This window comes from Albidovulum denitrificans (genome assembly GCF_002973535.1).
Lineage (GTDB): Bacteria > Pseudomonadota > Alphaproteobacteria > Rhodobacterales > Rhodobacteraceae > Albidovulum > Albidovulum denitrificans.
The window spans coordinates 56,599-114,269 of record NZ_PVEP01000009.1 but is presented as its reverse complement, the minus strand read 5'-3'; the positions used below and the strand labels follow the sequence as shown (position 1 = coordinate 114,269).

At 64.3% G+C, this 57,671-nt stretch carries 48 protein-coding genes and 1 pseudogene (2 of these 49 only partly in view); 28 read left to right on the top strand and 21 right to left on the bottom strand.

Features of this window, described 5'->3' with window-relative positions; all coding sequences use genetic code 11:
* Positions 1–967, bottom strand: partial view of an ISL3 family transposase gene (locus LX70_RS16905; protein ID WP_245885123.1) — the 5' portion only. The gene continues 125 nt to the left of window position 1, outside the view; only the first 967 of its 1,092 coding nucleotides appear in the window; the start codon lies at positions 965–967; the stop codon falls past the left edge of the window.
* A gap of 103 nt (positions 968–1,070) precedes the next feature.
* On the opposite strand from LX70_RS16905, the gene LX70_RS16900 reads away from it, so the two are divergent.
* Genes LX70_RS16900 through LX70_RS16890 form a run of 3 tightly spaced genes read left to right on the top strand, consistent with a single transcriptional unit; the run spans position 1,071 to position 3,159 of the window.
* Entirely contained in the window at positions 1,071–1,565 is a 495-nt protein-coding gene (locus LX70_RS16900; RefSeq protein WP_146111641.1) for a hypothetical protein, read from the top strand.
* A gap of 2 nt (positions 1,566–1,567) precedes the next feature.
* The gene (locus tag LX70_RS16895) at positions 1,568–2,098 is read left to right on the top strand and encodes an SCO family protein (protein ID WP_105515978.1); all 531 of its coding nucleotides are present in this window, start codon (positions 1,568–1,570) and stop codon (positions 2,096–2,098) included.
* Positions 2,098–3,159, top strand: coding sequence for a c-type cytochrome (locus LX70_RS16890; protein ID WP_105515977.1), 1,062 nt, complete (start codon positions 2,098–2,100; stop codon positions 3,157–3,159). Before LX70_RS16895 ends, LX70_RS16890 begins: the two co-directional genes overlap by 1 nt.
* 59 nt (positions 3,160–3,218) lie before the next feature.
* Here LX70_RS16890 and LX70_RS16885 read toward each other — a convergent pair whose 3' ends face one another.
* From LX70_RS16885 to LX70_RS16850, 9 genes and pseudogenes are all read right to left on the bottom strand, one after another.
* Entirely contained in the window at positions 3,219–6,806 is a 3,588-nt protein-coding gene (locus tag LX70_RS16885; RefSeq protein WP_211301748.1) for a TonB-dependent receptor, read from the bottom strand.
* On the bottom strand, positions 6,799–14,016 hold the full coding sequence (locus LX70_RS16880; RefSeq protein WP_105515975.1) for a DUF7507 domain-containing protein: 7,218 nt from the start codon (positions 14,014–14,016) through the stop codon (positions 6,799–6,801). The genes LX70_RS16885 and LX70_RS16880 overlap by 8 nt, the downstream gene beginning before the upstream one ends.
* Before the next feature lie 469 nt (positions 14,017–14,485).
* Positions 14,486–14,671 (bottom strand): annotated as a pseudogene (locus LX70_RS20960) (IS3 family transposase); the annotation flags it as partial.
* 291 nt (positions 14,672–14,962) lie between these two features.
* Positions 14,963–15,295: a type II toxin-antitoxin system RelE/ParE family toxin gene (locus tag LX70_RS16875; RefSeq protein WP_105515974.1), complete on the bottom strand. Its 333-nt coding sequence runs from the start codon at positions 15,293–15,295 to the stop codon at positions 14,963–14,965.
* The gene (locus LX70_RS16870) at positions 15,295–15,585 is read right to left on the bottom strand and encodes a hypothetical protein (protein WP_105516014.1); all 291 of its coding nucleotides are present in this window, start codon (positions 15,583–15,585) and stop codon (positions 15,295–15,297) included. The genes LX70_RS16875 and LX70_RS16870 overlap by 1 nt, the downstream gene beginning before the upstream one ends.
* Before the next feature lie 428 nt (positions 15,586–16,013).
* Positions 16,014–16,742 carry an IS21-like element helper ATPase IstB gene (istB, locus tag LX70_RS16865; protein WP_105515973.1) on the bottom strand — a complete coding sequence of 243 codons (729 nt, stop codon included), beginning with the start codon at positions 16,740–16,742 and terminating at the stop codon, positions 16,014–16,016.
* Positions 16,675–18,243 (bottom strand): IS21 family transposase, encoded by a 1,569-nt coding sequence (gene istA / locus LX70_RS16860; RefSeq protein WP_105515972.1) that lies wholly within the window; start codon positions 18,241–18,243, stop codon positions 16,675–16,677. Before istA ends, istB begins: the two co-directional genes overlap by 68 nt.
* An 80-nt stretch (positions 18,244–18,323) precedes the next feature.
* Positions 18,324–18,836 (bottom strand): hypothetical protein, encoded by a 513-nt coding sequence (locus LX70_RS16855; RefSeq protein WP_146111639.1) that lies wholly within the window; start codon positions 18,834–18,836, stop codon positions 18,324–18,326.
* Between the two features lie 49 nt (positions 18,837–18,885).
* The gene (locus tag LX70_RS16850; protein ID WP_105515970.1) at positions 18,886–19,500 is read right to left on the bottom strand and encodes an alpha/beta fold hydrolase; all 615 of its coding nucleotides are present in this window, start codon (positions 19,498–19,500) and stop codon (positions 18,886–18,888) included.
* Between the two features lie 376 nt (positions 19,501–19,876).
* Between LX70_RS16850 and LX70_RS16845 the strand changes: the two genes are divergently transcribed.
* Both LX70_RS16845 and LX70_RS16840 read left to right on the top strand, forming a co-directional pair.
* A complete protein-coding gene (locus tag LX70_RS16845; RefSeq protein WP_245885118.1) occupies positions 19,877–21,631 on the top strand; it encodes an SLC13 family permease in 1,755 nt (584 codons plus the stop codon).
* Between the two features lie 112 nt (positions 21,632–21,743).
* Positions 21,744–22,916, top strand: coding sequence for a glycerate kinase family protein (locus LX70_RS16840; RefSeq protein WP_105516013.1), 1,173 nt, complete (start codon positions 21,744–21,746; stop codon positions 22,914–22,916).
* Positions 22,917–23,220: 304 nt separating this feature from the next.
* Here LX70_RS16840 and scpB read toward each other — a convergent pair whose 3' ends face one another.
* On the bottom strand, positions 23,221–23,811 hold the full coding sequence (gene scpB, locus LX70_RS16835) for an SMC-Scp complex subunit ScpB (protein WP_105515968.1): 591 nt from the start codon (positions 23,809–23,811) through the stop codon (positions 23,221–23,223).
* 2 nt (positions 23,812–23,813) lie between these two features.
* On the bottom strand, positions 23,814–24,704 hold the full coding sequence (locus LX70_RS16830) for a DUF1403 family protein (protein ID WP_105515967.1): 891 nt from the start codon (positions 24,702–24,704) through the stop codon (positions 23,814–23,816).
* A gap of 114 nt (positions 24,705–24,818) precedes the next feature.
* On the opposite strand from LX70_RS16830, the gene LX70_RS16825 reads away from it, so the two are divergent.
* Both LX70_RS16825 and LX70_RS16820 read left to right on the top strand, forming a co-directional pair.
* Positions 24,819–25,928, top strand: a complete 1,110-nt coding sequence (locus LX70_RS16825; protein WP_105515966.1) for a tyrosine-type recombinase/integrase — start codon at positions 24,819–24,821, stop codon at positions 25,926–25,928.
* A gap of 58 nt (positions 25,929–25,986) precedes the next feature.
* Positions 25,987–26,871 (top strand): recombinase family protein, encoded by an 885-nt coding sequence (locus LX70_RS16820; RefSeq protein ID WP_105515965.1) that lies wholly within the window; start codon positions 25,987–25,989, stop codon positions 26,869–26,871.
* A gap of 78 nt (positions 26,872–26,949) precedes the next feature.
* Here LX70_RS16820 and LX70_RS16815 read toward each other — a convergent pair whose 3' ends face one another.
* Both LX70_RS16815 and LX70_RS16810 read right to left on the bottom strand, forming a co-directional pair.
* On the bottom strand, positions 26,950–27,345 hold the full coding sequence (locus LX70_RS16815; protein WP_105515964.1) for a PIN domain-containing protein: 396 nt from the start codon (positions 27,343–27,345) through the stop codon (positions 26,950–26,952).
* Entirely contained in the window at positions 27,335–27,562 is a 228-nt protein-coding gene (locus LX70_RS16810; RefSeq protein ID WP_105516012.1) for an AbrB/MazE/SpoVT family DNA-binding domain-containing protein, read from the bottom strand. Before LX70_RS16810 ends, LX70_RS16815 begins: the two co-directional genes overlap by 11 nt.
* A 215-nt stretch (positions 27,563–27,777) precedes the next feature.
* Between LX70_RS16810 and repA the strand changes: the two genes are divergently transcribed.
* The 6 genes from repA to LX70_RS20810 all read left to right on the top strand — a co-directional run bounded on the left by repA (position 27,778) and on the right by LX70_RS20810 (position 34,824).
* A complete protein-coding gene (gene repA / locus LX70_RS16805) occupies positions 27,778–28,962 on the top strand; it encodes a plasmid partitioning protein RepA (protein ID WP_023666900.1) in 1,185 nt (394 codons plus the stop codon).
* Positions 28,962–29,954: a plasmid partitioning protein RepB gene (repB, locus tag LX70_RS16800; protein WP_105516011.1), complete on the top strand. Its 993-nt coding sequence runs from the start codon at positions 28,962–28,964 to the stop codon at positions 29,952–29,954. Before repA ends, repB begins: the two co-directional genes overlap by 1 nt.
* A 182-nt stretch (positions 29,955–30,136) precedes the next feature.
* A complete protein-coding gene (gene repC / locus LX70_RS16795; RefSeq protein ID WP_105515963.1) occupies positions 30,137–31,348 on the top strand; it encodes a plasmid replication protein RepC in 1,212 nt (403 codons plus the stop codon).
* Between the two features lie 177 nt (positions 31,349–31,525).
* Positions 31,526–33,697, top strand: coding sequence for a ParB/RepB/Spo0J family partition protein (locus LX70_RS16790; protein ID WP_105515962.1), 2,172 nt, complete (start codon positions 31,526–31,528; stop codon positions 33,695–33,697).
* Positions 33,698–33,797: 100 nt separating this feature from the next.
* Complete coding sequence (locus LX70_RS16785; RefSeq protein ID WP_105515961.1) at positions 33,798–34,271, top strand: hypothetical protein; 474 nt, start codon at positions 33,798–33,800, stop codon at positions 34,269–34,271.
* A gap of 388 nt (positions 34,272–34,659) precedes the next feature.
* Complete coding sequence (locus tag LX70_RS20810; protein ID WP_007803240.1) at positions 34,660–34,824, top strand: hypothetical protein; 165 nt, start codon at positions 34,660–34,662, stop codon at positions 34,822–34,824.
* A 153-nt stretch (positions 34,825–34,977) separates the two neighbouring features.
* On the opposite strand, the gene LX70_RS16780 is transcribed toward LX70_RS20810, so the two are convergent.
* On the bottom strand, positions 34,978–36,285 hold the full coding sequence (locus LX70_RS16780; RefSeq protein ID WP_105515960.1) for an MFS transporter: 1,308 nt from the start codon (positions 36,283–36,285) through the stop codon (positions 34,978–34,980).
* Positions 36,286–36,543, bottom strand: a complete 258-nt coding sequence (locus LX70_RS16775) for a metal-sensing transcriptional repressor (protein ID WP_105515959.1) — start codon at positions 36,541–36,543, stop codon at positions 36,286–36,288.
* A gap of 474 nt (positions 36,544–37,017) precedes the next feature.
* Between LX70_RS16775 and LX70_RS16770 the strand changes: the two genes are divergently transcribed.
* Positions 37,018–37,743, top strand: a complete 726-nt coding sequence (locus LX70_RS16770; RefSeq protein ID WP_105515958.1) for a HupE/UreJ family protein — start codon at positions 37,018–37,020, stop codon at positions 37,741–37,743.
* 15 nt (positions 37,744–37,758) lie between these two features.
* Positions 37,759–38,613, top strand: a complete 855-nt coding sequence (locus tag LX70_RS16765; protein WP_211301747.1) for a hypothetical protein — start codon at positions 37,759–37,761, stop codon at positions 38,611–38,613.
* A gap of 133 nt (positions 38,614–38,746) precedes the next feature.
* Here LX70_RS16765 and LX70_RS16760 read toward each other — a convergent pair whose 3' ends face one another.
* A complete protein-coding gene (locus LX70_RS16760) occupies positions 38,747–39,064 on the bottom strand; it encodes an H-NS histone family protein (RefSeq protein WP_105516009.1) in 318 nt (105 codons plus the stop codon).
* Between the two features lie 423 nt (positions 39,065–39,487).
* Here LX70_RS16760 and LX70_RS16755 point away from each other — a divergent pair, with 423 nt between their 5' ends.
* Positions 39,488–39,892, top strand: a complete 405-nt coding sequence (locus LX70_RS16755; protein ID WP_105515957.1) for a single-stranded DNA-binding protein — start codon at positions 39,488–39,490, stop codon at positions 39,890–39,892.
* A gap of 132 nt (positions 39,893–40,024) precedes the next feature.
* Complete coding sequence (locus LX70_RS16750; protein ID WP_105515956.1) at positions 40,025–42,289, top strand: hypothetical protein; 2,265 nt, start codon at positions 40,025–40,027, stop codon at positions 42,287–42,289.
* Positions 42,290–42,441: 152 nt separating this feature from the next.
* Here LX70_RS16750 and LX70_RS16745 read toward each other — a convergent pair whose 3' ends face one another.
* Positions 42,442–43,575 carry a hypothetical protein gene (locus LX70_RS16745; protein ID WP_245885117.1) on the bottom strand — a complete coding sequence of 378 codons (1,134 nt, stop codon included), beginning with the start codon at positions 43,573–43,575 and terminating at the stop codon, positions 42,442–42,444.
* Between the two features lie 303 nt (positions 43,576–43,878).
* Here LX70_RS16745 and LX70_RS16740 point away from each other — a divergent pair, with 303 nt between their 5' ends.
* The gene (locus LX70_RS16740; protein ID WP_105515955.1) at positions 43,879–45,078 is read left to right on the top strand and encodes a DUF932 domain-containing protein; all 1,200 of its coding nucleotides are present in this window, start codon (positions 43,879–43,881) and stop codon (positions 45,076–45,078) included.
* Between the two features lie 41 nt (positions 45,079–45,119).
* Here the strand turns inward: LX70_RS16740 and LX70_RS16735 are convergent, their stop codons facing one another.
* Positions 45,120–45,611, bottom strand: a complete 492-nt coding sequence (locus LX70_RS16735; protein ID WP_105515954.1) for a P-loop nucleotide/nucleoside kinase family protein — start codon at positions 45,609–45,611, stop codon at positions 45,120–45,122.
* Positions 45,612–45,931: 320 nt separating this feature from the next.
* On the opposite strand from LX70_RS16735, the gene LX70_RS16730 reads away from it, so the two are divergent.
* The 7 genes from LX70_RS16730 to LX70_RS16700 all read left to right on the top strand — a co-directional run bounded on the left by LX70_RS16730 (position 45,932) and on the right by LX70_RS16700 (position 49,411).
* Entirely contained in the window at positions 45,932–46,450 is a 519-nt protein-coding gene (locus LX70_RS16730) for a DNA repair protein RadC (RefSeq protein ID WP_105515953.1), read from the top strand.
* 101 nt (positions 46,451–46,551) lie between these two features.
* A complete protein-coding gene (locus tag LX70_RS16725; RefSeq protein WP_105515952.1) occupies positions 46,552–47,043 on the top strand; it encodes a DUF6878 family protein in 492 nt (163 codons plus the stop codon).
* A gap of 10 nt (positions 47,044–47,053) precedes the next feature.
* On the top strand, positions 47,054–47,431 hold the full coding sequence (locus tag LX70_RS16720; protein ID WP_105515951.1) for a DUF6915 family protein: 378 nt from the start codon (positions 47,054–47,056) through the stop codon (positions 47,429–47,431).
* A gap of 1 nt (position 47,432) precedes the next feature.
* Positions 47,433–47,630, top strand: a complete 198-nt coding sequence (locus tag LX70_RS16715) for a hypothetical protein (RefSeq protein WP_105515950.1) — start codon at positions 47,433–47,435, stop codon at positions 47,628–47,630.
* A gap of 73 nt (positions 47,631–47,703) precedes the next feature.
* Positions 47,704–48,123, top strand: coding sequence for a hypothetical protein (locus LX70_RS16710; RefSeq protein WP_105515949.1), 420 nt, complete (start codon positions 47,704–47,706; stop codon positions 48,121–48,123).
* Positions 48,116–48,760, top strand: coding sequence for an antitoxin of toxin-antitoxin stability system (locus tag LX70_RS16705; protein ID WP_105515948.1), 645 nt, complete (start codon positions 48,116–48,118; stop codon positions 48,758–48,760). Before LX70_RS16710 ends, LX70_RS16705 begins: the two co-directional genes overlap by 8 nt.
* A 57-nt stretch (positions 48,761–48,817) precedes the next feature.
* Complete coding sequence (locus tag LX70_RS16700; protein WP_105515947.1) at positions 48,818–49,411, top strand: DUF6088 family protein; 594 nt, start codon at positions 48,818–48,820, stop codon at positions 49,409–49,411.
* Between the two features lie 274 nt (positions 49,412–49,685).
* Here the strand turns inward: LX70_RS16700 and LX70_RS16695 are convergent, their stop codons facing one another.
* On the bottom strand, positions 49,686–50,408 hold the full coding sequence (locus LX70_RS16695; protein ID WP_105515946.1) for a type I phosphoribosyltransferase: 723 nt from the start codon (positions 50,406–50,408) through the stop codon (positions 49,686–49,688).
* A gap of 172 nt (positions 50,409–50,580) precedes the next feature.
* Positions 50,581–50,877: a hypothetical protein gene (locus LX70_RS16690; protein WP_105515945.1), complete on the bottom strand. Its 297-nt coding sequence runs from the start codon at positions 50,875–50,877 to the stop codon at positions 50,581–50,583.
* Positions 50,878–51,054: 177 nt separating this feature from the next.
* Between LX70_RS16690 and LX70_RS16685 the strand changes: the two genes are divergently transcribed.
* The 3 genes from LX70_RS16685 to LX70_RS16675 all read left to right on the top strand — a co-directional run.
* Positions 51,055–55,416 carry a strawberry notch family protein gene (locus LX70_RS16685; protein ID WP_105515944.1) on the top strand — a complete coding sequence of 1,454 codons (4,362 nt, stop codon included), beginning with the start codon at positions 51,055–51,057 and terminating at the stop codon, positions 55,414–55,416.
* A 3-nt stretch (positions 55,417–55,419) separates the two neighbouring features.
* Positions 55,420–56,451 (top strand): DUF7146 domain-containing protein, encoded by a 1,032-nt coding sequence (locus LX70_RS16680; RefSeq protein WP_105515943.1) that lies wholly within the window; start codon positions 55,420–55,422, stop codon positions 56,449–56,451.
* Between the two features lie 367 nt (positions 56,452–56,818).
* A protein-coding gene (locus LX70_RS16675) for a DUF2493 domain-containing protein (protein WP_105515942.1) crosses the window boundary here: on the top strand, positions 56,819–57,671 show its 5' portion. The gene runs 80 nt beyond the window's last position; only the first 853 of its 933 coding nucleotides appear in the window; the start codon lies at positions 56,819–56,821; its stop codon lies beyond the right edge, outside the window.

The following is a 57,671-nucleotide window of genomic DNA, read 5'->3' as shown; positions in this document are numbered from 1 at the left end:
ACCATGCAGACGAGCGTTTGAGGACCGCGCGCTTTCGGTCCGGTGGCGTCTCGAACTGCAGCCATTTCGCGACGCTACGTCGGGGAAACCCCGTCCTCCGCCCGATCTCGCTGCACGTCAGCCCTTGCTGCCGAAGTGCCCGAATTGTCTCGTATATCTCCTCGCGAGACTTGCGGTGCGCAAGACGTGACTTCAGAAGGTTACTGGCCGTGCTGATGTTGTCTGCATCGGAGAGCAATGCTCTGCCAGTCGCGCGACCGTGCAAGTTCATTTGCTCCTCGATTGCCATGCGAAGGTTCTGCACGATATGAAACCGGTCGGCGACCTGTTCCGCCTGCGGCGCTCCTTTTCGGGCGGCTTGGGCGTAGAGACCGCAGCGATCCCGGCTTATGACTTCCACCTCAGGATGACGCCTTAGCCAGTCGGTGCATGTGACGACATCACGATCTTCGAGAACATCGATGACGGCGCGACGCTCGAGGTCGATGATGATCGTCCCGTAGTTCTGCGACTTTCGCCAACTCCAATCATCGATCCCGATGATCCGTGCGCGTGGTGGAACAACTTGAGCTGCGCGTAGCAACTGTCGGAGAATAGTATCGTCACTGACCCGGATACCCAGTCGCCGCAAGAGCCGTTCAGCTGGGGTGCCGCCAGCGGCGTGCGCCACATGGCCTAAGAGTTGCGCCTGTCGAGACGTCCGGCGCGCATAAGGGGTCGCCACCGCCGCCTCGCGATCGGAGAACGTGCGGCGGCGGCAATCCGAGTTCAAACATCGCCATCGACAAACCCTGAGCTCGATCCAAACCGCTTGGCCCTGAGCAGGAAAATCCTCGATCCGCCGGCACCTCCAACCATGTCGCTGTCTTGAGGGCGTCCCGCACTCAGGGCAGGTGCCATTCGGAGCCAGTCTGCCAGATACGACCCATGCACCCGTCTCAGACTGGCGGACCTCACCAACCTCCACGTTGGCGGTTGGAGCCCAATGCTTCTTCGATACCACGGCCTGATCCCTTCAATCTGTGAAACTCGGTCAGACCGTGACACACAAATTGAGGATGACCCCGGCGATGAGCGACAAGACCTGGCCGATGACGCGTGTGCAGTTGCGCGGCGGAGAACCGCGGCGGATTGCCGTGCTGGACCGCTCCTTCCGCGAGACGTCGCCCGGCGGCTTCACTGGCACGGCGCTGCTTCCTGCCGTCGGGACGGGGTGGGAGCTTGTGTTGACGACGGGACTGGGCGGGCAAACGGTGTGCTTTGATGTGCCGACTCGGGCCGAGGTTGCCGCCGCCGACAAGGGCCCTGGCTTGATCCTTGCCGAACGCGATGGCGGTGCGGTGCGGCTTGCCCTTGTCGGGCCGGATGGAGTGCCGTCGCGCATGACTTCGGTCCGTCTGATCTTCAGTGCCCCACAGGCCAACTGGCGCAGGTCGGCCGTGGTCAGGACCGACGCCGACGGGCGCGTCACGTCGCTCTTCCGCCTGCCGGACACGCGCCCGGTGATCGTCACGGCCGTGGCTGACGGTGGCCGAGCTTTCTTGCCCCTGGCGCTTGAGGATTGACAATGCACAGGCTTCTTTTGGTCCTTGCGACCTTGCCGACGATTGCCTGGGCCGACCGTCCGGCGACCGAGAGGCTGGCTTTGCCCGACGCGCCGATGACCGACAGCTCTTACCGGGTCGAGGGATTTGTTTCGCGCCTGCATGGAGCGGGGACAGTGATCGTCAGCTTCAGCTTCGTCGAATGCACCACGCTTTGCCCGATCACGAACGCCATTCTGGCCGAGGTGGATGACCGGATCGTTGCCGAGCGGTTGCCCTTGACCATTGTCACGCTGACCATCGACCCTGTGAACGACACGCCTGCCAAGCTGGCCGAGGCGGCGCAGGCGGTCGGGGCCAGCGACAGATGGCTTTGGCTGACGGCAGCGCCGGTGGATACCTTTCTGCTTCTGGACAGTTTTGGCCTGCCGGCAGGGCCGATCGAAGATCACAATCCGATGCTGTTGATCGGGAATGTGGGCACCGGGGAATTCCAGCGGATCGTGGGTCTTCCCGAACCGGATGGACTGATCGACCTGGCGACGGGGTTCTGATGGCCTGGCGACATGTGCTGGCCGTGACCTTGCTGGCTGATCCTGCGGTTGCCTGGGAGATGCCTGACACGCTGTACTTCACGGGGAGCGGGGCGGAAGCGCTGATTGCCGATGGCTCGGTGCGTGTCGAGGGCTCGCAACTCGCCTGCGCCGGGTGCCACGGTGCCGACGGGCGGGGCGACGATGAGGGTGCGACCTTGATCCCGCCCGTGACCTGGGAAGCGCTGACCACACCGACCGGGGGACGATCAGCCTATGACGCGGAAACCTTCGCCCGGGCGGTGCGCGCCGGGGTGGGGCCGGACGGGCAGAAGCTTTCGGCGGCCATGCCGCGCTATCTTATGGACGACGCGGCGATGGCAGGCCTGGTCGAAAGTCTGACTCGTCTTGAGGCCAATGACCGCCGGGCTTTCGGTCCGCGCGAGCTGAGGGTCAGATTCGGAGCCATCGAGCCACGCTTGGGCGGTTTTGCCGATGCAGCACAAGCGTTCAATGATGCTGGCGGTGCTTATGGTCGGAGCATCGTTCTTGTGGGGGCGGGTGACGCGCTTGCGCTGGACGATATCGCCGAGACCGCGCTACTTGGTGTCTCAGAGGTCTCGGAGGCGCTGCTTTTCGCCCGGATTGTCGATGACGGCCACCGGCGCATACGCTGGCTGACGGCGCTGTCAGCGCCCGAACGTGACTTTCGCTTGCGCCAGCGCGGGCTGGTTCATGATGAGAGCGCCAGGGTCCTGCTATGGACCAGTCCAGGCGTGACCCCACCGTCATTGACCGCGATAGACGCTGTCTATGCCGATCTTGCAGTTGCCGCGCCCGGGCTTGGCGCGCTGATCGAGGGGGCGGTCCCGATCTATCTTGCCGCTCCGGACGCGTCCTTGCTGGAAGCGGCGCTGCGTGATCCGGCACCGCTGGCTTATGTGGAAGGCTACCTTGCGGGACTTGCCCTGGGCCAGGCGTTGACCGATGCAGGGCGCGCCGGGGGACAAGAGGCCCTGCGGCGCGCGCTTGGCAAGGCAGGCGCCCAGCTGCCGATTTCGGTCCACCGGATCGGCGACTGAAGCGGCCCAAGCGTCCTGCCGCCCTGACGCGCGGCCAGGGCGGACCATCGAGTCCGGTATCAGAACTTGGCGATCAGGTTCAGGAACAGGCCAGAGCTGGTATAGTCGATGTCGGTCAGATCGTCCGACACTTCGCCCCATTCATAGCCCAGGCCCACTTTCGCGTTGTTGCCGAAGTGCCGATACAAGGCCAGCAGCGCCCCGGTATCCGTTGTCGCCACGCCTTCCGTCACCAGAACGCGCCCTTCGGCCAGCAGGTCCCACTTGTGGACGACGTTCCAGTCAAGCCGCACGATGCCAAGATGAGCGCTGTTGTCGTCGAAGAGGTCTGTCCCACGCTCGGCGATCCGCGAGGTCCGGAAGCCGTACTTGGCCCCCAGGGTCAGGCGGGACGACAGGTCATAGTTCCCGTCGATCGAGAACACATGGCTGACCTGCAAGGGGCCTTCGGTCGTCCCGTTGGCCGAGACCTGGTCCGCGCCTGGCAGGTCGCGCAGGTAGGTGTAGCGCATCAGAAGGTTCAGGCGTTCGTTGTCCACCGGACGATAGGCGTAGCCAAGGCTGGCTTCGACATATTCACCATCCAGGAAGCTGTCCTGATCGCTGGTCGATTTCAGCGCGTCCAGGTTGGCCAGAACCCGCCAGTTGTCGTTCACCTTGTACTCGAAGCCGCCCGACAGCGCCCAGGTTTCGCGGTCCTGTGGCAGGCCCTCGCCGTCTTCGGTGCGGTATTCCAGCCGCGCGCGGGCGGAGACGGGGCCGTCGCCCTTGTAGGCCATCCCAAGCGACACGGCGTCACGGTCGAAGTCGCCGTTGACGCTGTCGCGGACAGTGCCGGATTCGATCCCGCCCGAGAAGGTCCAGCGGGCGTCGGGGGTGTAGGTGACACCATAGGTCCGGGCCAGGGAGCGGCGTTCGCCATAGAGGTCCCAGCCGCTTTCGGTCCAGGTCGAGACGCTGTCCGAATACTTGTAGCGACCGCCCATGACGATCTTGCCACGATCGCGACCGACCAGTTCGTAGGCGGCTCCGGTCCGGGTCGGATCAAGCGTGTAGCCGAGATAGACTTCGTTGTCGGCTGTGGGCCGGTAGGACAGCTTTGCCTTTGCCCCGGCACCCTTGTCGCCGTCCGAAACCTCGCCCGAGAGGGACAGCTTTTCGGACAAACGGGTGTCGAAGCCCACGCCCAGGCGGTCGTTGCGCCCGATCCCGCCGCTGGTCGAAAGGGTCGACTGACCAAAGACGTACAGCAGCAGGTCGTCGCTGGGCTGGTAATTCAGCCGCAGACCAAGATCGGTGCGCCGGCCGGTGTCTTCCGGTTCGGCCAGGATGCGCTGGTCCAGATAGGCCAACCCTGCCTCGACCGACCAGACCGGGGTCAGGTCATAGGTCAGACGCAGCTCGGCGCTGTCCTTGCGGTCGCCGCCGTCCTTGTCGAAGGTTTCCGCATCCAGCCCGAAGGTCAGCCGATCAGAGACTTCGACTTCGGACTTCAGGCCCAAGAGGGTCTGATCCTCGGCAATGTCCTCGGTCAGCGTCGAGAAGCCCGCGTCCTTGCGCTCGCCATACAGCTGGACGAAGCCCGGGCGGGACAGGCCAAGTTCAACGAGGTCGAAGCGCGAGTCGAAGCGGTAGGCTTGCGCCTTGCCGCCGCCGGCGATGCCGTCCGAGGTGATGGTCAACCCGCCGTCGGTCGAGAAGGCGCGGCCAATGCCAGGACCGTCGGTCTGCGCGATTTCGGCTTCGATGAAGCTGGTCTCTCCCAGCGCATAGCGCACATCGACGCCGGTCATCCGCTGGTCAGCCGCGCCGGTGGTTTCCGACAGCGCGGTGACGCCGAAGGTCAGCCGTTCGGTTGCAGCGATGGTCGCGCGACCGCCGAACGAGCTTCCGTCCAGGCTGCCGCCGGTCGGGGTGTATTCATACTGGGCGACCAGGTTCGCATCCAGGCTGCCCGACCCGTCGGTGACCAGCCCGCCATCGTCAACCGACGATCCCAGGGGCCGCGTCAGGATCAGGACGCCTTGCAGGTAGTTGATCTGGTAGTCGACCCCTTCGGTCAGGGTCGCGCGGCTGACCACCCGGCCCGTCACGGGGTCGATGGTCTCGACCGTGATGGTCTCGGAGCCGATGTTGATGTCCTGCCGCGACAGGAAGTAGACCGACCCGCCCGTCCCGCGCAGGATATCGCGTTGCGGCAGGGTGTCCGGCTGCGCGGCATAAAGCGTGACCGTGGCGCGCGGGTCACCGTTCGTGGTGACGCTGGGGGTGACATAGCGCAGCTCGGCCCCGTAAAGGCCGCGCGACTGACGCAGGAAAGTGGTGCCGTCGATGTTGGACTTGAAATCGCCCCAGGTCAGCGAGGACGCCTCCTTGGCGACCTTCAGATAGAAGCGGCCCGAGGTCGGGGCATCGTCATAGGACGTGCTGTCGTCGCCGTAGGTCGGGTACAGGTTCGACGGGTCCATCCGTTCGATGACGCGCCGGGGGTCTCTGTCGCCGAGACGGCGGAAGGCGTCCTCGATCGGTCCTTCGCCGGTATCGATTGACCCGGTGATCGTGTATCCAGCTGCCGTGGTGCCCTTGGCATATCCTGCAAGCCGCCCGTCGACATAGGTGTCCTCGTAGTCCGGATCGGCTTCGATTAGGTCATCGTCCAGGCGTTTGCCCAGGGTCAGATCGGCAATGCCGACATAGAACCAGTCCGAGACGGGGATGTTCACGTCCCGCACGACCGACCCCCCGTTCGCCTTGACGGTGACGACATGGTCCCCCGGCGGCAGGATGCGGCTGATCACGAAACGTCCGTCGGGATCGACCGGGACGGTCTCGCCCATCACCTCGACAGCGGTGCCGACATTGCCTCCCGAAATCGTGACCTGCCCGCCGCGGACCGGAATCGTCTTGCGGCGGGTGCGGTCCTCGGCCTCACCCGCAGCCGTGACGGGGCCTGTGGTGGCATGGGTCTCGAAGGCGGCCGAGGTGCGGACAAGGTCCAGCGCGACCGTCTCGTCATAGCGCCCGGCGCTGTCATAGACGCGCAGCGCATAGGCAAGCTCGCCCGAGCCATCCTCGGGCATGGTCCATTCTGTCTCGCCGTTTGGGGCCGTCGGGATGCGGGCGACGATGCCACGCCCCGGGGCTGCCATGTCATAGACGATGATCTCGGCCCGGTCGATCCAGGCGGGGTAATTGGCCGAGGCCCGGAAGGTCACCGTCTCGCCCGCCTGGTAGCTAGCGCGCAGATCGCTGGTTGAAACGTTGAGGATCGTGGCGGGGATCAGCCCGTCGTAGCGGACGTCGATGTCCGCGGCGGCGGCCTGCCGGTCGGTCGTGCGTTGCGGGGTGGCGGGGGCCAGAGCCCCTGCGACGGTCTGCCCCTCGATCGAAATCGAGAAGCCAAGCGACGAAAAGCCGGTGCCCGGCGCGGTTTCGACCGTCTCGGCGTTCTCGCCGACCGGCATTTCGACCGCGATATCGCCATTTGCCCGACGACACTCCTCGGGTTGGGGCAACAGGTTGTCCTGGCAGGCCGTCTGGGCGCTTACCGAGACGGCCGAGACAGTCAGCGAAAGCAGAGCCGTCGATGCCAGTAGTCGGGCGCGGCGGCGCGTCTTGCGGGGTTCTGCATCAAAACGCTCAGTCATCGTTACGCACCACCGTCTGTTCAATCGTAAGCTTGGTCCGGCCCAGGTCACGCCATTCGCGTCGGATGTGACGCTCGACCAGGGTCAAGAGAGCCCGTGCCCGTTTCACGCCTTCCGCATCCGTATCACTGGGGATGAAGTAGGACAGGCGCAGGGTCGGCGCGTCCCCGGCGATCTGGGGCAAAAGCGTGCCGATCCCGGCGACAAGGTCGGGCGACAGGGTTGCCTTCCCGCCTTCAGAGGCGAAGGCGCTGGCGTTCAGGTCGATCCGGACGAGTTTGCCGATCGAGGCACCGAAGTTCATCTCGACCATCTTGCCGGGGGTCAGGCGCGTCACCAGCGGGTTTTCTGTCGTCACGCGGTAGCCCGCAGGCAGCGACCGGGTGTCAAGCTTCAGGATGAAGTTCGACCCACGGTCCGACGGCAGCATCGCGCAGGGCACGCTGTAGCGGCCGAAGGCATCGGTGGTGATGATGGTGCCATCCACCCCGACCAGGCGGACACCCGCCAGTCCGGGTTCGGTGCCGTCATCCTCGATCACCTCGGGCGCGCCACCGTACTTGCCGTACTTGCCGTCCGGATCATAGGCGTCCTCGATGATCGGAGCCGCTTCGGGCGCGTCCTGATAGCCGTCGCGGTTGCGGTCGTCGAAGACCTTGCCGATCACGTCACCGCAGTCGAACACGCCTTCGGGTTCGATCCGGACCGTCGCTGTCGCGCGCTGCGCCAGAAGGCCGTTCGTGGCCGGATTGCGCAGACTGGCGACGTTCACCAGGTCTCCTGCCGCAGCGCCGTTGGTCACGCGCGCTTGCAAGGTTGCCTCTACTGTCGTCAGGGGCGGAACCGGGACATCCGGCCAGGTGATCACGCGGCCCTGTACCTCGACATCCACCGGCACCCCGTCCAGAGTGGCCGATCCCTCGACATAAAGCATGCCCGGAGGCAGGACGTCGACGATGTCCAGCTGACCCGAGACCACCGGATTGTCGTTCCGCACAGTGATCGTATAGGGCACGACGCTGCCGCGCGTAACCACGGTGCGGGGGGTCGTCTTGGTCAGCGAAAGACCCGTTGGCGCCAGGCTGGGATCGACCCGCAGTTCGGTGGGATCGTCCACTGTGTTGCCGTCGGTATCGTCGCCATCATCCGAAACGTCGCTGACCGGCACCGGCACCACGGATGGCGGCAGGCCCGGTGGCACGACGGTCGTCGCGTCCGCCGTGACGGTGTTGCTGATGCCGCCGCCGCTGACCGCCTCGATGGTCAGTGTGAAGGTCGCCGTGTAGGTCGCGATCTCATCCACCGCAAGTGTCCCGGCAGGCGAGCCTGCGCTGGCGGACACGAAGGTCGGCCCTGAGTCCAGCGTCAGACCCGTGCCCGAGATCGTCGTCAGCGTGTCGGTCAGCGTCAGCCCGGTGACCGAGGTGTTCGACTGGTTCTCGACCGTGATGGTGAAGGTGACCAGATCGCCGACCCCTAGGATGCCGTCGCCGTTGTCGGTGGTCGCCAGCGTCTTCGTGGCCTCGATGACGCCGACCGGGGCCTGATAGACCGTTTCGGTCGTCGTGTCGCAGACCGTGGGCACCACGACCGAGCAGATTTCGTACTCGACCGTGTAGGGCCCGGCAGGCAGGCCCGGGGCAAGGGTGATGAGCCCGGTTGCGGGGTCCAGCGTCACGCCGGGGTTCGAGGTGCCGATGACGCGGATGGTCACGTTGGTCAGCGTCGCCGGCCCCCCAGCCACGGTGTCAGAGGCGAGCATCGACGTGGTCGTGCCACCATCCGTGGTGAAGGGCGGGAAGACCTCGGGGATCGCTTCGATGGCGATGGTCGGGGCGGTCTCGGTGTCGCTGTCGGTGACGGTCAAGGTATTGCCAGGACCGTAGCGCCCGGTGACGGTGGCGGTGTTCACCACCTCGCCCGCCGCGATATCGGCCGCGGTGATGGTGTAGGTTGCCGTGAAGGTCGTGCTGTCGACGGCGCCTGGCGCAAGCGAGGCGATCGGGCCGCCGCTTACGACCACTCCCGGCAGGAGGTCGGCCAAGGTGATGGCGTTCAGCGTCACGTTTCCGGTGTTCGTCACGACAAAGCTGTACGGGATCACGTCGCCCGCGACCGCGCCAAGCGCAATCCCCGAGACATCGGCGATCTTGTCCAGTTCGATGGCAGGCCCCTGGTTCAGCGGAACGATGGTGTCTGCGTCCAGCGTCGGATCGGCGCCGGATTCGTCGCTGACATCGACACCCACCGGAGAGGTCCCCGTCGCCGTGGCCCGGTTGCGCACTTCGCCCGCGTCGATGTCGGCCTGAGTGACCGCATAGGTCGCGGTAAAGCTGGTTGCGTCGCTTTCACCGGGGTCAAGGTCGATTGGCCCGCCCGAAAGCACCACACCGGGAAGCGGGTCGTCCAGAACCACGTTGGTCAAGGGCACGTTGCCGGTGTTCTCGACCGTGAAGCTGTAGGTGATGATCTGGCCGACGACTGTCGGAGAACCGATGGCTGACGCGTCTGCGGTCTTGACCAGCGTGATCGACGGGGCCTGGACCAGTGGTGTCACCAGCGGCGTATCATTGTCGACCGCTGTGCCCGAGTCGTCTTCGACCACCGTGCCGAAGGGATCGGTTCCCTCCGTCGTGGCCTGGTTGACGACCTCTTCGGCGTTGATGTCGGCCTGCGTGACGACATAGGTCCCCGTGAAGGTCGTGGTGTCGGACGCGCCGGGCGCAAGTGTGATCGGGCCACCGGGGATCAGGCCGCCGAGCAGCGGGTCTGTCACCGTCACACCCGTCAGGGTAACGTCGCCCGTGTTGGTGACCTCGAACGTGTAGGTGATCTCGTCGCCCGGAACGACCGGAGTCGACAGGCCGGAGACATCGGCCCGCTTCACCAGCGCGATGGCCGGGGCAAAGGCAGGGGCGACGGGTGTGGGATCGTTCTCTCCCGCTTCGTTCGCGGCGCGGTTGCCATTCGGATCGGGGTCGGTTCCGTTGTCGGATAGGTCCTGAAGCTGCGGGTTCGTCGCCGAAGTCTGGCCCGAAAGCGCGCCCACCGCGTCGACAGTGGCCTGGTTCTCGTAGCGGCCGCCCGAGGCGAGGACGGGAGGCAGCGGTACGGTCGGCTGCACCCGCAAGGTGAAGTCGATCTGGCAGGTCGCACCCGCTGCCAGAGTGAATCCGCTGGCGACCGTGTTGACGCCGGCCCCGTTGAAGCCCGCATTCAGCCCACCACAGCTGCCCGAAGGCGCCGCAAGCATCGTGTAGGAGCCGGGCGTCAGGGGGTCGGTTCCCGGGCTTGCCAGGCTGACCTGAGTGCCAAACAGCGGCGCTGCACCATCCAGATCATCGGTGACCGCGCCCGAGGTCAGACCCTCAAGGCTCAGGTTCTCGACCAGCAGGGTGAAGGGCACGTTGAAGCTGCCATCGGCGTTGACGGTCAGCGTTCCGGCCCGCTTGGCGATGCCGACACTGGCTTGCGGGACAACCGGGAACAGATAGCCGGTCGCCGCAGTGTTCGCAGGCAGGGAGACCGAGCTGATCACCGTCGGCCCGGTGACGGTTCCCCCGACCGAGCCGGCCGTGGGATCGCCATCGACCAGCCGGGGTTCCCCCACCGCGCCGCGCGTTACGGTGTACGACCCTTCCGGCAGCAGCGGGAACAGATAGGTTCCGTCTGCCGCTGTGGTAACGGTCCGGGTGATGGATGTTCCATCGAAGGCCGTGCCGGTCAAGGTCAGCGGCACGCCGCCGACAAAGGTATCGCCCGCCGTGATGGACCCGTCATCTGCGAAGTCGCGGAACACGGTTCCGGCGATCGAGGATGAGTTCACCAGCACCGTGCCACTGTTCGAGTTGTTCCCAGGCTCGACATCGCGCGAGCTTGTGGTGATCGTCGCGGTATTGGTCAGCGATTGCGCGGCCGCCGTTACGGAAACCACCCGGACCGGCACCGTGATTGTCGCGGTGCCGCCGCTGGCGAAGGTGTTCAGCGCGCAGGTGAAGGAGGTCCCCCCCGCCGTCCCGGTGCAGCTTGCGGCTGGCGTCGAGGAGGAGGTGCTGATGGTCGGCGCGCCGGTCAGTTCCATCCCGGCAGGCAACGTGTCGGACACGACAGTGCCGTCAGCCTCGGCCAGAAGTGGTCCGGTGTTGTTGCGCACAAGGATCGTCCAGGTGAACGGCTCGCGCAGGTTGATCGTGGCGGGGGTGGCGACCTTCGAGACGACCTCGACATCGGCGCGGGTGCGCACGGTGGTGACTTCGTCTTCGGTATTGTTCAGCGGGTTGGTATCGAACCCATCCACAACCTCGTCCGACGATACGGTCGCGACGTTTGTCGTGCTGCCCTTGGCCGAGCCGCGCATAGTCACGAGAATGACGCGCTCTTCCCCGGCCGGAACTGTCCCGAAGGAGCAGTTGAGCGTGCCGCCCAGGCTGCCTACCGCTGGCACAGTGCCACAGGTGCCACCGGGGGCCGAGACCGACTGGAACGTCAGACGATCCACCGGCAGCGTGTCGGTGATGTTGAAGTTCTCGGCCGCCGACGGCCCGTTGTTGCGGGCGGTGATCGTGTAGACGGTATCGTCTCCGACGGCGACAGGGTCGACGCTGTCGATCTTGTTGATCAACAGATCAAGGACTGGGTCCTGAACCGCGGTGGTGACCGAAGCACTGTTGTTCGTGGTGTCGGTTTCAGGCGTGTCCGTTGCAACGACCACGTCATTGGTGATCAAGGCGCCCCTGGTCACGTTGTTCGGACGGACCAGGATGGTCACGGTCTGCTGCGCCCCATTGCCCAGCGTGCCGAAAGTACAGGCAACGGTGTTGTTGCCCGGGCCCGTGGGCGCGGTGGTGCTTGGCAGGGTCGAGCAGGACCCGGTCGACGGCGTGGCCGACAGGAAGGTCAACCCGGTGGGCAATGTGTCGGTGATCCGCACAGCCTCGGCCGAGCTGAGCCCATTGGCGATGTTGGTTGCGGTCACGATGTAGGTCAGCGTCTGCCCCGCAACCGAAGGGTCCGGGGTCGCCGACTTGGCCACCGTAACATCAGCGCGCGGGGTGACGGCAAAGCCTGCCGTGCCGGTGTTGTTGCCAAGCGCGGGATCGGCAGTCACCGAGGAGATCGCACGGGCGCTGTTCGTGCGGCTGCCGGCCTCGCCGCCGGGGCGCACTGCAACGGTGATCGTGGCGCAGGTCCCGGCCGTGCATTGCGGAACCGAGGTGAAGGAACAGTCCAGTCGGGCGCTGGTGCCACCCGTCGGCACGACAGCGCACGAGCCGCCCGTCGTGTTTCCTGCGGCAAGCGACACCGAGACCACGCCTGCCCCGGTCGGTCCGGTCGCGCTGTTGATCAGGCCCAGAAGGTCATCCGTCAAAGTGACCGACTGCGACGTGACGGGACCTGCATTCTCGAGGCGAATGGTGAAAGTCTCGACATCGCCGGCGACAACTGTGCCCGGGGCAGCGGTCTTCACCACGCTCAGATCGGCCGAGCCACCCGGCACGACGCTGCCAACACCCACGCCGATGACGTTGTTGCTGAGGTCCGGGTCGGGGAAGTTCGGGTTCGGCGAGGTGACGGACAGGCCGTTCGTCAACGTACCCGCTGCCGAAACGAGGGTTGTCAGCACTACATCCGGCGTGGTGTCTCCGACACCCAGCGGCGCGCCCGCCGTGTAGACGCGCGAGCAGGTCACGGTCAGTGGCCCGGTCCCCGACGCCGGGGAACAGGTCCAGCCGTTCAGTGCGATGCTGGTCAGGTCCAGGCCAGCGGGCAAGGTGTCGGTCATCTCGACCGTGCCGACAAAGGGGCGGTTGCCCAGGTTGGTCGTGCTGATCCGCCAGTCATAGCTGTTGCCCACGACGACCAAAGCCGGGCTTGGCCCCGACTTGTTGGCGCGCAGGTCGGCTGTGGGTTGCAGGATCGTGGCGCCGCCATCCGTGGCGGTGTTGTTGCCCGGAATCGGATCAACCGGCCCCGCCGAGGTGATGCTGGCCGTGTTCGTCGGCGATCCCACTGTCAGGGCCGTGGTGACGATGTCGATGCTGCCAAGCGAGACGTTGGCTCCGGCAGCGGCACCGGAGGCGCGGGTGCATTCTACTTGCTGGCCGGTGGTCGTGCAGGTCCAGCCGCTGCCCGCGGACGGCGTGACCGAAACGATGCCGTAGTTCGCCGGGATCGTGTCGGTAATCACGATCGGCCCGGTGACAGGGTCTCCGGAATATTGCGAGCTCAATGTGAAGGTCACGGTGTCGCCGACGAAGACAGACCCCGAGGGCGACCGCGCCTTGCTGATCGACACGTCGCTACCGGCGGTTACGGTCGTGTTGAAGGTCGTCGTGTTGTTGGCAGTGATCGGGTCCGACGGCGTCACCGTCGCGACGCTGCCCGAAATCGTGACCGTCGACGTCGCAGCTGCGGCGATCTGACCGGTGATGTCGCGGCTGACGCTGCCTCCAACGGGAATTGGCCCTGCCACCGTACAGGTGTAGGTCGACCCCGAGAGCGTACAGCCCGCCGGAGCTGACGTGTTGGTCAGCCCCGCTGGAATCGGAACCGTGAAGCTGAAATTGGCGACCGGATCCGGACCATTGTTCGTCGCGGTGAAGGTATAAGTGGCAATGCTGCCCGATGCTGCCGTCGCAGGCCCGGCGACCGTCAAGGCGAGGTCGGAGCCCGCAGTGATTGTCGTGGTTCCGGTCACGTCATTGTTGGCCGCGTTGATCTCGGGCGCGATCGTGGGCACCCGGGCACCCATGACGACACTGCCCTGTACCGTCGTGCGGAGTCCGGCGGTCAGCGTCGCACTGGCGTTGTCAGCGAGTGGAGGCACAGAGCATGTTACGGTGGTCGCCCCCGTGGCCGGAAGCGGCGCACAGCCAGTGATCGTGCCGGATGTGGTTTCAAGCGTGGTTCCGGCAGGTACGAGCAGCTGAAGCGTGTTTGCCGGTGCTGCGTCAAACCCGTTGTTCGTGACCGTCACCTGATAGGTGATCAGTCCCCCGGCAGGGGTCGGGTCTGACCCGGTGTCGTTGATGTTCGTGACCCAGTCGACATCCTGCGCCGAGGCTGCAGTCGCTGCCGAAAGCAGAGCGACGATCAGAAGGCTCAAGACCTGCGCCGCGCGCGTCAGCCTTCTGGAAAGGCGCCTTGTATGCTGTGCGAAGGTTGCACGGTTAGCATTGCGGAACACCGGAACAGATGCGGACGAAGCCATTTACTCACCACCAGGCACTTGGCCACCATTCATTAACCATCACGTCTAAGTGACCAATCGTGTGATTTCCACCCGCTTCTTGCCTTTGACGTCCGTAAACGCAGTTTGTTGTAGAAAAAGCACAACATGTGGCGTCGGCTTGGGGGAATCACCGCACATAAAGCTGAATACGTGCAGGCGCGTTCAGGCCAGGAACGTCAAATTGCTGCCGAGGACCCAAAGCTGAACGGCCCGCGCCAAGCGGTCGCGCGCAGTTTGAACGGTCTGAGGTGTGGCTTGTGAGCTTCTCTCCGAGAATGGGGCAGTGACGGAAGTTGCGATCCGACGTCTGCCAGTCTTCCAGAGCGGGGAGTTCAGGACAGACACCGCGCAGGACCCCTGACGCGGGGTTTAAGGCCCGCGTGGTGCCGAAGGCCGTGAAGGACAGGCGCACTGAGTGGCCTCTAGTTTCCCAGGCACTTGGCTGGTTGAGTTTCTGCTGCCTGAGTTCGAAGTCAACGGGCGACAGGATGCCGGTGTTCGTGCGCTTGCGCGTCGGGGTGTCGGACGACACGATGTGCTCGAAGACGTCCCGCCTTGCGACGTTTCGGGCCGAATAAGTGCGGCGGCGGATGCGTTCGCGCCAAAGGCGTCGGAAGCAGCTTTCCGCGACCGCTCTTGGCATGGGTGCGCAGCAGGGGCGCTCATGGCTTACGCTTTATCCGGATGTCGCGCTCCTCGGTGGACCAAGCAAGCTTCCGCTTCAGCCGCCGCGAAGCCTGCCGAACTGGATGCCCATGCACCGTGATCTGCCGCGCTGCATCCCGCGTTGAACCTGTTGCAGCTGTTGCTTGTCCCCATCGCGGCCTCCCAGCCTTAAAGCCAAGCGGCAAAGCGTCTACAGAGATTGGAGATCCTTACAAAGGAGAGCTGTCGCACAGGCCCTTTTGGCCACAGCGCACCTCGGTTATCCGCTGAAGGATTTCCTTGTCTCGCCTTCGGTCATCCAGTCCTGCCCACCGAAGGCAACAATTGCGACAAAGACGCAGTTCCTGTCGAGATCGGCGCGGAACACAACGGTAAGGCGATGGCCGCGTCCGCCATGTCGGACCAGCCATCCGTCGAGGGGTTGCGCCAGACGAACGCCGGACATCGGGTTGGCTGAGATGTCTTCGATAAGGTCGTCGACCTCATCAAGGCGCAAGTCGGCGGCATGGAAGTCCCCGCCGGTGACTTCCACGATGTGATCAAGCAAAGCGGCAAGGTCCTGGTCGACCAAAGGATGTCGAACGATGCGCATCAGGCAGCGGTGCCACCGGCGGCCTTTGCTCGTCGGGCAAGATGCGCGCGCGCGCTTGACGTGATGCTTTCGCCCGTTCGGACGGGCTCCCAGGCATCAGGGGGAAGCGCCAGGCGGCGCTGTACTTCGGCTTCGAAGAGAAGACGCTCCCTCTCCCGCACGGCGCGCGCGCGCGTCATCTCGCCAGAGACCGCAGCGCTTATGTTCGGATACTCACCGCTCTCGACCAGCTCTCGGGCAAAGTTGAAAGCTGCATCCGTGAAGCTGACACTTTGTTTGTGCACGCCCATCATCTTCTCCGTCGGTAGTCCATTGGAGCACCATAGCCTTCGTGCGGCATGTTTTCAATGATCGGAAGCGGAGGAAGGGACCGTTCTATTCCCTGGGGTGACTTGTTTGCGGAAGCGGGCTCTGTTCGCTGTCTGAAGACCCAGAACGGGAATTTACCCGCAGCAGTGATACTGCGCGCATCCCGCAAGTCCCCGGTGGTGGGAGGCGAAGTTTCGAAGCGGTCATCGGCCACGCAACCTGAGGCAGGGTCGGGTCCGACCGAGGCGTTCTGTTTGCCCGGTCAGGCACATCCTTGCCTGGTGTCAATCGGCGCGCAAAACTGACCCCTTATCGGCGTCCAAAATTGACCCCCCTTGTGGTGTCGAGATCAGGGCCTGAGCCGACGGAGCTGATCACAGAGTGGAGGCGGGTCAGGCCCTGATCGGTGTCATGCGCGGTTTTTGAAGCGCCAGGACTCGTTGCCGGTTTCGAGGATTTCGCAGTGATGGGTCAGGCGGTCGAGAAGCGCCGTAGTCATCTTGGCGTCGCCGAAGACGGCCGGCCATTCACCGAAGGCGAGGTTGGTGGTGACGATGATGGAGGTGCGCTCGTAGAGGCGGCTGATCAGGTGGAAGAGCAGCTGGCCGCCGGATTGGGCGAAAGGCAGATAGCCGAGCTCATCAAGGATGACGAAGTCGAGGCGGGTGAGGTAGTCGGCCATGCGGCCCTGTTTGCCGGCGCGGGTCTCGGTCTCAAGCCGGTTCACCAGGTCGACGACATTGTAGAAACGACCGCGGGTGCCGCCCCGGATGAGGGCGCGGGCGATCGCGATGGCGAGGTGGGTCTTGCCGGTCCCGGTGCCGCCGATCAGGACGACATTGCGCTGGTCGGCGACGAAGTTGCCGGTGGCCAGGTCCTTGACCAGACCTTCGTTGATCGGCGTGTCGGTGAAGTCGAACTGCTCGATGTCCTTGGCCAGCGGCAGTTTGGCGATGGTCAGTTGGTAGCGGATCGAGCGCGCCTGCTTCTCGGCGATCTCCGATTGCAGAAGATCGCCGACGATACGGGGCGGCTCGTGCTGACGCTTGATACCTGCTGCCATGACCTCGTCATAAGCGCTGCGCATCCCATAAAGCTTGAGGCTGCCCATCAGGTCTAGGATTTGGGTGCGTTCCATGTCGGCTGGTCCTCCTGAGGCGGTCGTAGCGGGCGCAATCGGCCACGGGTTCGTGGGTCAGGCGCAGCGCGGTGGGGGTGAGTAGAATTGGCAGCGGGGTTGGATCTCGTCGTCGGGCAAGGATGTTGATGATGACCGGCGCGGAATGGACGCCTTGATCCACGGCTTCGCGACAGGCGGCCTCGACGGCCTGCAGCCCGTCATCCGGCACGCAGCTCAGGATTTGCACCATCTGCCGATCGCCGTCATCACTGCCCTTCAGCTTGCGCCGGATCGCGGCCATGGCGGGTGGGAGAACCCAGTCCCTGAAGGGCGCACCGTTGCGCAGCGCACCCGGTTTGCGCGCCAGAACAGGCACATAGTGCCACGGGTCATAGACAGTCTGGCCTCGCCCGAAGGCGCGGGCATGCTCGCCGACCACGACGCCATCCTGCCGGATGACGATCCGCTCGGCATAGGCATGCACCTCCACCGGACGTCCGACCGCCGTGGCCAGGACCGAGTATTTGTTGTTGTCGAACCGAACCGTGCAGGTCTTCGACACGGAGGCAGGCACGCTGTGGAAGCCATCGAAGCGGCCGACGTAAGGAACGAGGTGGAGTCGCTCAGTCTCGAACATCTCCCAGATCGTCTTGTCGGCCTCTTCGGGATGGCGGTGCGCCATGGCATAGGCCACGCATTTGTCCAGGAGCCAGGCGTTCAGTTCATCGAGGCTTTTGACCCGCAGGCGCGGTGTGAAGAACCGTTCCCGCACCAGCCCGACCTGGTTCTCGACCTGGCCCTTCTCCCAGCCTGAGGCTGGTGTGCAAGCGACGGGCTGGATCAGATAATGGCTGCACATCTGCAGAAAGCGGCGGTTGTATTGCCGTTCCTTGCCGGTGAAGATCGCCTCCACCGCCGTCTTCATGTTGTCGTAGACGCCGCGGGTGCAGGTGCCCTTGAAGAAGGCAAAGGCCCGGTCATGGGCATCAAAAACCATCTCCTGACTCTCGCGCATATAGGCCCGGGCGAACATCATCCGGCTGTGGCAGAGCCGGACATGGGCCACCTTGATCGTCACAGTGACGCCCGAGATCACCACGACTTCATGGCTCCAGTCGAACTGGTATGCCTCGCCCGGCGCATAGTAGAGCGGCACATAGGCTTCCGCCGTCACCGCGCCCCGACTCTGCGACCAGCTTCGGGCGAACCGGCGCACAGCATCATAGCCGCCCTCGTATCCGAGCCCGCGCAGCTCTTCGAAGAGGCGGATCAGGGTCAGCCGTTCCCGCGAAGGCTTGTTCGCATTGGACGACAAGAACTGCTCAAGCTGTCCCTGCCACGGCCCGATCCGCGGCATCGGCTGCCGCTCCCGCTCATAGCTGAAGTCCGTCTCGTCAGATCGCAGGATCTTCCGCACTGTGTTCCGCGACACGTGCAGTTCCCGCACGATCTTCTTCACCGACCAGCGCTGCACATAGAAGGCCCGCCGCACCCGCGCGATCGTATCCACCCGCTTCAACTCCCCCTCCGTCCGCTGCCTCGCAACGGACGGTCCGACAGAACATCAGGGGGGTCAAAATTGGACGCCGATACCCCGCCTCAGGGGGTCAATTTTGCACGCCGAAACACACCCGAGTTCATCGAGGTCCCGACCACCACGATCAAGGGAATGCGCGACGGCCGCGACGGCTGGGGCAACGCAAAATGGTCGGTCGTCAGCACCCGGCCCGCAGCATCGGTCAACCGCCCCAGCGGCAGGACCCGGGTCGGCACCTTCATCTTGTCGTGCCGCCAGATCATCCGGCCCAGACAGCCGCCTCCCGCCAGCATGTCGCAGCCGTCTGCCTCGATCTCGGCCAGGCCCTCGAACTGGTCGGGCGCATAGCGCGCGCCGCAGGGCATCACGATGAGGTCGCCGGGGTAAAGCGTCGAGGGCCGCCCCTCGACCAGCTGGATGCGCCCATGCTGGCCAACGGCACTGACACGGCCCAGGATCAGCTCGCCCGCGCGGGCATGTGTGACATCGGGGTCCAGCCCGGCCACAAGGTCACGCGGAATGCGCCGCGCCGAGAAAGCCCATTTGGTCTGCGTGGGCAGAGTGAAGGGGGTCATCATCATTGATCCTTAAGGTCTGGAAGGTCTGGTTAAAGGGGGAACGGCCTTAGCCGTGGTGCAGGACGCGGGTGGCAAGACCACCGATCCGCGCGCAGTCGGTGAAATCGTGCCCGCAACCAGGCAGGACGGTCAGGTCGATGTCGGGAGTGATCCCGTGGGCACAGGCCGCACGGCAGAAGGCTTCGGCATAGGCCGCTGCGCGCTCCAGCCGGGTTTTGCCCTGCAGCGCGTCCAGCGGATCGGTCTGGCGCAGACTTGCGTCGCGGCCCGTATCCATTGCCCCGACCCAAAGCCGCACTTTCAGCGCCAGATAATGCCGAAGCTGCAACCGCGACAGCGCCGCCGCGTCAAACCCGCGCAACCGCCGCCCCGTACCGTTCGGGGTGCCTTGTGCGGGACCCTGCTTCAGCCCCAGCGGCCAAGGCACCGATGTATCGGGCAAGGTATACCAGCCCGGAGCCGCCAAATGCAGCGTACCTACCCGGTGCGGATATAGCATCGCGAACCGATGGGCGAGTTGCGCGCCCCCGGAAAGCCCGAAGAGGTCGACCTGCTCCTTGGCCAGACCGGCCTGCTGCAAAAGGTCCAGCAGCACATGGTCGGGGCGGACCCGGCCGATCTGCTGAAACTGCGGCCAGTCGCGCTCGGTGAACCGTGGCACCAGAAGTGCCCGCCCCTCTGCCGCAGCGGGCGGGCTGAAAGCCTGCCACAGGGCACGGGCATCACGGGAAATCCCGTGCAGGGCCACAAGCGGTCTCGCCTTTTGCACTGGGCCAGGGCCATCCCCTCGCAGAACCCGCGATCGCAGCGCCCGTCCATCGCCCAAGGCCAGCGTCCGCTGCGCCTCATCCGGCTGGTTATCGTGGTGAAACAGGACCATGAGGCATCTCCCTTTCATGCAGGTCAAAGGGGAAACGACTGGGCCGACACTTTATTGCATGAAGTTTTTGTAACGATTTCCGCAGGTTTTCGCGCTGTTGCCTGGAATAAACCGCGCGTCCCCGCGTTTTCCGCCCAACGCTCGGAAAGGAAACGCCATGACCGATACCGCAGTCCTTCATTCGGCCATCCGCACGGGGCCAGCCCTATCCCGGCGGCCCGCTGCAGTCCCGTCCTGGATGGTTGCCACCCTCCTTGCGCTGGGATCATGCTGGTCGCTCTGGACCCTGCCCGTCGACCTTGGCACCGAGGCCCGGATGTCGCTGATCGTCACCGTCCTGACCGTGATCGGCTGGACCCTGACCCGGCTTCCGGAAAGCCTTGTCGCCCTGGCTGCGGCGATGGCCCTGGTTCTGACGGGGACCATCGGCGAGGACAAGCTTTACGCAGCACTCGGGTCTGACCTGGTCTGGCTCCTCCTTGCCGCCTTCATCATCGCCGCCGTCATCAAGGACGCGGGCCTGGCCGAGCGTCTGGTCGCCCCTTTGACGGCGCGTCGGCCAAGGTTCGCCGTTTTCGCCTTTGCCCTGGCCGCAGCCATCGCACTGACGGCCCTTGTCCTGCCATCGACATCGGGGCGGGCGGCTCTCCTCTTGCCGGTGTTCCTGGCCCTTTTGCCGCTTCTGCCCGACCAGCGACTGGCGCGAGCCCTGGCGCTGACGTTCCCGACGGTCATCCTTCTGTCGGCTGGCGGGTCTCTGATCGGCGCGGGCGCGCACCTGATCGCGGTCGAGGCGATGGTCGCCGCCGGGGCACCCCGCCTAAGCTATCTTGACTGGCTGCTTCTGGGTGGCCCGCTGGCTGCGCTTGCCTCACTGGCCGGGGTCGCGCTGATCCTATGGCTGTTCGTGCCACGCGGCCTGTGGTCCCTGCGGATGACGGCCGCCGCACCGGCAGGCCCCCGCACCACGCAACAATCGCGCATCCTTCTGGTCGTGGCGGCCCTTGTGGCCCTCTGGCTTACCGAGGCCTGGCACGGCCTTGGCATGTCGCTGGTCGCACTGATCGGCGCACTGATCCTGATGACGCGCCCCTTCACCAGCCGCAAGACGAAGGACCTGTTCCGCGCGGTCGATGTCGAGCTGATCCTTTACATGACCGCCACCATGCTCATGGCCCAGGCGATGACCGACACCGGGGCCGACCGCTGGCTGGCCACTCGGGCCATGTCGGCGCTGCCTTCGGGATTGTTGGCAAGCGGCCCCGGGGTTGCCGTCGCACTGTCTGTCATCGCTGTCATGGCCCATCTTGCCATCGCCTCGCGCTCGGCCCGGGCGGCGATCCTGATCCCGGCCGTCGCGCTGCCGATGGCGGGCCTTGGGCACGACGCGACGCTGATGATCCTGATTGCCGTCATGGGCACCGGCTTTTGCCAGACCCTGATGTCCAGCGCCAAGCCAGTGGCGATCTATGGCCTGCGCGATGAGGCGGGCTTCACCCAGGCCGACCTCTTGCGCCTTGCCCTACCGCTCGGGGTGGTCAAGACCGGCCTCCTGGTGGCTTTCGCCATCCTTGTCTGGCCACACCAGACCACAACACATCGCGCCTCGACCGAGGGGTCCGGCCCCTCCGCCGCCCTGACTGCGGACATGGTGAGAGCACTTTCCGCGGTGCCCGACATGGCTCCGCTCTGGGCTCCGGCAGACCCGGGCATGGTCATCGCCCAAAGCCCGCGGCCGCCACTCCGGCCTGATGGCCTTGGGACGCAGGCCGCCACCGCCGACACGGGCAAACCTGTCCGAAAGACCGCGCAGAAAACCGCTGCCAGGACCACGGTCGGTGGTCAATTCGCACAGGACCTGAAGCAAGCCAGACGGCAGATCGCCCGTGATCTGAACCGCCTGTTCAACTAGCGCCAGATCACAGCAACCCATTGTCCGAAAAGAAAAATGACAGGCGCGCGGGAATAGCCGCGCGCCTGTCGCGTTTCCTTCACATCAGCTTCACAAACAGATGGAGACCACCATGACCCTGACCATTCTCGTAGCACCCTCGGGCTTCAAGGAATCGCTTTCGGTGGACGACGTAACCCGCGCCATCGGGGAGGGCATCCGCCGCGCGATGCCGGAGGCCCGCATCCTGAACGCCCCGATGGTTGACGGCGGCGAAGGCACCGTGCAGGCACTGGTCCGCGCCACCGGCGGGCGCATCATTCCCGCCCGCGTCACCGGCCCGGTGGGCGCACCTGTCGACAGCTTTTTCGGTCTGATGGGTGGCCCCGGCCCGCGCACTGCCGTGATCGAGATGGCCGCCGCCGCTGGCCTGTCGCTGGTGCCACGCGACCGGCGCAATCCGATGCTGACCACGTCTTACGGTGTGGGCGAACTGATCCTTGCTGCCCTCGACGCCGGCGTGGACCGCATCCTGATCGGCTGCGGCGACAGCGGCATCAACGATGGTGGCGCTGGCCTGGCTCAGGCGTTGGGCGCGCGTTTGCTTGACTTCGACGATGCCGAAATCGGGCCGGGCGGGGGTGAGCTTCTCTGGCTGCACCGGATCGACACATCGTTGCTGGACCCACGACTTAAGCGGGTTCAGATCGACGCTGCCGTGAACTGGCACAACATGCTTCTGGGCCCGAAGGGCGTGGCGCGAGTCTTTGGTCCGCAAAAGGGCGCGACGCCGTCCCAGGTCGAGGATCTGGACGCTGCAATGCGCCGCTGGGCCGCCGCGATCCGCGCCAGCACCGGTCACGATGTCGGGCAGGCCCAAGGGGCCGGGGCCTCGGGGGGGGTGGGGGCCGGATTGATTGCCTTTGCCGGGGCGACGCTGCATCCGCGCTTCGACATCATTCAGCAGTATCTGGACTTCGACCGTCTGCTGGATCAGGCCGATCTTGTCATCACCGCCGAGGGCAGTCTTGACGGACAAAGCCCCTACGGCAAGGTCCCCTGCGAAGTCGGTCGGCGCGCCGAGGCAAGGGGTGTTCCGACCATTGCCCTTGCAGGCACCATCGGCCGAGGCGTCAACCAGACCTTCGACCACGGCATCTCGGCCTTCGCATCCATCCTGAAGCGTCCCTGCACGCTGGAAGAGGCCATCCGCGACGGTGAAAAGCTCTTGCGCCGCGCCGCAGAAGACGCGCTTCGGATGATGTCGGTGGGATTGCGCCTGTCCGATCAGAAGCGCGCAGCGTAAAGGCCAAGAGGAAGAACGAAGGCGCCGCAGGCGGGTCAGTCAGACACGCCTGCGGCCGTTGTTGCCTGGCGCCTGTTCGTCCCGATTTCACCGCATCATCCTGAATTTGTCTTCACGATGTAAGCACGAAGAGCAGAAGGAGGACCACCCTTCTTCAGCTTTGCAGCCGGGCGGCTGGCACGGTCCAGGACGCATGTGTCCAGCAGACGATACCCCCTTCTGCATCAGGACGCCCAAGACCCGCCGTCGAAGGGAAAGGCCCTGCGCGGAACCGCGGAAAGAAGACAACGCGACCCGACCGCTCTCAAGGTTCGGCGAGTCCGGCATCCTCCAGTTGCTCGGGGTCTGGCAGATCGCGCAAGGACTGCATCCCGAATGCGGCAAGGAAGGTCTCGGTGGTGACAAAGGTATATGGCGCGCCGCGTCGGGGTTCGCGGGGGCCAGTGCCGATCAGGTCCCGGTCCGCCAGCCGTCCGATCAGGTCACGGCTGATCTCTTTGCCGAAGATGTCCTTCAACCCGTCGCGGCTGATCGGCTGGTGAAACGCAATCGCCGCCAGCACGGCAAGGTCGAACTCTGACAGGTTCAAGGACTGCCCTCCCAAATCTGCGGCAGCGCGGATCGCCGGGGCATAGGCGGGCCTGGTGCGCAGCATCCATCCGCCGCCCACCTGCACCACATCATAGGGGCGGCCCACCAAGTCCGCCGCCAGATCCGCGATCAGCAAATCCACCGCGACCCCCTGCCCCACCACCCGCGCCAGATCCTCACGGGCCACGGGTTTCGTACTGGCGAACAGCACGGCCTCGATCCGGCACATCCATTCACGCCAGCGGCGTTCCGGCGGCAGATCGGCCATCTCGCGGTCAAGGTCAGAGTCTTCGCGTCGGCCCATGCCTAGACCCCGTACAGACGGAAGGTGTCGCGCCCCGTCAGCTCTTGCACTGCGCCCAGGGCAACCAGTCGGTCGCACAGTCGTCGAGCGGCCCGGTCCGACATGAAATCAAGGGCCGAGGGCGCCAATGCATCGCGCGACAGAAACAAATCGACCGCCCGCGCGGCCCCCTTGGAGCGCAGCTTCGGCGCCACCGCGCGCAACCGGACCGCCGCCCGAGCAAGGTCCCCCGCCAAAGGCAGGGCCTGTCGCACTCCGACAGCGACCGCCCGGTAGCAGGCCAACCGTAACTCGTCCCCGCGCAGGCGCAGATCACGAGCCTTCAGCGACAGCGACAGAAGCGGCAACACATGCGTCCCGCCCAGCGACTTTGCCAGTACCGCATCGGCGAGGATCAGCGCCGCCACCTCGGTGTACGGGCTGTCAGTCAGCATGGCCTCGATGACCTGCGCCGCCCGGTCCACTGGCGTCGGTCCTGCGGCATCAAGACACTGGGCGATCCGTTCAGGGCCGGCCACCCCTTCCAATACCTTGGCCAGATGGGCCACCGAAATCGGTCGCGCCACCGCCCGCGACCACTGCTGCAGGACTTTTCCTGCCGGACCAGGATCATCGCCTGCCTTGGTCAGATGCAGGGCATCACGCAAGCCGCGCGCCCCCTCACGACGCCCTGCGATCCCGGCGCAGACCTCGGCCGCCATCAGCGCCAGCCGATCACGCCACAGCGCCTCTGGCACAGCGCCAGCGGCGGTCACCAGGCTTAGATGCGCCAGAGCCGCCCCCGAGTGGAACGCTCCGAGCTCAATCGTTTCGGCGGATGTCGCGCTGATCCAACCCGGCAGCGAGACCACCATCGGCAAGGGATCAAGGGATGTCGCACGCGGCTTTCTCATGCGGGCATCCTATTCCGTCGCGGCGCTTTTGGCTATCCCGACGCAAAAATAGCGCCGCATCTTTCGGATCGCGGTTGTGTCCAGTAATCTTGCATTATCGGACATAAAGAGAGTATGCTGAGCAATATGACCGAAACACCCCAGAAATCGCCTTCAGAACAGCCAGAGCGCCCCAATCCCAACGAATGGGACGAGAGCGCAGCGCCTGAGGACGGGGCTTTCGCCCTGCCCTCCCATGTCGCTGGTTCAGGCACGCTTGACACGCTGGTGGAAACGGCGCGCGACTATGCGCGTCAGGCGACGTCCGAGAACACGCTGAAAGCCTATGCCAAAGACTGGGCCGCCTTCGCGCGCTGGTGCCGGATGCGCGGGGCCGATCCCCGGCCCGCGTCTCCGCAACTGATCGGCCTCTACATCGCCGATCTGGCGGCACCAGGAGGAAAGGCCCCTGCCCTATCGGTCTCCTCTATAGAGCGGCGGCTGTCCGGCTTGACCTGGGGCTACGCGCAGCGCGGAGAACGGCTGGACCGGAAGGATCGCCACATTGCCTCTGTGCTTGCCGGCATCCGCCGCAAGCACGCCCGGCCGCCCGCACAGAAAGAGGCGATCCTGCCCGATGACCTGCGCGACATGCTCGCCACCCTGCCCCACGACCTGCGTGGCCTGCGCGACCGGGCGATCTTGCTGATCGGCTTTGCCGGTGGCTTGCGCCGGTCCGAAATCGTCAGCCTTGACCACGGCAAGGATGACACGCCGGAGTCGGGCGGCTGGGTGGAAATCCTGAAGGATGGGGTCCTGATCACACTGCGCGGCAAAACCGGCTGGCGCGAGGTCGAGATCGCCCGCGGGTCAGCCGACCAGACCTGTCCGGTCCATGCATTGAGTCAATGGCTGCACTACGCCAGGATCGACTTCGGTCCGCTTTTCGTGGCCACGTCGCGAAGCGGCCTGAAAGCTACGGGAGAACGGCTGTCAGACAAGCACGTCGCTCGCCTGATCAAGACCTGCGCCCGTAAGGCTGGTCTGCGCCCCGACTTGCCCGAGGCAGAGCGCGTCCGTCTTTTCTCGGGCCACTCTCTGCGCGCAGGCCTTGCCAGCAGCGCGGAAGTTGATGAGCGCTATGTTCAAAAGCAGCTCGGTCATGCCAGCGCAGAGATGACCCGCCGTTATCAGCGCCGTCGCGACAGGTTCCGCGTGAACCTGACCAAGGCCGCCGGGCTCTGACCACTCTGCGAAACGGTCGTTTATTGCTGATATATGAAACTGCAAATGGCCTGATTTTATGCCCCTGATCGGCTACGCGCGCGTCTCGACCGAGGATCAGACCCCCCTGCCCCAGTCGCAGGCCCTGAAATCCGCGGGCTGCGTCGAGATCCACGAGGAGCAGGCCTCGGGCGGCAATCGTGCGCGACCGGTGCTTGCGCGGGTGTTGGAACGCATCGGCAAGGGCGACACGCTGGTCGTGGTGCGCATCGACCGTCTGGCGCGGTCGCTCTCCCACCTCCTCGAGGTCATCGAACGGCTGGAGGCGAAGGGCGCATTCTTCCGATCACTCATGGACCCGATCGACACGTCCTCCCCGCAGGGCAAGTTCACACTGCAGGTCCTGGGTGCCGCGTCCGAGTTCGAGCGCGCCCTGATCCGCGAACGCACCAAGGCCGGGCTGGCCAGCGCAAAAACCAAAGGCCGGGTTGGCGGAAATCCGGGCCTGCGCGCCCGTGATCCGGCAGCGCTGCGCAAGGTGCGGCTGGCGCGGCAGGACGGCTATATGGCGCGGCTGAACGAGACGGCCCAGGACTGGGTGCCCCATGTGCGCCGCTTGCGGCCCGACATGGCCTGGGAAGACGTGCTGCGCATCGTCAACGGCCCCCTGCCCCGCGAGCGTCAATGGACGCAGAGTCGGCTCTTGCGCGCGGTCAACGCCTATGTCCGGGACGGCTTCCTGCCGCCCACGGTACTGGACCGCGCCGGCCGCCGCGAAACCGACGACCGCCTGCCCGCCATCGTCGCTGCCATCAAGGGCGCGGACCCCGAAATCACGCTTCAGGCGATCTGCACCAGACTGGAAGCGATGCGCGAGCGCACGCCCCGCGGGCGGACAAGCTGGCAGCCGTCATCCGTGAAGATGCTGCTGGAGCAGGCCGAGAGGCTGGGGCTGCTTGAGTAGTCGAGATACCTTGCAAATCCTCCACGACATGGAAGGATTACAAGGCTTTGACCGGCGCCATGCTCAGAAACTGTCTGCTCACGTAAAGGGATTGATGATGCGAAGCTGGCCTTCGACCAGCAGGCCATCTTGCATGTCCTCGCTCCACAGCGTGGTGCAGCCCGCAACCAGAGCGCTGGCCACTATCATGGCGTCGTAGATCGAGAAGCCGTAGCGTTCCGCCAAGGCGCGGCCGACGTCATGGGTCTGAAGGGTCAGCTCTTCGACGGGACACAAAGCGCGCACGCCTTCAAGAAACGCCCCTACTTCCTCCCAACTCAGGCCTGCCTTGCGGCGGCAGTTGACCAGTGTCTCGTTCAAGACCTGAACGCTGATCCGGGGCCCCTGCCCCAGAATAACCTCGGCGCGATCGGCCTTCGGGCCATCGTCGAGCAGGTAAAGAACGACATTCGTGTCCGCGAACTCAGCGCTCATGCGCGTCATCGCGGCTCAGGCGTTCCGCAGCGGGCAGCTTGCCCCGGAAGCGGCGCAGACCCGTCAGCACCTCATCCGCGCGCGCCAGACGACGGACTCTGATCTGGCCGTCGTCCTTGACCAGGTCGATCTGATCGCCTTCCTTGAGGCCAAGTTCGCGGACAAGCTCAGCGGGCAAACGGACTGCAAGCGAGTTGCCCCATTTCGCGACCTGCATCGTGGCCTCCTGCATGGATATACGTTCAGTAATGTATATCATTCTGGCTGCATGTGCAAGACTGCCCGCGAGCCTGGGCTACTCTTGTGCGTCAGGCAGCGGCTGGCACTATATTTAGAAAGGGCTTGCGCGAATCTGGCTCCTCCGGCAATAGTCACGGAAAAGGGCGACTAAACGCCGAAATCCGTGAACACGCCACGGATGCGCGAGGGCAGATGAGCAGAGCCGATAGACCAGAAGACCTGAACGCCGTGATCCGCCAGCACTCAGAGTTGTTGGCGGCGCAACTTCATGCGCAGCGTGAGAGCCTGTTCCCGCCCGACGCTTCAAAAACTATGCGCAAATTCACCTCTGGGGAAGCCGCTGCACTGTTGGGCGTCAACGACTCATACCTCAGGAAGCTTCACCTTGATGGCAAGGGACCATCGCCAGAGGTCACATCGGGGAACCGGCGGCATTATTCTGCTGAAGATATCCATAACTTGCGGATATTGTTGGAGAAAACAGCTCGCAAGCCGGGAGACTACCTGCCTGGTCGCCGCGCTGGAGATCATCTTCAGGTTATTGGCGTAATGAACTTCAAGGGTGGTAGTGGCAAGACAACCTCCTCGGCGCATCTTGCGCAAAGGTTGGCCCTCAAAGGGTACCGTGTCCTGGCAATCGACCTTGATCCGCAGGCATCGTTTACGGCCTTGCACGGGGTTCAGCCGGAGTTCGACCTGCTTGATGGCGGCACACTCTATGATGCGATCCGCTATGAAGATCCGGTTCCGATAGCAGAGGTCATCCGCAAGACCTACATACCGAACTTGGACCTGATTCCCGGAAACCTCGAACTCATGGAGTTTGAGCACGAGACGCCCCGGGCACTTTCTCGCGGTAATGCGGGATTGTTCTTCTTCCGTGTGAAGGAGGCACTTGCGCAGGTCGATGATCGGTATGACGTCGTCGTTATCGACTGTCCTCCGCAACTCGGATTCTTGACCATGTCCGCGCTGTCGGCCGCGACAGGCGTTCTTGTGACGATCCATCCCGAGATGCTCGACGTGATGTCGATGAGCCAGTTCCTCAGAATGACGGCCGACCTCATGGATGTCATCGCCGATAGCGGAGCCGACATGTCGCATGACTGGATGCGCTATCTGTTGACCCGTTATGAGCCGACGGATGCACCACAGAACCGCATCGTCGCCTTCCTGCGGACGATGTACGGAGACAAGGTATTGAACGCTCCGATGCTCAAGTCGACGGCCATATCGGATGCCGGCCTGACGAAGCAGACCCTGTACGAGGTCGAACGGAGCGCCTTCACCCGGACGACCTATGACCGGGCAGTCGAAAGCCTGAATGCCGTCAACGATGAGATCGCCCAGCTCATCCAGAAGACGTGGGGGCGCTGATGACCGACACCAAGAAAAAACGTATGTCCATGCTCGACAGTTTGGCGGCTGCGGGCACGCCCCCTGCCCCGGGCAGCATGATGTCAAGCAATCGGGCGCTCCGCTCTGCGCGCGATGCTGTGGATGCTCATCATGTCTGGGAACTCGATCCAGATGAGATCGAGGACGAAAGGTATTCGGATCGCCTCGACCCCAAGGATGTGCATGACCTGCGCGTGTCGATAGAGCAGAACGGCCAGACCGTCCCCATTCTCGTAAGGCGCCACCCGACCGAGGCCAATCGCTATCTCCTCGTCTATGGACGCCGACGTCTTGAGGCCATTCGTGCCTCCGACAAGGTCAAGAAGGTTCGAGCGCTTATCGCGAACCTGGACGATACGGCCGCGTTGCGCGCCCAGGTTTCCGAGAACACTGGAAGGCGCGACCTCAGCTACATCGAGCGCTCCCTCTTCGCGCAGGAACTGCTCGACAATGCCTTTGGCTCGCAGGCTCAGATTGCCGAAGTGCTGAACGTGACGCGTTCTGCGGTTTCGATGTCGATCTCGGTTGCCAAGGCGATCGGGACTGCCTTGGCCCATGCGATCGGACCGGCGCATGGCATCGGGCGCCCTAGATGGGAGTCCTTGGCGAAGGACCTGTCTAATGCAGCCATGGGCATGGACGAGCTTTGCCAGGTTGCGATTGATGCCCGTGGCAAAGCGGCTGCTGGCGAGCAAGCCGACGAGGAGCCCCAGGTTGATCCTTCGGTCGCGGCATTTGAGGCCGTTGTCCGTCATGTGAAAAGGAACACTGGTTCTTCTCCTGGCCGGAAGCCGAGACAAAAAGCGACGCCCCTTCTGATCGATGGCGCGCCTGTGGGAGTGATCAAGAGGTCGGCTCGGGCGCTTAGGCTGGATCTTACGAATGTGGACGATGCCTTTGCGCAGTGGCTCGACGCCCGTGCGCAGAACGTCCTCGAAGATCTCCATGACCGCTGGAAACGCGAGACATGAAGACAGGTAGAGCAGCAACAATAAGGAGGCACGGTACAGGCTAAAGAAAAGGTCCCGCAAAGCTTGCGCTCCACGAGACCCCAACTTTGATCTTAGCACCTTCAAGGTAGTGGGCCAGCGCGCAAACCGCAAGTCAGATGTGATTCGCGGACCGGTTTTTCTATGCCTTCGTGATTGACATCATGGAGTACACACCGATTTCGCCGTTTATGCGGCCGATCTCGCACGTCCATCTGCGCGTGATCGAGCGCCCTGAATCGTCCGTTCAGGGCAAGCCCGTCAACAAGTGGGAGCTCCTTCGCGAGCTGTCCAAGGCGCAGGTCGCCTTTGAGGTTTCCGAGCGCGATCTGACGGTTCTCCAGGGGCTGCTCAGCTTCTTTCCGAATGATGCGCTTGGCGGGAACGCGGAGATGGTCGTCTTCCCTTCCAACAAAGCGATCTGCGAGCGGCTGAACGGTATGCCTGCCTCCACGATGCGTCGTCACCTGGCCCGCTTGGTCGAGGCAGGCTTGCTCATGCGGCGTGATAGCCCCAACGGGAAGCGCTATGTCCGCAAGACTGGCGAAGAGCGTGTGGCTTTCGGCTTTGACCTCTCGCCTCTTTACTGTCGGTCCGAGGAGATTGCACGAGCTGCAGAGGCCGTGCGTGAGGCCGAGGAGCGTATCAGGCGGTTGAGGGAGATTGTGAGCCTCATGCGGCGCGATCTCGCGGCCCTCGCGGACTTTGGAGAGGAGATCCAGCCGGGCTTTGGCTTCTGGGATGAGCTTCGCGACACGGCGGCCCTCACAGCGCGCGCCCTGCGCCGCAAGTTGTCGCTTGCTGATCTCGCGGCCTGCCGTGACGAACTTGAAGCTCTCCTGGATAAGGCCCGGAACCTGATCGATGGCCCTGAAACAGAAGAAATGAACACCAATGATGACCGTTTTGAGCGCCACTATCATAATTCAAATACAGACCCTATCGATCTTGAACCTGCCTTAGAAAAAGGCGGGGCGGCGGCCGGCGCGCCTGATGAGGATACCGAGGCGCCCGGTGCAGAGGTGGAAGAAGCAGAGACGAGAAGTTTGCCAAAGATTCCACTCCATCTGGTGATTGCGGCTTGCCCTTCCCTCAAAACTTTCTACCAGGGCGATATCCGACACTGGCATCAGCTTTTCGATGCGGCCTGCCACGTCCGGCCCGCCATGGGGATTAGCGCGTCCGCCTGGGAAGAAGCGCAGCGGTTCATGGGTCCGGAGCAGGCGTCCATAGTCCTGGCCGCCATCTTGGAACGCTTCTCCGATATCCGATCGCCTGGGGGGTACCTTCGCGCGCTGACATCGAAGGCAGCGGCGGGCGAATTCTCCTGCGGGCCGATGGTCATGGCGCTGATGTCCCGGCGGACTGCTGCGTGAAGTTCACAGCTGTGAACTGTTCGTGGCAGGGTGAGAGCTTTCCCCAGTGTTCACAGCTGTGAACTCATTTAGCGGAATCGAGCTTACAGATCCTTAGAGGGAAAGATTGGGGGTTGAGGGGTGACGGGAAGTGAGATCGGGAGAGTGGCTTCCGGCGCCCGTCGTGGAGAAGATCTGATGGCGAAAGTTACCCAGAACATCACCCTGTCCCCCTCACGGGACATCCCCTTCGATAAGCTCGTGCTCAGCCAGTCCAACGTGCGGCGCATCAAGGCAGGCGTCTCGGTCGAAGAACTGGCCGAAGACATCGCGCGGCGCGGCCTGCTGCAGGGCTTGAACGTCCGGCCCATGCTCGATGTCGATGGGGTCGAGACCGACATGTTCGAGATCCCGGCCGGTGGTCGTCGCTTCCAGGCGCTGTCGCTGCTGGTGAAGCAGAAGCGGCTGGCGAAGTCGGCGCCGATCCCTTGCATCGTGCGGGATGCGGCGTCGGAGATCCTCGCCGAGGACGACTCGCTGGCGGAGAACATGCAGCGCGTTGCCCTGCACCCGCTCGACCAGTTCCGCGCATTCCAGGCCCTGCGCGAAAAGGGTCAGGGCGAGGAAGCGATTGCGGCGGCCTTCTTCGTCACGCCGCAGATCGTCAAGCAGCGCCTGAAACTCGCGTCCGTGGCCCCTGCCCTGCTCGAGGTCTATGCCGAGGATGGCATGACGCTGGAACAGCTGATGGCGTTCACGGTGAACCCCGATCATGCGCGTCAGGCGCAGGTCTGGGAGGCTGTGAAGAACTCGTGGAACAAGGAGCCCTATGCCATCCGGCGCATGCTGACCGAGACCTCGGTCCGGGCGTCTGATCGTCGCGCGGTCTTTGTCGGTGTCGATGCCTATGAGGCGGCAGGCGGTATCGTGCTGCGCGATCTCTTCCAGGGCGATGACGGCGGCTGGCTCGAGGACCCTGCCCTTCTGGACCGGTTGGTCTCCGAGAAGCTCCAGGCTGAAGCCGAGGCGCTGGTCGCCGAGGGCTGGAAGTGGATCGAGGTGGCGACCGACCTGCCCTATGGCTACAGCCATGATCTGCGGCGCCTGGCCGGTGATCCGGCACCGATGACCGACGAGGAAACCGCGGCCCACGCGGCGCTCCTCGCCGAGTATCGCGCGCTGCAAGAGGAATACTCCGGCCAGGACGAATACCCCGAGGAGATCGACGCGCGGCTCGGTCAGCTCGAGATGGCGATGGAAGCGCTTGAGCAGCGGCCGCTGATCTACGATCCGGCGGAGGTCGGGCGCGCGGGCGTCTTCGTCACGCTGGATCGGGACGGCAGTCTCGCGGTCTATCGCGGCTATGTCCGGCCTGAGGACGAGCCGCGCGAGGAGACCGCGGTCCAGGATGGCGATGGCGCGGATGCCATGGGGCAGGGGGGTAACGTCGATGGTTCTGGCTGGCAGCAATCCAGGACTTCGGTCGGGGGCACCGTCATCACGACGGGCGGGCAGCCAATCGGTGCCGATCCGACCGAGGAGGACGATGACGGCGCGATGAAGCCGCTGCCCGAACGGCTGGTCATGGAATTGACCGCCCACCGGACCCTCGCGCTGCGCGAGGCCATCGGGCGCTCGCCGGACGTGGCGCTGACGCTGCTGCTCCTGAAGTTGGTGACGGATACCTTCCGCACCTCCTCTGCGTCGGGGAGTTGTCTCGAGGCCTCGGTGCGCCACGTCTACATGTCGGCGCAGGCGTCCGATCTGAAGGACAGCGTCGTGGCAAAGCTCGTCGACGAACGTCACGCCGATTGGGAAGCTGATCTGCCCCTCGGCGATGATGTGGCGCTCTGGGACTATCTGACCTTGCTCGACCAAGGCAGCCGTCTGGCGCTTCTGGCGCATTGCCTCAGCTTCGGGATCAACGCCCTCCATGAGAAGGTGAACCCCTATGGTGCGGGCATCTCCGCCAGCGGTCTGACCCGCCGCATGGCCCATGCCGATCTGGTGGCGCGTGCCGTCGATCTCGACATGGTCGAAGCGGGCTGGGAACCGACGGTCGATGGCTACCTCAACCGAGTACCCAAGGCCCGCATCCTCGAGGCCGTGCGCGAGGCGAAGGGGGAAGGGACCGCGCAGCTGCTCGATCACCTGAAGAAGGGCGAGATGGCCATAGAAGCCGAGCGGCTGCTCAAGGGAAGCGGGTGGCTGCCCGAGGTCCTGCGCCGGGTCGATCTGGTGACGTTCGACGGCGAGGCGGTCGGAGAAGGGCAGGGGGAAGATGCGGGCGAGCCCGACGACATCGATCTCCCGGCTTTCCTGACGGCTGATCTGCCCGACGGCGATGCATCGATGATGGCGGCGGAATGATCTGAGTCATCCTGGGGCGGGGAAACTCGCCCCTATTTCTCACAAAATACAGCAATATCAATATGATGAATGCGAATACTCGCATTCGGGATGAGGAATCATGTCTGCAACAACCATCATCGACACAGCCCCTCTCGGGGCGCTCATTCGCTACACCGACGGCAGTCCCAAGCCGCCGGCACGGTTCACGAAGAAGCTCGCGGCCTGGGAGCGTTCGAACGGCGTCGGTCGTCTCGTGAAGAAAGAGCCGCCCCGGGTCTATCCGACCTGGACCGCTCCGGCCTCCTTCACGCTGCATGAAGGGAACTTCTCTTCGGACGGGGTGATCCTCGTCACCATCATGCGCAGCCATTCGGCGGATAGCCGTCTGATCTTCGAGGTGGCCGAGGAGCCGAAGCCGGGGCAAGTGCGTGTGCTTCTGGATTTCGGTGGCAACACCGAACTCCTGCATCTGGCAGAGTCCGTCACCGCGGCCGAGCTTTGGATCGCACGGGAAGGCTATCGTAACGCGCGGTTCGAAATCGTCGGCGCCGAGGACGGAGATAGGGCAGGGGACGCAGACCTGGCCGCCTGAGCCCTGACAATGCGTGAGGGGCCTTCCGAAAGGCGGGCCTCTCACCGACCAGACCCTCGTCCCGCGAAATCGCGGGGCGCCAAAGGATCCATCCCCCAATACGGAGGTCTTCAACCGAGAGCTTGCCCGGGAGGCTGGCGGCGTTAGAAGCATCAGCGGGACAATTGGCTCCTGACGTTGGGGCACCATCCCCCGCTCGCCATTCCCTTCCTTGCCCCGAATCCCGTCTTCGAGATCAACCCGCGAGGGGTCGGACTACGGGCGAGCCCGTGCCGCCGGGTGGATTCGGGCGAGCCGAACGCACCCGGTGATGTCAGCCAGTCTTCGGGCCTGCGGGGTCCTGTCGCGCGGGGGATGGTCCCCCGCCTCCAAGACAGGAGCCAAACAGATGTCCCGCAAAGATGCGCACGCCTTCGCCGCCTCCCTCGCCGCCACGCTCATGGTCTCGATCGTCGTCTTCCAGGCAGGGGATGGAACCTTCGGCGCCGTCCCCGCCGATGAAATCGACGGCGACGAGGTCGTGATCGTCTCGGAATACGATCCCTTCGGGTGAGGCTTCGGCCTCACTTCAGGATGGCCCGGGTACGGCGCCTACGGGCCGCCGGGCCCATCGATGCCCATGTCTGGGCCCAGCACTAGCTGCCTTAGCTCCTGGTGATGCTAGGGTGCATTGCCACCGTGGACATCTGACCGGGCTTTTCCAGCACTAAGCAGCCTTGGGCCAACGACGGTGCAGGTCGTCGATCACGACGGCATGGGCATGACGGGGCCCGTGTTCCGCAAGATGCGGATGGTCGGGAGGCAGGTCGGGGTGGTTGTGCGGCAGGACGGTCTGGTCATCGGCAGGCCAGAGGCGCAGCACAGCCGCAATGCCTGCCGCGCCGATGGCCGCCAGCGTCAGGGCGGCAACCGATAACCCCGCACGCGCGCCAATCCAGCCCGCCAGCGGATAGGTCACCAGCCAGCAGGCGTGAGAGAGGGCGAACTGTGCGGCAAAGACCGCGCCCCGGTCGGCCTCGCGCGCCGAGCGGTTGATGATCCGGCCGATGGGGGTCTGGGTCAGCGAGAATCCGAAGCCGATCAGGGCCCAGAGCGCGATCAGCGCGGCAAGGCCGCTCACCAACGGCACGAGCGCAACGCCTGCCACCATCAGGGCGGCGCCCCCGATCATCACGGGGCGGTCGGCCAACCGGTCGAGTATGCGCGGCAGCAGGAAGGCCGCCAGCATCGACCCCGCGCCGAAGCCCGCGAAGGCCAGCGCCACAGATTCCTCGCCCAGGCCCAAGCGGGCCTGCACCAGCACCACCGTGTTCACATAGACCATCGCCCCTGCAGCAGCGACGGCGGCCTCCATCACCATCAGCCCGCGCAGGCGGGGGGTACGGGTGTAGATGCGGATGCCCTTGGTCACATCGCCCCAGAAATGGCCGGGCTCGGCCCTTGCTCGCGCTGGCAGGCGCGCAGTCACGACCAGAAGGGCCGAGGCGATGAAGCCCACGACCGTGCCCAGAAACAGCACCGGGAAGCTGACGACCGTCAGCAGGGCCGCCGCCAGCATGGGCGAGGCGAGCTGTTCCAGATCTTCGGCAAGCCGGAGGAGGGACAGGGCATGGGTGTAGTCATCCTCGTCCTTCAGTACGTCTGGGATGACCGCCTGAAAGGCCGGGGTGAACCCGGCCGAAGCCGCCTGAAGGACAAAGATCAGGACATAGACCTGCCAGACCTGATCCACGAAGGGCAGGAAGGCGATCACGGCTGCGCGGATCAGGTCCAGCGCCACCAGAAACGGACGGCGCGGCAGGCGTTCCGCAATCGCGGCGGCCACCGGGGCCAGAGTCACATAGGCCACCATCTTGATGGCAAGCGCGGTGCCGAGGACCGCCCCCGCATTGTCGCCCGCAAGCTGCCAGGCCAGCAGCCCAAGCGCCACGGTGGCCAGCCCCGTGCCCACCAGCGCCACGATCTGCGCGGCGAAGAGATGGCGGAAGGTCGGGTTTCTCAGCGTGGAAAGCATTTACAGGAGCTTCGTCAGGGCCTTGATCTCGGCCAGGTCGTGCGTCCCTTCTCCGGTCAGGCAGTGGTCAATGTGATCGTGGATCAGCGCCCGCTTCGCCTCGGCCACGGCGCGTTCGACGGCATGCAGTTGGGTCGCCAGATCGACGCAGGGCCGTCCCTCCTCGATCATGCCGATGACGCGGCGCAAATGCCCCTCGGCTCGCTTCAGTCGAGGGGCGATGGCAGGGTGGCTTGCGTGGGTGTGATCTTCTGGCATATACCGATGCTATCCCCCTGGGGGGGATGAGGCAAGAAGCGAAGCGGGGTCAACCCCGAAGGACAATGATGCGGGCAGCGGAACCAGCATGGCGGGGGTTAAGGGCGCTTTGGGCGGTCCTGTGCCTTGCTCTGTCGCTGGCCATTGCTCCCACCGTTGAAGCCGTCAAGCATGGCCCTGGCGCAATGGCCGCCGAGGCCGATCACCGCGCTTATCACGCTGAGCATGGCCATGCGCATGACACTGCTGGTGCGGATCATCACGATTCAAGCGACCACGACCATGTCGGCGCCGCGCTGCTCGCACCGCCCGGGGCGGAAGTTCCCCCGCCACCCGAGCGGACTCTGCGCCCGGACACGCCTGTGGCCTCCGGCACCATCCGTGATGGCCCGCGACGGCCGCCCCGACTGACGTTGATCTGAGCCGCCGCCCGGCATCCCGGGCGGTCCGATCTCTCACGTCAGGAAACATCACATGATTCAGTTTTTTCGGGCGCACTGGCGCCCCCCGATGCCATGGCAGGCGCTGATCGCCCTCGCCACGCTGTTCACCGCCCTGCTGCTTGCAGGCGCGGCCCTTGCCCACAACGTCACCGAAGGCGACGCGGGCTATGTGCAGGAGGTGACGGGCTTCCGTCCCATCGCCTTCATCTACCTCGGCGCCAAGCACATGGTGACGGGCTATGACCATCTGCTGTTCCTCGCCGGGGTGATCTTCTTCCTTTATCGGTCGAAGGACATCGCGACCTATGTCAGCATCTTCGCCATCGGCCATTCGGTCACGATGATCGCCGGTGTCTGGTGGTCCATCTCGATCAACGCCTACATCATTGACGCGATCATTGCGTTCTCGGTGGTCTATAAGGCGCTGGATAACCTGGGCGCCTTCCGGCTGTGGTTCGGGATCCAGCCTAACACCAAGGCAGCTACGCTGGTCTTCGGCCTGCTGCACGGCTTTGGTCTCGCCACCAAAATTCAGGATTACGACATCTCGCCGGACGGGCTTCTGGGCAACCTCATCGCCTTCAACGTGGGCGTCGAACTTGGCCAGCTGATGGCCTTGGCGCTGATCCTGACAGCGATGACCCACTGGCGGGCGCGACCTGCCTTCGCGCGGCAGGCCTATGCCGCGAATGTCCTGATGATGGTGGCTGGCTTTGCCCTGATGGGCTTGCAGATCACCGGCTATTTCGTCGCCTGAAAGGAGGGCTGACTCATGACCAACCGTTTTGACACTCCCAACGCCCCCCTGCGGGCCGAACCCCGGCCCTATGCTGGCACACAGAACGTCCAGTCCGTTTCGGCCACACCTGGTGGGCTGATCCGGTCCACGCTGCTTGCAGCAGGGGCGGCCGGGGCGATCCTCGTCCTGTTCTGGCTTCCCGCCGAATACGGGATCGACCCGACCGGGGTCGGCGCCCTGACCGGGCTGACTGAAATGGGCGAAATCAAGCAGCAGCTTGCCGCGGAAGCCGAGGCCGATGCAAAGGCCGCCGCTGCGCCCATCGCAGCATCCGCCGCTGGTGATGCCGTGCCTGCCTTGGCCGCCCCCGCGCCCGAAATCCTCGCGCGGCTTGACCGGATCGACGCCCAGCTTGCCGCCATTTCTGCAGTGATCGGCGCCCCGCCTGGCCTGACCTCGCCCGAAGTCGTTGCTGCGGCTGCGGCAGAACCAGCGCCCGACGCGGCGGCAGCCCCTGCATCAGACCCGGTCGAGGCAGCCGTCGCCGAGACCGCCGTCCCAGAACCGGCCGCACCCGAATGGCGCGACGAAGTCAGTTACACCCTGAACCCCGGAGAGGGGATCGAGGTGAAACTCGCCATGGAGGAAGGCCAGACCGCCCGGTTCTTCTGGACGGCGAACGGCAACGTGGTGAACTTTGACCTTCACGGCGACGGCAGCGGCCAGAATATCAGCTACGAACAGGGCCGCGCCGTGCCCGAGGCCACAGGCACCCTGACCGCCGCCTTCACCGGCAACCACGGCTGGTTCTGGCGCAACCGCACTGACGTGCCAGTGACGGTGACTCTGCGGACTGGTGGTCAGTACGCAGAGATCAAAGCTCCGTAATCACTTCGGCTGGGGCAGACCAAATCTGTCTGGCCCAGCCGCACCCGATGTTTCCAGATCGCACTCATTTGCTAGCCGCGAATTCACTAGCCTGGCTGAAAAACTGCCCGCGGCAGCTTTTCCTGTCCTCTGACTAGATCTCCATTTGGCTAACCGTCTTGCCAGCGGCCAGCGCTTCCACTAACCACTGCGGTTTCCTGCCCCTGCCAGACCAAGTGATGCCTGCGTTCTCAGGGTGACGATACTTCGCCACGGCTGGCGCACGGGTGGCTTTGACATCGACGCCTATCAGATCGGCAAGGGCATAGCCCATTTCCTTGGCGATGAGCTCAAGCTTCGCCCGGGCTTCGGCTTTGTGCCGGTCTTGTTGCGTGGAAATCGCCTTGGCGAGGTCCTTCTGCATTTGCCGCAGTTCCTTGAGCGACATCGCCTCGAGATTGAAATCAGCCATTGAGCCCTCGTGTCCTGAATGCTGCATCCGGGATAGCCGTCCGGTCGCAATGTCGCAACTCCCATGGAGTTCGTCGCGATAGGGCAGGGGGATGAAGTTGGCTCGGGCCTCGGGGTCGTCTCTCTCAAAGAGCTTCAACTCTGTTGCCTGAGCAAGGAGGGACGGGTTCTGCAAGTGCCCCAGGTCGCTCCCATCCCCCGCGCCATCCCTTCGACTGACAATCCCCTAAGCCTGTTCGGCCTCTGGCGCGCAACCCCGCGTCAGTCCGGGCCGTGTTGCCCCTTTTTGGGGCTGCCCGCTCCACCCCGGCCCTCTGGGGGTTTCCGGTCGCCGTTCCGTCTCCCGTGCACGCCTCAGCCGACAGGCTTTTTCCGGGTCTTGTCGAAGGGACGGTCCCAGGGACAGGAAACACAGGAGCTTACCATGCAGAACATCGTCATCCTCGCCGGCAACATCGGTCAGAAGCCCGAAGTGCGCTCGACCCAAAGCGGCACGAAGATCACCAATTTCACCCTGGCCACCTCGCGGCCCCGCCTCTCGGAAGGTCGCGTGCTGCGCGACGAGAACGGCTACCGGGTCATGGACACCGAATGGCACCGCATCACCTGCTTCAACGGTCTCGGCAAGACCGTCGCAGAGCACTGCGAAAAAGGCATGAAGGTCCTCGTCCACGGTCGCATCCACTACACCAAGTGGACCGACGCAACCGGCACCGACCGCTACGGCTGCGAGATCATCGCCGAGAAGGTTGACTTCCTGAGCCGCCCGAAGTCGGCTGAGAACGAAAATCCCGAGCTGGTCGACCGCGACGACGAGATCCCGTTCTGAAAAGAACGGGGTCTCCCCCTCGGGCCCGGCGGGGAAACCCGCCGGGTTCTGGGCTTCGCCCCAGTGGAATGCCCCTCCCGTCCAACCGGGCATTTCGATAGCTGGGCCGCCCCAGAAATCGAAGGATGGAAAATGAAATCAACATCTTCTGCACTCACACCGCGCAAGATCGCAGAATTCTGCAAGGCTCGGCTCACGTCGATCTTCACCGAAGGTGAGGTGCGCTTGCTCTATAGCTGCTTGGTCGACCTGCTCGAGCGAAACGAGTACCCACCCTACCGGGGCAGCGGGCTCGACCTGCAGTCGCTGTCCGCCATGTTCGACATCGATGTCGATCGCTTCCGTGCTCATCGGGCAATTCTGCAGCCGATCTTCGACGCTGTAGCACGCGAGGTTTCGAATGCGACCCTGCGTCCCGCTCGCGCTGGAAGCCGATCAACACGCTCCATGTCCAGCGGGCCCGCGATAAACCCGACAGGCGTTCGAGCAACAGGTACCGAGAAGGTCCGCAAGAAGCCCGGCGTCCGGCCGAGAGCGATCGTCGAATTTCCCGCGCCGCTGGACACGACATGGAATGACCCCGCGACGTTTGGTGAAGCCCTTCAACTGCACGCCCGCCGTCATGGCGAAACGATCTACCACCTCTACAATGCAGTGGTGAGACTCGAGGACGGCGTCAATCGCAGCACGCTGATCAGCTGGGGGCGCGGCAAGAAGGTCCCGCGTGCCGCGATCAGCCTGGAAATCTTGGGTCGCATCGAACGGCGCTATCGTCTGTCGGCGGGCTACTTCCTGAGCCTGTCTGGTACTCCTGATCGAGCGCCGGGCGATTTTGATCTGGCAGATATCTCGCCGTCTGAGCGCCGGCGTCTGGCGTGGCACCTGCCCGAAGATTTCAACCGACGGCCAAGCCAGGAGAAGGCGGAAATCCTGAACTGGGTCCGCACGGTGATCATCAGCGGATCCACGGATTATCGGAGGTATCAGGCGGCGGCCATTCGCCAACGCTATGCGGTTCGTTTCAGTAGTGCCTCGGGGCCGGTTCGCAAGTCGTCATCGGTGCGCACGCCGGACGAGTCCGGCATCGTCATCGCGCCCAAACGCCTGAACGACGAGATGGCCGACCTTCTTCGTTTCAAAACGTCTACCTTCGCCGCCTTCGGCATGCAACGGAATGGGGTGTGGGGGACGGAAACCGCATCCCAGAAGGTGGAGCATTTCGGGCTGTGGTTCGGGGCGTTCGTGGCCCCACCCGAGAGCGACGTGCAGGGGCTCGGCGTCGATCCGAAGCTCTTGACCTTTGCCATGATGATCTTTCCGCAGGTCTGGGATTGGTACCTTCACTGGCGGGAGCGCCGGCGGGGCTTCTACACCAAATGGGAGATCGACTTGCTCTCGATTGCTGCGGCGATCTGTCGGGAAGAGACCGGTTGGCTGCGCCAATCGCCCCGTATGGGCAGCAGCCTTCGTCCAATCGAAGGCTTGGTATCCGAGGCCGACATCAACGCTGTGCAGTCGGATTGGCACGCCGCCTGCGATCGCATGTACAAGCACGCCCGTCGCCGTATCAAGGAGATCGACCGTGTTGCCCGGGTTCATCGTGACCCCTTCGAGCCCATCCTCCCGGTGCTTGAAGCGCCAAGCCCGGTCGGCGAGTACCGCAAGATCACCGAAGAAATCCTGCGGCGGATGCCAGATGAACGGCACAACGCACGCGCAACGGCAGAAGCTGTTCGGGCATTCCTGATGCTGCGCATCGGCCTTCACACGGGGCTCCGTCAGAAGAACCTGCGCGAACTGATGCTGTGCCGGCCAGGGACTTTGCCGACCTCGGAGCGCAAGCTGGAAGACCTGAAGCGGGGCGAGTTGCGTTGGAGCAGCCGCGACCAAGGGTGGGAAATCCTGATCCCGTCGGTCGCCTTCAAGAATGCAAATTCCTCCTTCTTCGGTTCCAAGCCCTTCCGCCTGATCCTCCCGGACCTCGGGCGACTCTACGAACTGATCGAAGCTTGGATCGAGCGCCATCGCGCGCGCCTGATTGGCGAAGCGGCTGACCCGGGAACGTTCTTCGTCAAGACGGCGAAGATGACAAGCACCAACGCGGCTTACTGCCAGAACACGTTCTATGAGGCCTGGCGCACCGCGATTCAACGCTACGGGATCTATAACCCTTGGACCAAGCGCGGGGCCATCGAAGGCCTGTTGCCGCACGGGCCGCATAATGTGCGCGATGTCCTTGCCACCCACATCCTCAAGCGCACTGGGTCCTATGAGCAAGCGAGTTATGCCATTCAGGACACCCCGGACATGGTTGCTCAGCACTATGGTCGGTTCCTGCCGCAGGACAAATCCGAGATCGCGGCACGGATCCTGAACCAGGTCTGGGAAGCGGCCTAACCAGCTTCCTGATCGTGCGAGGATGAGACCCCGATTCTAGAACCGGGGCCTCATCAGCTGTTTTGGCGTTTGTCCAACCTGCCGGATGAAAAGAGCCGCTCGACCGAGGCTGCCCGAAGTGTTGGTGGTACGAAGCCGCGGAGCTACTGCTTTTATTCCCTTTCTTCGACGATGCCGTGACTGCGATAGGCATCAAGCATCATGCGAGTGTATTCGGCTGTGCTCTGGGTCACAGTGCCCAAACCGGGCCACGCGAACAGCGGATCCGACCACATAACTTCCAACTCCAGCTCGATCCCGAGCACTGCAGCCACGTCGATCGCCGCCGTGGGCTCCTTTTCTTCGGGCCAGTAGTGATCCTCGAAGGAAACAACGACATCGAGATCGTCATCCACCCAGATTTCGGCCAGGCCTGCTCCCATGCGCTCACTGGCATTGGTTGCATCCTCGAACAAGGCTGACCGGATCAAATGGGTCACCTGTTCCTTGCTGAGATCAAGCTTCGGCCGCGGGTCAACGATGGAGACGATGGGTTCAATCTCTTTCCCTTCGGCCCGGGCTTGAACCGGCACCGGCTTTTCCTCGTTCGGTCCCAGCCAGAACGCTTCTGGAAAAATGTTGATTGGGGATGCGCCGCAGCCAGGGCAATGCCAATGGGTTCCAGCGATCTGTGGGCCGGTGATTTCTGCATCGCAGTGGAGGCAGTACCAGAGGCTCGTTTCCTCCGTCTCCAAGAACGGGTGGCGCACTTTTCCTTCCGCATCCGGCTTCGTGGCGCGCCGTGGCCAATCGGCAAAGCGCCGCGCCTTGACGCTCTGCATCAACTCCTTTGCAATCCCGATGGCTTCTTCACGCAGCACTCGATCATTCATCGGGCTGTTCTGGGCATGCTTGAGGTCGATCTCGACCCGCGGGGCGGCCGAAGGGTTTTCTGGCAGGATGATCCGCCAACCCTCACCTTCCATGTGTACGTCGCCGAGCATTGTTTTCAGCTCGTATGGATGCCCCCGGACCTCTCCTCGAGTGATGGCATTGGCTCCCCCGAAGATATGGTCAAAGGTTGTACCCTCGTAGGAAGTGATCCGTTCCACGAAGGCCTTGATCGTGGCGACTTGTGCTTCGGAGGGAGCCCACTCTCCTTTGGCGCTACCCGTCAAGGCATTCCAATGGGGAAAGTCCAATCGCGCCGCAACAAGGTCGAGCGCTGCGTGCTGTGGTTGACCGGTCGCTCTGGCGTAACGCTTTGCCAGCAGCTTCAAGTTCTTAAGCTTATCGTTCTGTGTCATGATCCATGTCCAAGCTGGATCCGACTAGGTGCCCGCTGCTAATCAGACCCGCCTATGGCATGAAGTCTGCTGTTCGAAGTCAAAATCGCTGCAAAGCTTCGCGTGGCGGGCACACCGGCCTGCGAGAAAGGCCGTTCACAACGTCTGCCATTTTCGATTGCAGGTCAAGACCGATGCGTTGCGGGGTTGGAGCGCCTCTGGCTTTGCGCCGTTTGCCCGAGAGAGTCCGAGTTGTGCCGGTTTCCCGGTGACGGGTTGAGGGCTGGGAGAGTGGCTCCCGGCGCCTGTCACGGGAGATAGCCGATGGGCGTTGTGGAAGTTCTGGATCCGGTCGCACCGACGCGGGCCGGTGGCTGGAAGGTGGATGTGAGCCGGGGGGAGCGGAACGGGCGGGTGTCGTCCGAGTGGTTCAACCGGCCCGATGACGAGCGGTATCTGTCGCTCGACGATCTTTGGGCCAGTGTGAAAGGCCGGTCCGAGCGCAGCCGGAGCCGTGTGGTGCAGACGGCCGACATCCGCGTCGAAGCGGCGCGCGACAACCCCGAGCGGTTGCACCTCATGCTGCCGAAAGCAAAAGAGCCGGTCGCACCCACGCATTGGGCCTTTGGCCAGCTTGCCAGCATCGTCGGCGCCCCGGCCTCCTACCTGCGGCAGCTGCCCGCGCCGCTGGCGGGGATCAATCTTCAGTATGGCCTGGCCAACCATCGCGCCGAGCAAGTGAAGACCTTCGAGACGGAAGATGGCCGCACCGAACTGCGCGCCGTGACCGGCCCCGACTACGGCCGCATCCATGACCATGAGCTGGTCGAGGCGGTGCAGCGCATCGCGGGAAACGGCACCGGCGACACGCGCTGGAAGGTGCCGGGTGTGCTCGACTGGTCGACCGGGGTCTACAACCCCGATGTCGAGATCAGCTGCGACACGACCACGCTCTACGCCTCGGACCGTGACGTGTTCCTGTTCCTCGTCGATGATCACAACCCGATCGAGGCGGGCCGGCTGCCCGATGGCTCCCCCGATCTCTACTTCCGGGGCTTCTACTGCTGGAACTCCGAGGTGGGCGCGAAAACCCTCGGCATCGCGAGCTTCTATCTCCGGGCGGTGTGCCAAAACCGCAACCTGTGGGGCGTCGAAGATTTCCAGGAGATCACGATCCGCCACTCGAAATACGCCGCCTCCCGCTTCGCCCACGAGGCGGCCCCGGCGCTGACACGGTTTGCCAACTCTTCCCCGCAGGGCTTCGTGAACGGCATCAAGGCGGCGCGGCAGCAGATCGTGGCGCGGACGGACGAGGACCGCGATGATTTCTTGAGGAAGCGGGGCTTCTCGAAGGCCGAATCCGGTAAGATCATCGAAAAGGTGCTGATGGAAGAAGGCCGCCCACCCGAGAGCATTTTCGACTTCGTGCAGGGCATCACGCGGCTTGCGCGCGACAAGACCCAGCAGGACGCCCGCCTCGATATGGAGGGGCGCGCCAAGAAGCTCCTCGACCGAGTTGGGTAAGCGAAAGGAGATGGGACGCCACCTCGGCGTCCCATTCGCAATTAATTGTCATGCTGCACGATGTTGAAGCCTTCGCTTGGTACCGGGATTTCAAAGTACTTTGTGAACTGATGAAACTGTTCATCGGTCACCGCAAACGGGTGCTCGCCTGTCGCATTCCGTTCGCCCAGCCGTCTTAGGCAGACCTCGTCCGATACATCCAAGACATGTAGTTGGTGAGAAGCGGAGCTCGCATCGATAAGCGTGCGCATCCAGTTGCGTTGCCTAACCGTGTTTGCGGCAAAATCTAAGACAACCGAAATGCCGTTATTTAACAGGTTTACCACATGGGGGCCCATGATGCTGCGTAAACTGGATGAACATCGCACATAGTCTGAGAGCGACGACATTTCATTTGGAAAAAGCGCATTCAGCCATTCATCTTCGGCGATGACGATTGTTCCTTGCGTGCGGGCAAGTCGGGACGCGAGAGTGGATTTTCCAGAAGCTATTTTCCCGCACATCATGTGCAGAGTTGGATATGCATTAGACATTGAGGGTAACCTTGTTGAATGCGTAAGACGCATGCGAGTTGTAGAAACCGACCACCCGGCCCGGCTGTCAGGCCGGGACCATAATTCGCTTGTTCAGCCAAGAGGTCGGTATCTGAAGCAAGATTTCCATGTCGAGCATGTGCCATAAGCCCAAGGCGGTGTCCATGTCGTTGTGAACACCCAATATAGGTAGGTGCTTCTTGCCTGAAATGCTTGCCCAGCCGGACTGCCCGCCGCCCCTTCGAGGAAGAGGGCGGCGGTTTGGTCTTTGACGCTTGAGGCGGGGAGAGAGGCTTCCCGCACCGTCGGAGATATACCCCATGTTCGACCTGCCATTGCCCATCCACCCGACTGCTTACGCGCGGGTCGTCCCACCGCACTTTTCAACTGGTGATGTCGACCCCAATCACCCCTTTGCCCTGACCCTGTCGCGCCGCGCGCCGGCCGATCTGATGTCGGGCTGCGCCGCGCCCCTAGTGCTCGCCCGCTTCGCGACGCTGGCCGAGGCCATGCAGGGCGCGATCGACCATGCCGATGGCATCGCCCCGGATGCCGCGCCCCAGCTTCTTGCGATCCTTGACCGCGACGAGCGCCTTGTTCTGGCCGGGGCCGCCAGCGACCACGCCGTCGCCTGGTGCCACCCGGTAACGAGCGCGGTCGAGGCGAGGGGCGTGGTGACCGAGGCAAGCCAGCTGCGCGCGCAGGCGGGCCGCGCGGCTGCCTGGGGTGAGCCGGATCGCCCGCAGCGGCTGCGCCAGAGCGCCGATCTTCTAGACGGGCGTCTCGTCGACCCGCTTTGGCGCGCTTTCGCCGCCCGGGCGCTGCAGGTCGCTGCGTGAGGCCCGAGAGACAGAGACGGGCAGGGGGGATTTGGAGCTTGTCCGGGGGAGAGAGATCGCCCGGCCCGGCTCCGATCCCTTCCCCTTACCGGAGACACCCGATGACCCTGAGTGAACCCACCCTCGCGCCCCCGATGGCGCCCTCGACCGTCGACATGGCGCAGATCTTCGCGGCCCATGCCGAGCGTGCCGCTCGGATCGAAGCGCTACGCCCCGGCAACAAGGACCGCCTCTTCGATGGCCTCATGGCCGCTGGCATCACCCATGTCACCGTGACCTTCGACGGTGCAGGGGACAGCGGCCAGATCGAAAGCATCGGCGCATGGTCCGGCGAGACCGCCGTTGATTTCCCCGCGACCGAGATCGCCTATGCTGCGCTGACCTGGGACGACCCCGAGGTCGAGATGCGGCAGCTCTCGCTGGAGGATGTCGTCGAGCAGCTGGCCTACGACTTCCTCTCCGACACCCATGGCGGCTGGGAAAACAACGACGGCGCCTGGGGCGAGTTCTGCTTCGACGCGGCAGCCCGCTGCATCCATCTTGAGTTCAACGAGCGCTTCACCTCGTCCGAACTCCATACCCATGATTTCTGAGGGGGCAGCGATGGCACATCCCTATCACCACGCCCTGTCCTCGGTGAAGAAGTGGGGCGGCACGGTCGACTGCTACATGGCCGTGCATACTTGGTTCGACCAGAGCAAGGAGATTACTGCGGACTTTCGGCACCGGGCGCTGCGCCACCATGCCGAGGGCATCTTCATGGCCGAGACGATTTTCGGTCCCACCCTCACGCTCTCGACCGGGCGCATCATTCCAACCCGCTGGGTGGGCGAGCAGCATGTCAAGGAGGACCTCGGCTTCATCCCGAGCTTCGCAGACTGGGTAAAGGCCATCCGGCCCGAACCCTGGATGGGCCGGGCCGCGCGGATCGAGGCATTGGTCGATCCGCATCTCGCTTCACCCGTGGTCGAGGTCCGCTGACATGACCGACCCGGCCTATCAGCGTCTCGGTTTGCCCGTGACAGCCTCGCCCTACGCCGTCCTGCGGGCGGCGGTCCGCGCGCTTCACCCCGACACGCGTGCCGTTCGCGGTTTCCGGATCGCACGCAAGCGCTTCTACCGACAGATGCTCTGCGCGCATGTCGCGCGACAGGCGACGGGCGACAGGCCCACCGACTGATTGCGCCTAACATCCCTTCATCCCAATCCAGCGCCCGGCCTCTTGGCCGGGTTTTCCCATTCAGGAGGTCCACATGGCGGATTACTTCACCCACTTTTCATGCCTGCTCAATGTCGGCACGCCCGACAAGGCTGCCCGCGCGCTCGCCCTATTCCAGAGCTTGCGCGAAGCCGATCAGGATGCCGAGGACCCGGAGGTCGCAGGCTTCGACCTCGTGCGCCAGGACGCGCCCGAGGGCAATAACCTCTGGATCCATGACGACGACCACGGCGATGTCGAAGCCGTCATCCGTTTCGTGCTGCGCCTGGCAGACGACCTCGATCTCACCGGCCTCTGGGGCTTCCAGTACGCCCTGACCTGCTCCCGACCCCGCCTCGACGCCTTCGGCGGTGGCGCGCATGTCATCGACCTCGGTGCGCGGAAATCCGTCGGCTGGACCAGCAGCCAGGAATGGCTCGCCGAAGCGCTGAACGGGGAGGACGTCGATGCCTGAAATCATCTGCACAACGGTCTACCAGTTCCCCGAACTCTCGGATGCCGCCAAGGAAAAGGCGCGCAGCTGGTATCGCGAACTTGGGCCCCAAGACGACTGGTGGGACGCGGTCTACGAGGATTTCGAGCGGGTCTGCGAGATCCTCGGCATCCGCCTGAAAACCACCCCCGTCCGCCTGATGGGCGGCGGCACGCGGGCCAAGCCCTGCATCTGGTTCTCCGGCTTCTGGAGCCAGGGCGACGGTGCTTGCTTCGAAGGCTACTGGTCCCACGCCAAGGGCGGGGCCACGTGCATCCGGGACTACGCCCCGAAAGACGCGACGCTGCATGGCATCGCCGACCGGCTGCAGGCCATCCAGCGGCGGAACTTCTACCAGCTCGCCGCCGAGGTCAGCCATCGCGGGCGCTACTACCATGAATACATGATGTCCGTGGACGTCACGCGCGACAGCCCAAACTGGCAGCCGCCCACCGAGGACGCCGCCGAAACGGTGACCGAGGCGCTCCGCGATCTGGCCCGCTGGCTCTACCGGCAGCTTGAGGCTGAATACGACCACCTGACCTCGGACGAGGCCATCGAGGAGGGGATCATCGTCAACGAGTACACATTCACCGAAGCCGGGCGGCGGTTCGGGTGAGAGCGCACGGTTGAAAACTGTCAGAAAACCGCATATGTTTCTGACAAAGGAGCGATCATGGAGCGCATGGCCGAGAGCATTATGAATGTCGCGACGACGTTGCCGGAGGGGGTGCCCTTGGCAGCGAAGGGGCTCCTGCACCTGGGCTCGCGCGCGGCGGTCGATCAAACGCTGTCGCGTCTGGCTGCGCGCGGCGAGTTGATCCGTGCTGGACGCGGCATCTACATGCGCCCGGTCCAGACACGCTTTGGTCCGCGCAGTCCGTCGGCTGAACAGGCGATTGAAGCGCTCGCTGTGCAGCGGGGCGAGACGATCGTGCCGAGCGGTGCTGCCGCGGCAAACGCTTTGGGCCTGACCACGCAGGTGCCGGTCAAGTCAGTTTACCTCACCTCGGGGCGAAGCCGTATGCTGAACCTTGGCCGGCAAGCAGTCGAACTGCGTCATGCGCCGCGCTGGCAGTTGGCCCTTGGGAGCAAGACCTCGGGCCAGGCCGTCCGTGCGCTGGCATGGCTCGGACCGGATGAGGCTCCCAAGGCCCTGCAAATCCTGCGATCCAAGCTCACGGAGACGGCAAAGACCGAACTCGTGTCCGCCGCGCCGCAGTTCCCGACTTGGCTGGCTCGATTGGTTGGAGAGATGGCCCATCGCTGAGGCGTACTTTCGTCTCAGGAGTGAACTGTTCAAAAGCAAAACGGGAGGCGATATGCCTCCCGTTTCGTATTGTGCCACCCGCTTCGTGACTTCCCGATACTTCCCCCTTACGGGTTTGACCTCGGGAAACGGTGCTTGCGCGGACCTACAGAGACGCTAATCTCTGCCTCATATTTAAAGACCTTGAGGCTGATACAAGGTCCTAGGACGTTCTTATGCTTCGGTAGATAGTTCAGCCATGCCCAAGAGTCAAGACGCGAGCACCGACCCAAGCTTACCGCATGCCGCTAAGGAACGACACATATCCAACTTCTGCGCCCAGCTGGTTGGAGACGATCTCTCGCACCGACAAGACCGATGAGCCCGAAGAAAATATGTCATCAACGATAAGAATGCGTTGCCCTTCAAGCCGCGGCGCATCTGGTAGGAGCACGAAGAAGTCGAACAGTAGTCGTATGTTTGTGTCAACGTTCTTCGCCTCGCAGATCGTAGCATCGGGAAGCGCTTGCCAAGTGTTTAGTTGGCCGTTGTAAGCCGTCTTCTGGCCTTTTCGTACCTTGGGAGGGTGTGCCGCAAGTCCGTCCAACATCTCTCGGACTGTTTTCTTGCGGAAGAAGGTAGGTTGCAGAACGGGGAGCCCCAGCTTGTTCGCGACCAGATCGGTAACCTCTGAGCAAAACGGTGACGAGGATGGGATGGGCATGCAATGTGTGAAACCTGCGAGATTCGCTTGCGCCTTATCTAGGATCAGATCAGCACGTCCCATGAGCTGAGCTTTCCAGAACGGCGTGATGGTGAATCCGTACCTTCCTTTCAGCGCGTGGATGAGGGGGTTCCCATCATCTTTCCGACCGGTCTTACCGCTGCGGCTGAACATGTGGTGAAGTTCAATTCCTTGAAAGATCCTGGATGTGGGGTTTCGCGCAACCGATGTGTCGACCCCTTCCTCGTGCATGTCGTTGATACTGACAGCCTTGCCTGCAACCGAAATTCCCATAGCGCCCCCAAGGCAAGAGTCTCTTAGCCCCAGATTCACTGAGAATAATTGCAATGCTGCGAACTACACCTGCGCCGCCCAAGCTACACGGATTTCTCTACGAAATCTCATGACCATCCGCAACTAAAGGCGCTTCTGCCCGCTCGTCCATGACTCCCTGACTCGTCTGCCGTCACTTGTTCCCATCGATCCACTTCGACATCAGCCCCTTGTCGCGGAAGCATTCGTCTGGAACAGCGCGTCGTTTGATCCGGGCTAGCTTCTCCGCGAAGGCCACCTGCTTGGACGTGGGCAGCCTGTCCATTTCAGATACCGGCTTCAGCTGGGCCTGCGCATCGATCCAGGCGCTCAAGGACCGGCGGTCCTGCTGAACTTCCCAGGGCAAGAGGGTCTGGTTGCGCAGGGCGAGCGAGCGCGCATAGGCGATCTGCTTGAGCGTCGCGGGCAGGGCATGCGTGGTGCTATCCATCGGGAAACTCCCTTGCTGGCTTCGCCTTCAATGTAGAACATAAAGTGAACAAAATCAAGCCAAGCGTCTGCACTGCGTCGGTTCGAGAGGAAGAGGGGGGCTGGGAAAGATCAGGCCTGAGGGCGCCCGAGAAAGGGTGTCCGGGGCTGATCCTGTCCCTCATTCCGGAGTTTCCCAATGACCTATCTCGGCCTTGTTGCGCCTCCTGTTCCTGTTCCGTCTGCCGATCCCGCACCCGCAATCCTCGCCGTCGCCGAAGCGTTGCAGCCCGATCTCGCCCAAGGCTTCCAGATCGACGCGCTGCGTCTGCGGCTTGAGATGGAGCGCGCCTTTGGCGGCTACGATGCCGATGGCGCTTGGGACTGGAAGATTGCCTATGAGGCAGGTGAGGTGGCGCTGGTCCTCTTCCTGCGGAAGTTCGGCCGTGCGCTGCTCGCCCGGGCCGGCTCGCCTTCCACGCTGCTGCCGATCCTCGCCAACGTGGCGGGCCTCTTGCCCACGCATACCCGCCGCTCGGAGGAGATGGAGCGCTTCCAGCAATTCTCGACGCCGCTGCCGATGGGACTGGCGGCGCTCGCTGCCGCGCAGATCACGCCGCGCGACCTGGTCCTCGAGCCTTCGGCCGGGACTGGGCTTCTGGCGATCCTCGCCGAGATCGCGGGCGGCAGCCTCGCTCTGAACGAGCTGGCCGATACCCGCGCCCATCTTCTGCGCCTTCTCTTTCCTGGGCGTCCCGTCACCACCTTCGACGCCGCGCAGATCGACGATCATTTGGACGCAGGCATTCGCCCGAGCGTCATCCTGATGAACCCGCCGTTTTCGGCCGTGGCCAATGTCGATGGCCGGACGACCGAGGCGACAGCGCGCCATCTGCGCTCGGCGCTCGCGCGCCTTGCCCACGGTGGACGGCTTGTTGCCATCACCGGCGCCAGTTTCGCGCCGGACGCGCTTGCTTGGGCTGAGACCTTCGGCCGTCTCACCGAGACGGCCCATCTGGTGTTCACCGGCGCCGTGTCGGGCGCGGCCTTTGCCAAGCATGGCACCAGCTTCGAGACGCGGATCTCGGTCTTCGACAAATGCCGGGGCGGCGAGCAGGGCGGCATCACCGCCGGTCTGGCACGGTCCATCTCGCCCGATGTGGCCCACCTCCTTGCCCGGATCACCGCCGAGGTCCCGCCACGCCTCGAGTTGGATGCGGGTGTAGGCGCATGCTCTCAGCCCATTTCCTCTTTCCGGGGAATTCCGGGCCGTTCCTCCGGCCTCACCGCTCGACCCTCGCGGTCAACGGCGTCGGCTAAGATGGATACGCATGTCACCACGCCCGATGTCGAGGACCTCGTCTACACCCCGCGCAAGACAGCGGACGACCATGGCTCCGCGCGTCTGTCCGATGCGATCTACGAGACCTTCCGCCTGCAGGCGATCGACATCCCCGGCGCGGCACCGCACCCGACCAAGCTCGTGCAGTCGGCGGCCATGGCTTCGGTCGCGCCCCCGAAGCCCACCTACCGGCCGAAACTCCCCGCCGCCGTGCTGCGCAACGGTCTGCTCTCCGAAGCGCAAATCGAGACCGTGATCTACGCGGGCGAAGCGCATGGCGCCTATCTCGCAGGGTCGTGGAGTGTAGATGAAGCCGGCGACATGGTCTCGGCCGCACCCGACGATGCCGCGGACGCTGTCCGCTTCCGCCGCGGCTTCTTCCTCGGCGATGGCACCGGCGCGGGCAAGGGCCGCCAATCGGCCGGGATCCTGCTCGACAACTGGTGCAAAGGTCGCCGCAAGGCGCTCTGGATCTCGAAGAGCGACAAGCTTCTCGAGGACGCGCAGCGCGACTGGTCGGCCCTTGGCCAGGAACGCTTGCTGGTCACGCCCCTGTCGCGCTTTGCCCAAGGCAAGGACATTCCGCTCACGGAAGGCATCTTGTTCACCACCTATGCGACGCTGCGCTCCGAGGAGCGCGGTGCCAAGAAGTCCCGCGTCGACCAGATCGTCGACTGGCTGGGTGCCGACTTCGACGGGGTGATCCTGTTCGATGAAAGCCATGCCATGGCCAATGCCGCCGGATCGAAGGGTGAGCGTGGCGATTCGGAAGCCTCGCAGCAGGGCAGGGCGGGTCTGCGCCTGCAACACAAGCTGCCCAATGCTCGCGTGGTCTATGTCTCGGCCACCGGTGCAACGACCGTCCACAACCTCGCCTATGCACAACGGCTCGGTCTCTGGGGCGGGGAAGATTTCCCCTTCGCGACGCGGGCGGAATTCGTGCAAGCCATCGAAGCTGGCGGCGTTGCCGCGATGGAGGTCCTCGCCCGCGACCTTCGGTCCCTCGGCCTCTACACTGCCCGGTCCCTCTCCTACGATGGCGTCGAATACGAGATGCTGGTGCACGCGCTCACGCCCGAGCAGCGCGGCATCTACGATGCCTATGCCGGGGCCTTCGCCATCATCCACAACAACCTCGCGGCCGCCATGGAAGCGGCCAATATCACGGGTGAGAACGCCACGCTGAACCGCCAGGCCAAATCCGCTGCGCGTTCGGCCTTCGAGAGCGCCAAGCAGCGCTTCTTCGGCCATCTGCTCACGTCGATGAAAACCCCCACGCTGATCGCCAGCATCGAAGCCGATCTTGCGGCAGGCAACACGGCCGTCATCCAGATCGTCTCGACGGGCGAGGCGCTGATGGAACGCCGCCTGTCAGAGATCCCGACCGAGGAGTGGAACGACATCCGCGTCGACATCACCCCGCGCGAGTACGTCCTCGACTACCTCGCCCATTCCTTCCCGGTGCAGCTTTACGAGCCCTTCACCGACAGCGAGGGCAACCTGTCGTCCCGGCCTGTAGTGCGCGGTGGCCAGCCAGTCGAATGCCGCGAAGCCGTGCGGCGGCGTGATGCGCTGATCGAGAAACTGGCGTCGCTGCCACCCGTGCCGGGAGCGCTCGACCAGATCGTCCAGCGCTTCGGCACCGACCTCGTGGCCGAGGTCACGGGCCGGTCGCGCCGTATCGTTAGGAAGGGCGAGGGGAACGGGGCGCGGCTTGTCGTGGAAAGCCGGGCGGGGTCTGCCAACCTCGCGGAAACCGCCGCCTTCATGGATGACCAGAAGCGCATCCTCATCTTCTCGGATGCCGGCGGCACGGGGCGCAGCTATCACGCTGATCTTGGGGCCAAGAACCAGCGCCTGCGGGTTCACTACCTGCTGGAACCCGGTTGGAAAGCCGATGCGGCCATTCAGGGCCTCGGGCGGACCAACCGCACGAACCAGGCGCAGCCCCCGCTGTTCCGCCCCGTCGCCACCGATGTGAAGGCGGAGAAGCGGTTCCTCTCCACCATCGCGCGCCGTCTCGACACGCTGGGGGCCATCACCCGCGGCCAGCGCCAGACGGGCGGGCAGGGGCTGTTCCGGCCCGAGGACAACCTCGAAAGCCCTTACGCCCGCGACGCGCTTCGTCAGCTCTACCGGCGCCTCTATCGCGGCGATGTGGCGGGCTGCTCGCTCGGGGCCTTCGAGGATGCGACGGGGCTCAGCCTGACCGATGACAACGGTCTGAAGGACGACCTGCCGCCGATCACGACCTTCCTCAATCGACTGCTCGCGCTGACGATTGACATGCAGGCCGTACTGTTCGCGGCCTTTGAAGAGCTTCTCGATCAGCGGATCGAGGGCGCCATCGCCGCTGGGGTCTATGACCTCGGGCTGGAGACGCTACGCGCCGAAAGCTTCCGCGTCACGGAGGCCCGGGTGATCTACACCCATCCCGGTTCCGGCGCGGAAACCCAGCTCCTGACCATCGCAGAAAAGCGGCGCAACACGCCGACTTCCCTCGCAGATGCCCTAGATTGGCTCGATGACAGACAGGCCCGGCTTCTGGTCAACAGCCGCTCGGGCCGGGCCGCCGTGCAGGTCCCCGCCACCAGCCTGGTGCTGGATGATGGCACCATCGAGCCCCGCCTTCGGCTGATCCGCCCGACTGAGGCCAGTACGGTCCCGGCGAAGATCATGGACGATACTCACTGGCTAGAAGCCGACCGCGCCGCCTTCGCTGTCGCCTGGACCGCGGAACTGGCCGAGGTGCCCGAGTTCTCGGAGGCCACGCTCCACATCGTCGCGGGCCTGCTACTGCCGATCTGGAAGCAGCTCCCCCAGGACGAAACCCGCGTCTACAGGCTCCAGACCGATGACGGCAAGCGAATCATCGGCCGCCGAGTTTCGCCCGCCTGGGTCGCGACCACGCTGGCGGCCGATGCGCCGAAGCTCACGGCAGCGCAGGTCCACGCCCTCGTGCTGGAGGGCAAGACGGTCGTGCGGCTCGCCGAGGGGATGGAACTCCACCGGTCCCGCGTCATGGGCGTGAACCGTATCGAGCTGTCCGGCTTCACGGAAGCCGCCAAGGACCGGCTGAAGGCCGATGGTTACTTCTCGGAGATCATCAGCTGGAAGCTGCGCCTCTTCTGTCCGACCGATCCTACCGGAATTGCCGTTCTGGATCGGCTGCTTGCACGTTGTCCTGTCACGGGACTACATGCACGCGGAGGTTGTTGAGCCATGCATTCCGATACCGAAGATGTGATCCGCGCTCTGGCGGAGAATGCCGAAAGCGTCTGTCGCGCCTACCTTCCCGCCGGTCGGCGGGAAGGGTCCTACTGGATCGTGGGCGATTTGCAGAACAACCCCGGCCGGTCGCTCTTCGTGCGGTTGACCGGGCCTGCCTCGGGGCCCGGTGCTGCCGGCAAGTTCACCGACGGCGCCACGGGCGAGCATGGCGATCTTCTCGACATCATCCGCGAGAGGACCGGGATCTCGCGCTTTCCCGATCTTCTGACCGAGGCCCGAGCGCATCTTGGCCGTCCGCAGCCGGTCCTCCCGGATGCACCAGTGCCGAAGAAGGCCAAGGCCCCCGGTGGCACGCCAGCGGCGGCGGCGCGATTGTTTGCAGCCTCGGTGCCGGTCGCAGCCACGCTTGCCGACACCTACCTCCGCTCCCGGGGCTTGACCCAAGGCGGCAGGATGAGCGCCCTTCGCTTCCACCCGAAGTGCTGGCATCGGGATGAGGGCCAGACCCGCAGCATCCCCAGACCGGCGCTGATCGCTGCGGTCACCGATGGGGCAGGCCTGTGCCAAGGCGTGCATCGCACCTGGCTCGCGCCTGACGGACGGGGGAAAGCGGATGTCGAGACCCAGCGGCGTGCCATGGGTCACCTCCTCGGCAATGCCGTCAGGTTGACCCCGCATGACGACATCCTCTTGGTCGGCGAGGGTATCGAGACCATGCTGTCCCTCGTCGAGGCGGTGCCCGGCCTTCCCGTCTGGGCGGCGCTCTCGTCGGGTCACCTCGGGGCGGTCCTGCTGCCGGAGGGGGTGCAGCGCCTCTACATCGCCATCGACCGCGATCCGGCCGGACAACGCGCGGCAGAGAGGTTGAGCGCCAGAGCCACCGTGGTCGGGATTACCGTTCGGCTGCTGGAGCCGCGGCTCGGGGATTTCAACGATGATCTTCGGGCGTACGGCAAAGAGGCGCTGCGCCAGCATCTGGCAGGTCAGATCGGGCTAGAGGAGCGGCATCGTCTGTCGGGCTGATCCGCATCGCGCAAGGGGAGGTCTGGGAGTGCGGGGCAGGGGTCACGGATCCCTGTCGTGGCGGTGGATCGCCGCTTTGCCTCTTCCCGGGCAATCTCATCCACCCGACACCCGAGCGGCCTTCAAGAGATGGGCAGGCGGCCGTCAAAGGTGCCGCCCCTTCAAGGACGGGGGGCGACTGATTTCCGCCGGCGGGGGCGAGCCCCGCCTTTGCATCGCGAGACAAATCAGCCGCCCCCCGTCCTCCTCCACATGCGTTCCGGCCCCGAAAGGGGGTGAAGGGGCGTCCCCTCCCACGGCTTTCGCAGCCCATGAAGGCCGCGCGGGATGACGCGCGGACGAGTTGAGGCCCGGAGGCAAGAAACCGATGACGATCCACACCCACGACGACGCCTATGAACCCGCCCACACCGCATCCCAGACCTCCCATGCGCTCGACGAGCTGCAGCTCTATGGCTACCGCCCCATTGACGAGCCCGATCCCCGCCCGATGCCCGATGGGCAGCGCCTCGCGGTCGCCGTCGCCGACATCTTCGATGCCCTCGTCGCGACCCTCGAAGACACCCGCATGGAACCCGACCTCGAAGAAGTGCTCTGGGGTCAGGTCAACCTCTTCCACCGCGCGACAGCCCGGATCGAGCGGTCGCTCGATGAGAACGAGCAGGCGCAGCGCCGCCTCCAGCGCGAGCAGGACGGCTCCGAGGTGAAATCTACCGAACTCGAGCGCCTGACGGCCGAAGGCCTGACCCTGATCGAACGGCGCAACTGCATGGACATGATGCGCGATCACGCCGCCACCGAGTTCGTCCATCACACGGGCTCGACCTGGCGCCCCCGCACCGGCTCGATGGTGAACCGCCAGCACATGACCGCCGCCCTGATCGACAGCCGCGACTTCCTGGCCGCCAAGCGGCGGGCAGAGACCGAGGTGATGCTTCCCGCAGGCCCCAAGGTCGCCCTTACCGGCGGGACCGACTTCAACGATCACCGCCTGATCTGGGGCAAGCTCGACCAGGTCCGGACCAAGTATCCCGACATGGTGCTCTTGCACGGTGGCAGCCCGAAGGGCGCAGAGCTCATCGCCGCCAAATGGGCGGAGGCCCGGGGCGTGACGCAGGTCGCCTTCAAGCCCGACTGGACCAAGCATGCCAAGGCCGCGCCCTTCAAGCGCAACGACGCGATGCTGGACGTGCTGCCCGTGGGCGTTCTCGTCTTCCCGG

Coding starts and splice junctions, on each gene's coding strand:
- LX70_RS16780 (WP_105515960.1), bottom strand. CDS start 36,285: ATGCTTTCCACGCTGAGAAACCCGACCTTCCGCCATCTCTTCGCCGCG.
- LX70_RS16845 (WP_245885118.1), top strand. CDS start 19,877: ATGACCGATACCGCAGTCCTTCATTCGGCCATCCGCACGGGGCCAGCC.
- LX70_RS16815 (WP_105515964.1), bottom strand. CDS start 27,345: ATGAGCGCTGAGTTCGCGGACACGAATGTCGTTCTTTACCTGCTCGAC.
- LX70_RS16775 (WP_105515959.1), bottom strand. CDS start 36,543: ATGCCAGAAGATCACACCCACGCAAGCCACCCTGCCATCGCCCCTCGA.
- scpB (WP_105515968.1), bottom strand. CDS start 23,811: ATGGGCCGACGCGAAGACTCTGACCTTGACCGCGAGATGGCCGATCTG.
- LX70_RS16830 (WP_105515967.1), bottom strand. CDS start 24,704: ATGAGAAAGCCGCGTGCGACATCCCTTGATCCCTTGCCGATGGTGGTC.
- LX70_RS16875 (WP_105515974.1), bottom strand. CDS start 15,295: ATGCGCATCGTTCGACATCCTTTGGTCGACCAGGACCTTGCCGCTTTG.
- LX70_RS16770 (WP_105515958.1), top strand. CDS start 37,018: ATGATTCAGTTTTTTCGGGCGCACTGGCGCCCCCCGATGCCATGGCAG.
- LX70_RS16745 (WP_245885117.1), bottom strand. CDS start 43,575: ATGACACAGAACGATAAGCTTAAGAACTTGAAGCTGCTGGCAAAGCGT.
- LX70_RS16705 (WP_105515948.1), top strand. CDS start 48,116: ATGCCTGAAATCATCTGCACAACGGTCTACCAGTTCCCCGAACTCTCG.
- LX70_RS16715 (WP_105515950.1), top strand. CDS start 47,433: ATGACCGACCCGGCCTATCAGCGTCTCGGTTTGCCCGTGACAGCCTCG.
- LX70_RS16710 (WP_105515949.1), top strand. CDS start 47,704: ATGGCGGATTACTTCACCCACTTTTCATGCCTGCTCAATGTCGGCACG.
- LX70_RS16740 (WP_105515955.1), top strand. CDS start 43,879: ATGGGCGTTGTGGAAGTTCTGGATCCGGTCGCACCGACGCGGGCCGGT.
- LX70_RS16810 (WP_105516012.1), bottom strand. CDS start 27,562: ATGCAGGTCGCGAAATGGGGCAACTCGCTTGCAGTCCGTTTGCCCGCT.
- LX70_RS16725 (WP_105515952.1), top strand. CDS start 46,552: ATGACCCTGAGTGAACCCACCCTCGCGCCCCCGATGGCGCCCTCGACC.
- LX70_RS20810 (WP_007803240.1), top strand. CDS start 34,660: ATGTCCCGCAAAGATGCGCACGCCTTCGCCGCCTCCCTCGCCGCCACG.
- LX70_RS16690 (WP_105515945.1), bottom strand. CDS start 50,877: ATGGATAGCACCACGCATGCCCTGCCCGCGACGCTCAAGCAGATCGCC.
- LX70_RS16880 (WP_105515975.1), bottom strand. CDS start 14,016: ATGGCTTCGTCCGCATCTGTTCCGGTGTTCCGCAATGCTAACCGTGCA.
- repA (WP_023666900.1), top strand. CDS start 27,778: ATGAGCAGAGCCGATAGACCAGAAGACCTGAACGCCGTGATCCGCCAG.
- repB (WP_105516011.1), top strand. CDS start 28,962: ATGACCGACACCAAGAAAAAACGTATGTCCATGCTCGACAGTTTGGCG.
- LX70_RS16755 (WP_105515957.1), top strand. CDS start 39,488: ATGCAGAACATCGTCATCCTCGCCGGCAACATCGGTCAGAAGCCCGAA.
- LX70_RS16890 (WP_105515977.1), top strand. CDS start 2,098: ATGGCCTGGCGACATGTGCTGGCCGTGACCTTGCTGGCTGATCCTGCG.
- LX70_RS16840 (WP_105516013.1), top strand. CDS start 21,744: ATGACCCTGACCATTCTCGTAGCACCCTCGGGCTTCAAGGAATCGCTT.
- LX70_RS16785 (WP_105515961.1), top strand. CDS start 33,798: ATGTCTGCAACAACCATCATCGACACAGCCCCTCTCGGGGCGCTCATT.
- LX70_RS16680 (WP_105515943.1), top strand. CDS start 55,420: ATGCATTCCGATACCGAAGATGTGATCCGCGCTCTGGCGGAGAATGCC.
- LX70_RS16825 (WP_105515966.1), top strand. CDS start 24,819: ATGCTGAGCAATATGACCGAAACACCCCAGAAATCGCCTTCAGAACAG.
- LX70_RS16900 (WP_146111641.1), top strand. CDS start 1,071: ATGAGCGACAAGACCTGGCCGATGACGCGTGTGCAGTTGCGCGGCGGA.
- LX70_RS16730 (WP_105515953.1), top strand. CDS start 45,932: ATGTTCGACCTGCCATTGCCCATCCACCCGACTGCTTACGCGCGGGTC.
- LX70_RS16700 (WP_105515947.1), top strand. CDS start 48,818: ATGGAGCGCATGGCCGAGAGCATTATGAATGTCGCGACGACGTTGCCG.
- LX70_RS16720 (WP_105515951.1), top strand. CDS start 47,054: ATGGCACATCCCTATCACCACGCCCTGTCCTCGGTGAAGAAGTGGGGC.
- repC (WP_105515963.1), top strand. CDS start 30,137: ATGGAGTACACACCGATTTCGCCGTTTATGCGGCCGATCTCGCACGTC.
- istB (WP_105515973.1), bottom strand. CDS start 16,742: ATGGAACGCACCCAAATCCTAGACCTGATGGGCAGCCTCAAGCTTTAT.
- LX70_RS16855 (WP_146111639.1), bottom strand. CDS start 18,836: ATGACCCCCTTCACTCTGCCCACGCAGACCAAATGGGCTTTCTCGGCG.
- LX70_RS16820 (WP_105515965.1), top strand. CDS start 25,987: ATGCCCCTGATCGGCTACGCGCGCGTCTCGACCGAGGATCAGACCCCC.
- LX70_RS16895 (WP_105515978.1), top strand. CDS start 1,568: ATGCACAGGCTTCTTTTGGTCCTTGCGACCTTGCCGACGATTGCCTGG.
- LX70_RS16885 (WP_211301748.1), bottom strand. CDS start 6,806: ATGACTGAGCGTTTTGATGCAGAACCCCGCAAGACGCGCCGCCGCGCC.
- LX70_RS16760 (WP_105516009.1), bottom strand. CDS start 39,064: ATGGCTGATTTCAATCTCGAGGCGATGTCGCTCAAGGAACTGCGGCAA.
- LX70_RS16735 (WP_105515954.1), bottom strand. CDS start 45,611: ATGTCTAATGCATATCCAACTCTGCACATGATGTGCGGGAAAATAGCT.
- LX70_RS16765 (WP_211301747.1), top strand. CDS start 37,759: ATGACCAACCGTTTTGACACTCCCAACGCCCCCCTGCGGGCCGAACCC.
- LX70_RS16695 (WP_105515946.1), bottom strand. CDS start 50,408: ATGGGAATTTCGGTTGCAGGCAAGGCTGTCAGTATCAACGACATGCAC.
- LX70_RS16790 (WP_105515962.1), top strand. CDS start 31,526: ATGGCGAAAGTTACCCAGAACATCACCCTGTCCCCCTCACGGGACATC.
- LX70_RS16750 (WP_105515956.1), top strand. CDS start 40,025: ATGAAATCAACATCTTCTGCACTCACACCGCGCAAGATCGCAGAATTC.
- LX70_RS16685 (WP_105515944.1), top strand. CDS start 51,055: ATGACCTATCTCGGCCTTGTTGCGCCTCCTGTTCCTGTTCCGTCTGCC.
- LX70_RS16870 (WP_105516014.1), bottom strand. CDS start 15,585: ATGGGCGTGCACAAACAAAGTGTCAGCTTCACGGATGCAGCTTTCAAC.